Below are 57671 nucleotides of genomic sequence, written 5' to 3'. Positions count from 1 at the left end.
TTCGATAAAGCCGCGAGACGCGGCGAGTCGACCTTGATCGGGCTGGCGCGGACAGGCCCGCAGCCGGATCAGGTCACGACGGGCACGAACGAAATCCGCACCCGTGCCATCCACGCTGCGAGGTCGCGGCCACCGAAACAATCAGACGCGCTGCGTTCGGCGACGAGAGAAAGATGGCGTCCATCACAATTTCAATGTTTCGTACGGCGGGAAAATTGCCAACGCAAAACTGCTGTTTCACCCCACCCCACGCGATCGATCCAAGTGGAATCAAAGCGCGCATACGTAAAAACAACCGAATTTCCAGCAATATCTTTCACACATAACCATCTTGAACCGCACGCAATAAACAGCCGGCATCGCAGCCGCCACAGCAAATAAATGCCAATACCTGGTTGCTGTTACCCGCAGCGACCCGAATAGCCTCGGCGCCGGGCTTGATCATGGACGGCACAAAAAAAGCCCCGGCTCGCGCCGGGGCTGTATTGCGAACTTGCAGATGCGGGCGCGGCACCAGGGCCGCGCGTCGCGATCAGAAAGTGATGCTCCAGGTGTCGATGCGGCCGATGTCCTGCGCGGCGCGATCGGCGGCGCGCAGCTTCCAGGTGCCGTTGAGCGCTTCGCTCGACAAGTTCAGGGTGAAGGTGCCGCTGACGTTGTCGGTGGCGGCGCCGGTGCGGTTGTGGATGTTGTAGACCGAACCATCCGGCGCGATCAGATCAACGATCAGGTCGCCCTTGTACGGATGGATGATGTTGACCGTCACCGAGGCGTTGCTCGGCGCATTGCCGGTGCGGCCCGACACCGCGATGCTGCTCGACACGCCGGTCGCGTTGTTGTCCGGGATGTTGACGTCGGTGCCGTTGCTGTAGGTCTGGGTGCCGGTCGGCGGGGTGGTGCCGTTGACCGCATCGAGCGCCGCCTTGGCGTTGATGATGCCGGCGCCGCAACCGCCCGAGCAGGCGCCCGGCAAGGCGCGCGCGGTGTTCTTGAGCAGGGTTTCGATTTCGGCCGGAGTCTTCGGCGTGGTCGCCTTCGACTGCAGCAACGCGACCACGCCGGCGACGTGCGGCGAGGCCATCGAGGTGCCGCTCATGTACACGTACTGCTCGCTGCCCTGGGTGGTGGTGCCGCTGTTGTGGGTCGAGGCGATCTGGTCGCCTGGCGCGGACACGTCGATGCCGGTGCCGTAATTCGAATAGCTGGCCTTGGCGCCGGTCGAGGTGGTCGCGGCGACCGCGATGACGTTGGCGCAGTTGGCCGGGGTCGAGGTCGACACGTTCGCGCTTTCGTTGCCGGCCGCCACCACCACGGTGGTGCCGCGGCCGACCGCGCCGTTGATCGCGGTCTGGTAGCTGCTCGGGCAGGCGCCGCCGCCGCCGAGGCTCATGTTGATCACTTCGGCCGGATTGGCGTTGGCCGGGATGCCCGACACGGTGCCGCCGGAGGCCCACACGATCGCGTCGGAGATGTCGGAGTCGTAACCGCCGCAGCGGCCGAGCACGCGCACCGGCACGACCTTGGCGTTGAACGCGGTGCCGGCGACGCCCTTGGCGTTGTTGGTCACCGCCGCGATGGTGCCGGCGACGTGGGTGCCGTGCCAGCTCGAATCGCCGGCGGGCGCATCGTAACCGGGCGAATCGCATTCGGTGGCGTTGTTCCAGTCGCCTTCGTCGTTCGGATTGGAATCGCGGCCGTCGCCGTCGCGCGAGACGAAGGTGTCGGAGATGAAGTCGTAACCGGGCAGGATGTTGGCGTTGAGATCGCTGTGCGGGGTGATGCCGGTGTCGAGCACCGCGACCACCGAGCCGGTGCCGGTCGCGACGTCCCAGGCCTGGTCGGCGCGGATGCCGCCGTTGGCGCCGTTGAAGCCGTACTGCACGCCGTAGTGGGTGTCGTTCGGGGTCAGCTTGCGCTGGCGCAGCACGTCGACTTCGACGTATTCCACGTTCGGGTCGGCGGCGATCTGGCGCATCAGCGACTCGGCCTGGCTGCGGTCGAGCGCGCGATCGCTGCGCACGACGTCGGCGCCGATCGCGGTGCGGCGCAGATGGCTCAGACCGAACGCGGCCGCGCCGCGGCTCTTGCCGGCGGTGCTGCTGGCGGCGGCGTTGAGCGCTTTCTGCACGTTCGCCGCGCTGCCGCGCTCGACGCTGTTGTTGTTGTACTTGACGATGAAGCGGTCGAATTTCTGCGCGGTCTGCAGACCGCTGAGGTTGATGCGTTCGGCGGCGAACGCGCTGCCGGCGGTGCTGGCCAATACCAGAGCCGTGGCAACGGCCAGAGCGTGCGTGCGATGAGTACGGACGGACATCGTGTGAAACCCCCGAGAAAGCCGCGAGCGCGGCAGAGTGGTCCGGTGCGACGACGGCAACGACGGGAAGCCGCGTCGACCGGACGGTTTACGGACGCATATCCGGCTTGCGACCGGCCTGCGTCCTTCGATTCACGCTAACGAGTGCGCGAACTCGGGGACAAGGGTTTTGCGGGGCTTTTTTACGTCTTAATGGTGAAACAAATCACGCATTGATTACGTGGTTGTGTGCCGAGCGTCACAACGCAGAAGCGCAAAAACACCCTGCCCAGAGGTTGTGCGCCGTGTGTCGGGTGGCTTGGGTGAAGTGGCGCGCTAAGTGTTTGTGACTGAGGTCGTCGGGGCTTTGGACCGGCGTCTGGATGGAGCCGTGGGTCACCGCTTTCGTGGGGACGAGGACTGCGAAGTCNCGAAGTATTCCCCCTTTGAAAAAGGGGGGGCTAGGGGGGATTTGCTTTTACCCGCAAGGCGCCACGTTCTCCACGAAGCAAGGGCCTGCAAATACTTCAGGCGCACACCTGGATGAAGCCCTGGATCCCCGCCTTCGCGGGGATGACGGGCAAAGGCGGGGTGTACTCAAAAACGTTCGCTGGCAGCCGGTCGCGGCAACGGCGCTGCGATGCGATGCGATGCGGCGATGCGCTAATGCAATCGTAGTAGCCGCGGGTGCTTGTGGAGTCGGCAGAGCCGCAAGTCGCTGGAGCCCGCGTTCGCGTGAGTGACGATTACGAAGTCCGAAGTATTCCCCCTTTGAAAAAANGGGGGGCTAGGGGGGATTTGCTTTTACCCGCAAGGCGCCGCGTTCTCCACGAAGCAAGGGCCTGTGCAAAGACTTCAGGCGCAGGCCTGGATGAAGCCCTGGATCCCCGCCTTCGCGGGGATGACGGCAAAGGCAAAGAAGATTCACGCAAGAACGAAGTGTGCAGGCGGCAGGTCGCGGTGACGACGCGACAATGCAACGGTGCAACGGTGCAACGATGCGGCGATGCGCTGAATGCGATCGTGGAAGTCGCGGGTGCTTGTGGCATCGGCGGAGCGGCAAGTCGCTGGATCCCCGCGTTCGCGGGGATGACGATTACAAACATTCGCTGCGTACGGCGGGTTCCTTCGGGATGACGATTACAAGCCTTATTGGCCGCGCTCAGCCGTCCTGCTTAGCCGTCCTGCTCAGCCGTCCTGTTCAACTGTCCTGTTCAACTGTCCTGCTCAACCGCCCTGTTCGCGTCGCGCGATCGCCTCGATATCGGCCGGTTCCAGAATCGCCTTGTCCGCGCCGGTGCGCGTAACGCCGAGCATCGCCAGGCCGATGGTGCGGGTGCTCGCCACCTGCCTGGGCAGCAACGCGCGGGCCAGGTGCCAGACCGGTTTGGTCCAGCGGTACAGGGCGCGCAAGCGCGCGTCCTTCGGCGCAATGCCGTTGAGCGGAACGATCGCGCCGGGCCGGAACAGGTAGGTCGCCTTGAAACCCAATCGCTGCAATTCGTTTTCGGTGCGGCCCTTGACCCGCGCCCACATCACCCTGCCCTGCTCGCTGCTGTCGGTGCCGGTCCCGGTGACGTAGGTGAACACCATCGCCGGGTTCAAGCGCGCCAGGGTGCGCGCGGCGGCCAGCGTGTAGTCGTGGGTGATGCGGGTGTAATCGGCCTCGTTCATGCCCAGCGAGCTCACGCCCATGCAGAAGAAGCAGGCATCGAAGCCGCGCAACTGGTCTTCGATCGCGCTGAAGTCGAGGAAGTCGGCATGCACCACCTCGCGCAGTTTCGCCTCGCCGCCGCCGGTCGCGCCGCGGCCGACGGTCTGCACCAGTTCGACATCCGCGGCGAGCAGGCATTCGCGCAACACGCCCTGCCCGACCATGCCGGTCGCGCCGAAGATCAGGACTTTCATGCGGTTCGCTCCGATGGGGGCCGCGCGGTACCGCGCGCGGGTGCGGCGGTGTCGATCAGGGTTCGGGGCCAGCTTACTCCGGTCAGCTGCGCCGATACGTCCCACAGCCGCGCGGCGATGGCTTCGTCCTTGGCGTGCGCGCCGATCGCCGCGTCGGTGACCGGGCCGCGCAGTTCGAAGCGATCGCGCGGGCCGTAATAACCCGCCGCTCGCGCCTGTGTCGCGGCGGCGGCATACAACGTCGGCATCGCGCCGTCGGCCGCCGATTGGCTCGCCCACGGCTGCAACCAGCGCGTGCCCAGTCGCGTCAGCCACGCATCGGTGCCGGGGCCGTTGGCGATCAGATCGGTGCGCGCATAGCCCGGGTGCGCGCCGTTGCTGATCAGGCCCCAGTCGCCGGCGTTGCTGCGTCGCTGCAGTTCGAACGCGAAACTCAGCGATGCGAGCTTCGACTGCGCGTACGCACGCCACGGTTGGTAGCGACGCTGCCATTGCAGATCGTCGAAGTGGATATCGGCGAGCAACTTGTGCGCACCGCTGCTGACGTTGACCACGCGCGGCGCGTCGCCCTTGCGCAGCAGCGGCAGCAGACGCGCGGTCAAGGCGTAGTGGCCGAGATAATTGGTGCCGAACTGCAGTTCGAAACCATCGGCGGTGGTCTGGCGCCGCGGCGGCATCATTACGCCGGCGTTGTTGACCAGCACGTCGAGCGCCTCGTGCTGCGCGGCGAAGCGCTCGGCGAAACGCGCGACCGAGTCCAGGCTGGCCAGGTCCAGGTCTTCGTAACGCACTGTCGCCTGCGGATGCGCGTCGCGAATCTTACGCAGCGCGGCCGCGCCCTTGTCGGCATTGCGGCCGGTGAGGATCACGTCGAAACGCGCGCCGGCCAGTCCCAGCGCGGTCTCCAGGCCGATGCCTCCGGTCGCGCCGGTGATGACCACGCGGCGGCCGGGTTGCGCTTCGATATCGCTCAGAGTGAAGGTTTTCATGAGTCGTGGGCCTTTCGCATCACAAGGCGGGAAACGCGGGGATCGGACCGCTCGCGGCGGCGTCGGTGGATTGGCTGACCGCGCGCCAGCGTTCGCCGGCTTCGGCGCGCGCGGTCTCCACGTTCGATGCGTATTGCAGCGCGTCGCTGCCGAGCAGCAGATGCAGCGGCGGCTGCGGATGGTCGGCGATGCCGAGCACGACCTGCGCCACGCGCGCCGGATCGCCGGACGCGCCCGCGCTGATGCCCGGGTTGGCCTCGTCGCCTTTCAACAGGCCGCGGAACAACTCGACCATCGGGCCGAACGCTTGTTCGTACTCGGGCAGCATCTGCGGCAGATCGGCCATCGCCTCCACGCCCCAGCCGGTGCGCATGCCGCCGGGTTCGAGCGTGCAGACCTTGACCCCGAAGCTCGCGGTTTCGGCCGCGAGCACTTCGCTGAAACCGCCGACCGCCCACTTCGCCGCCTGATACGCCGACAGCCCCGGCGTGCCGATGCGGCCGCCGACCGAGGAGATCTGGATGATGTGGCCGCCGCGCTGCGCGCGCATGATCGGCAACACCGCGCGCGACAGATTCACCACGCCGAACAGATTGGTTTCGATCTGATCGCGGAATTCGTCTTCACCGGTCTGTTCGAACGGCGCCATGCGGCCGTAACCGGCGTTGTTGACCAGCACGTCGATGCGGCCGAATGCATCCACCGCTTCGCGCGCGGCGCGATGCGCGGCGTGGGCGTCGACGACATCGAGCGCGAACGCGCGGACGCGGTCGCCGTAACGTTCGACCAGATCGGCGAGCTGCGCCGGATCGCGCGCGGTGGCGAACAGACGATCGCCGCGTGCGAGCACGGCGTCGGCGATATCGCGGCCCAGGCCGCGATTGCTGCCAGTGACCAACCAGACTTTCGACATGACATGACTCCTTGAGGATTGCATTGAGAGGAAGACGTAAAAAAATGACTGATTACGCACTCATTAAATGATCAGAAAAACACCGCCTTCGGCGCCGCGTTTGAAGCACGGACGGTTTCAGGCGGAGATCGCTTTCCAGAACGCTTCGAACCCGGCTTCGCGATAGCGCTCGGCCTGGCCGGGTTCGCGCGCGACGAAATCCATGGTGACCTCCCCGATCGCGCCGAGCAGCGCGCCGACGAAACTCGGCGACGGCCCGCACAGCAGGCCCTGCTCGACGCTGTGGTTCATGCGCGCGTTGAACACGGCGAACGCGCTCGCGCCGGCGGCGCGGCTGGCCTCGCTGACCCGGTCCGACAGCATCAGCGTGGTCATGACCTTGCGCTTGTGCGGATGCGCCACGCCCCAGTCGATGTAGGCGATCCAGAACCGATGGGTGAGTTCGCGCAGGTCGGCTTCGTCGACCCGGCTCAGGCCGGCGCTCATGACGTCGCGCATCTCGTACTTGAGCTCGAGATACAGCTGGTTGAGCAGTTCGTCCTTGTTGGCGAAATAGGTGAACAAGGTGCCTTCGGCGACCCCGGCCTCGCGCGCGATCTTCGCCGTCGGCGCGGCCAGGCCCTGCTCGGCGAACACGCGGGTCGCGGCGGTCAGGATAGCGTTGCGCTTGTCTTCGCTGCGGGGACGGGCCATGGGACTGGGGTGGAATCAATTAATGAGTGATTGCTCAATCATAATGACGAACAAGGGGATTGCAAGCGGTCGAGGCGAGCGACGCTTGCAGCGCCGCGCACACCGAAGTCATGGCCAATCCGATATGTCATTGATTATAAAAAGATAAACAGCCAACCCGCAGAGCCGCTAGCGGACGACTTGCCGACCAACGGTCGCTGGCTATCGTCCAGCATCGTGGGTCCTCGGCCCTGCCAGCGAGTATCACCCCTTCTTCGATGCGATCGTCCGCGAGCCCGGAACGCGTCCCGGCCGTCGCCGTCGTCTGATCCGCCAACATCACCCCGCCCCATCGACGCAAACAAAAAACCCCGGCCGAAGCCGGGGTTTCCTGCGCGACACCTGGCGCTTCAATCACAAGCGTGGTGCGCGATCAGAACGTGATGCTCCAGCTGTCGATCCGGCCGGTGTCCTGCGCGTCGCGATCGGCGGCGCGCAGCTGCCAGGTGCCGTTGAGCGCTTCGCTGGACAGGTTGACCGTGTAGGTCTGGTTGATGTTGTCGGCGCCGGCGCCGGTGCGGCTGTGCAGGTTGTAGACCGTACCGTCCGGCGCGATCAGGTCGACGATCAGATCGCCCTGATAGGTGTGGACGATGCTGACCGAGACCTGCGCATTGCTGGGCGCGTTGCCGGTGCGACCCGACACGGCGATGCTGGTCGACACGCCGGTGGCGTTGTTGTCGGGAATGTTCGCGTCGGTGCCGTTGCTGTAGGTCTGCGCGCCCGGGTTCGAACCGCCCTGCACCGCCGCGACCGCGGCGGCGGCGTTGACGATGCCCGCGCCGATCGGCTTGGTGCCCGGCGATACCGGGAACGCGCGCGCGGTGTTCTTGAGCAGGGTGCGCATCTGTTCCTGGGTCAACGGCGTCGGCGCCACCGACTGCACCAGCGCGGCGACGCCGGCGACGTGCGGCGCGGCCATCGAGGTGCCGTCGTAGGACAGGTAGGTTTCCGTCGTCGGTCCGCGGGTGCCGTTGTTGGTGGTCGAAAGAATGCCGGACCCCGGCGCGGCGATATCGACCCCCGCGCCGTAGTTGGAGAAAGACGAGCGAGCGCCGCTCGAAGTGACCGAGCCAACCGAGATCACTGTTCCGCAATTGGTCAGGGTATAACCGACCGGCTGCCCCGTGCCATCGACCGCGGTCAAGGCGTTGGCGTTCGAATTGCCCGCCGCGACGACGACGATCGTGCCGCGCGCGGCCGCGTCGACCAATGCGTCCTTGTAGATCTGCGGGCAAGCGCTCGGCGCGCCGCCGCCCAGGCTCATGTTGATCACGTCGGCCGGATTGGGATTGGCCGGAGCGCCCGGCACCGAACCGCCCGAGGCCCAGATGATGGCGTCGGAAATATCCGAGCCGTAACCGCCGCAGCGGCCCAACACGCGCACCGGCACGAGCTTCGCGGCGTGCGCCGTGCCGGCCACGCCCTTGGCGTTGTTGGTGACCGCGGCCACGGTGCCGGCCACATGGGTGCCATGCCAGTTGGAGTTCCTGGCCTGCCCGTTCGCGCCGCACTGGCCGGCATCGACACCGTTGCCTGGATCGGCCGGGTTGGCGTCGCGGCCGTCGCCATCGTTGGCGACGAAGAAGCCGCCCGCCGGCAAGCCCTCACCCGCCGGATCGCCGCTGATGAAGTCGTAGCCGGCGATGACATTGCCGTTGAGATCGCTGTGACTGACCACGCCGGTGTCGATCACCGCCACAACCGTGCCCTCGCCCTTGGTCACGTCCCACGCGGTGGTGGCGCGAATACCGCCGTTGCCGGTGCCGAAACCGAACTGCTGGCTGAAATTGGTGTCGTTCGGGGTGAAGTACGGAACCATGCGGATATCGTTGGACACCGACTCCACCGCCGGATCGGCGGCGAGCTGGCGCATCAGCGCGGCGGCTTCGTCGCGGCTGAGCGCGCGGCTGGTGAGCACCACGTCGGCGCCGCTGGCGGTGCGGCGCAGACGCTTGAGCTGCACCGCGCGCTTGCCGCCGCCGAGGCGGCTGCTGGTCGCGCTGGCGGCGCTGCCGATGGCCTTGTTGAAGCTGGCGACATCGCCGCGCGGCGCGCTGCCGCTGCGGTACTTGACCAGGAAACGGCCGAAGCGGTCGCCGCTGTCGGCATTGAGGCTGCTCAGATCGACGCGATCGGCGGCGAACGCGGAACCCGATACGCCGGCGAGCGCCAGGGCGGTGGCGGCGGCGAGACTATTGAATGAGTTGAAACGTGCGGACATCGGTTGAAACCCCCTGTCAGAACATTGGTGTCAGAACACTGGGCCGCATGCGCGGCAATGAACCGGTCGCGATCGCGCGGGAACCGTCTGCGCGTCGCGGGTCGGATACGGCGAGTCCGCGCCGGCGGCGCGGACCCTGGACCTCACGCTAGAACCTCCACGGCCCGCGCGGCACGGTTTAGACGTGCGAGCCATCACGATTTTTTGAGACGCACATCACCGATGCCCGCGAATAGGACGAGTCCTAATCGCAACTAAGGGTTGCGCCGCCATTGGCGCCGACGGCACCGCGTGGCCCCGCGGCCGGCCGCGCTCCATCGGTCTTGGCCGCGCACAAAAAAACCCCGGCCGAAGCCGGGGTTCGCGAATCAACCGCAAGGGCGCGGCCGCATCGCCGCGGCCGCGCCCGTGATGGCGGATCAGAACTTGATGCTCCAGGTATCGATGCGGCCGATATCGCTCGCCGCGCGATCGGAGGCGCGCAGCTTCCAGGTACCGTTCAAGGCTTCGCTCGACAGATTGAAGGTGAACGTGCCGCTGACGTTGTCGGTGCTGGTACCGGTGCGGTTGTGGATGTTGTAGACCGAGCCGTCCGGCGCGACCAGATCGACGACCAGGTCGCCCTTGTACGGATGGATGATGTTGACGGTCACTTCCGCGTTGCTCGGCGCATTGCCGGTGCGGCCCGAGACCACGATGCTGCTGCTCACGCCGGTGGCGTTGTTGTCGGGAATGTTGACGTCGGTGCCGTTGGTGTAGGTCTGCACGCCGCTGGCATTGACCGTGACCGAGGCGGTCTTGGTGTGGGTGGCGCCGCCGTTGTCGGTGACGGTCAGGGTGACGGTGTAGGTGCCGGCCGCGGCGTAGGTCTTGCTCGGGCTGGTCGCGGTCGAGGTGGTGCCGTCGCCGAAGTTCCAGCTGCGCGAGGCGATGGTGCCGTCGCTGTCGGTCGAGCTGTCGGTGAAGGTCGCGGTCAGTCCGCTGACGCTGGAGCTGAAGTTCGCGACCGGCGCCTGGTTGCCCGGGGCGGTGCCGACCAAGGCTTCGACCGCATTGAACGCGCGCACCAGACCGAAGCCGTACTCGTTGTCGCGACCGGCGGTGCCCAGGTCGAGCGCGGTGGAGGTGATCGCGTTACGCACTTCGGTCGTGGTCGCTGACGGTTTAGCGCTGTACAGCAACGCCGCCACGCCGGCGATGTGCGGGCTCGCCATCGAGGTGCCGCTGAGCAGGCTGTAGGCATTGACGTTGTAGATGACCACGCCGCTGACCGTGGCGGTCTGGCCGACCAGGCCGCGCAAGGTCACGCCGTCGGCCTGACTGACGCTGACCGCGGGAATGGTCGAGGTGACGCCGTCGCCGAGGGTGCCGGCGAACGCGCCCGGCACGTTGTTGTAGATCACCACGCCCAGCGCGCCGCCGTTCTTCGCATTGGCGACCTTGTCGCCGAACGAGATGTCGCCGCGTTCGCACAGCACGACCTTGCCGCTCCAGCTGCCGGCCGCGGCGCAGCGCGCGCCGTCGACGATCGGCGCGCTGGCCGAAATCGCCGCCGCGCCGGTGAGCCCGGTCGCCTCGTAGCTGGCGCCGTTGACCGACACCGGCGTGCCCTTCTTCGGATAGGTGCTCAGCACGTCCACGCCCGGCGCGGCGATATCGACCGCGTCGTTGTATTGCGAGCTCGCCGCCTTGACGTTGTTGACGTCGACCGAGGCCACCGAGATCACGTTGGTGTAGGACGCCGGATAGCTCTTGCTGGTATTGCCGTCGTTGCCGGCCGCGGCCACCGACAGCACGCCCTGGTTGTAGAGGTTGGTGAAGGCGGTGTTCTCGCTGGTGCTCGACAGGCCGCCGCCCAGGCTCATGTTGATGACCTTGGCGCCGGCCTGCGCGCAGCGGTTGGCCGCGTCGACCAGAGTCGAGCTGTAGCTGAAGCCGCAGGTCGGGCCGTCGAAGTACTTGATGATGTGCAGCGACACCTTGCCGGGGCTGACACCGACCACGCCGGTGCCGTTGCCGCCGACCGCGGCGATGGTGCCGGCGACGTGGGTGCCGTGACCACAGGTGTCGGTGTTCCACGACTGGCCGCTGGGCGCGTAACCGGTGATCGTGATGCCGGCGAAATCCTCGTGATCGGCCTTGATGCCCGAATCGATCACGCACACCTTGACCCCGGTGCCGTCGGCGCCGGTGGCGACCACGTCGGGCGCCTGCACCTTGGTGATGCCGTACGGCAGCGACTCGGCCATCGGATAACGCGGGACGTCCTGCTCGATGATCAGATTCTTGTCGGCGCGCAGCTTGCGCAGCACTTCGGCCGGCAAGGTCATTACCACCGCGTTGATGTTGTCGAACTCGTAATGGGTCTTGCCGTCGCCGATGCTCGGCGCGACCACGCCGGCGGCTTTCGCGCTGCTGGCGCTCAGCGCCCGCACCGTGCTGACAGTCTGCTGGATCTTCGCCTTGACCTGGGCCTTCTGGCCGGGCTGGAAGCGGATCCACACGCGATTCGGATCGCCCGGCGACTGCTGCTCGGGCGGCGCGCCGTGGGCGACGCCTGCCATGCACAGCGCCAAGGCTGCGGTAAGCGCGCGCACGCGCGGGTGACGGTTGGACACGTTGTGCATTTGATTCCCCGATTAAGTGGTTTGCTGTGTTCGAAGGCGCCGATGCCGGCAAGCGGCATGGCCCTGGGCGCGGATCCGTTGCCCCCGATCCGAAATCCATACTTCGCGAGGGGGTGGGCGAATGGAAGGCGGAGACATCGATGTCGCTAGGACGGAATCGTCTGAGCCGTCACATTTTCAGCAGGCAAATTTTTCCGCTGCTGAAATCTTGTGCATTGAAGCCACATCTCGCATTGGCGTGGTCTTGTCGTTTGGCACCTGCAAACGCATCGACGAATACCGAATGCATCTGCGTACGCGCTGGACAGATACACGTCGGCGCGACCGCGTCGGCCATCCGCGCCGCGCGGCAAGCATCCGAATAAAAAAACCCGGCCGAAGCCGGGCTCGTAAGCATGCCGACGCGGCCGCATCGCGGCGGCCGCGTCGCACTGTCGATCAGAACTTGATGCTCCAGCTGTCGATCTTGCCGACGTCCTGCGCGGCGCGATCGGCGGCGCGCAGCTTCCAGGTGCCGTTAAGCGCTTCGCTCGACAGATTCACCGTGTAGGTCTTGACGATGTTGTCGGTGCTCTGGCCGGTGCGGCTGTGCAGGTTGTAGACCGAACCGTCCGGCGCGATCAGGTCGACGATCAGATCGCCCTGATAGGTGTGGACGATGTTGACCGACACTTCCGCATTGCTCGGCGCGTTGCCGCTGCGGCCCGAGACCACGATGCTGCTGCTCACGCCGGTGGCGTTGTTGTCCGGAATATTCGCGTCGGTGGTGTTGCTGTAGGTCTGCACGCCGCCGCTGCCGCCGCTCACCGTGACCGTCGAGGTCTTGCTGTGGGTCGCGCCGCCGTTGTCGGTCACCGTCAGCGTCACCGTGTAAGTCCCTGCCGCGCTGTAGGTCTTGCTCGGATTGGTCGCGGTCGAGGTGGTGCCGTCGCCGAAGCTCCAGCTGCGCGAGGCGACGCTGCCGTCGCTGTCGCTCGAGCTGTCGGTGAAGCTCACGCTCAAGCCGTTGACCGCCGAGCTGAAGTTCGCCACCGGCGTCTGGTTGCCCGGCGTGCCGCCGGCCGCGGCGGCGACCGCGGCGGCCGCGTCGATGATGCCCGCGCCGCAACCGCCGGAGCACTTGTTGGCCGCAATCGGCCGCGCCGTGCTTTCCAGGATCTGCTCGATCTGCGCCGCGGTCTTCGTCGGCGACACCGACAGGATCAAAGCCGCCACGCCGGCCGCATGCGGCGCGGCCATCGAGGTGCCCGACATCCCACCGTAGCCATTGCCCGACAGCGTGGAGATCACATCGGTGGCGCCGCCGAACAGCGAACCGTTGCCGCCCGGCGCGGTGATGTCGATGGTCGCGCCCCAGGTGGAGTACGAGGAGCGCGAACCGGTCGTGGAACTGGCCGCCACCGAGATCACGTTGTTGCAGCCGGCCGGGGTGGTGCCTGCGACGTCGTTGTTGCTGTTGCCGGCGGCGGCGATCACGGTCGAACCGTTGGCCGCGGCGAGGTTGACCGCGGCCTGCCATGCCGGCATCTGGCTGCACGGCACGTTGCCGCCCAGCGACAGGTTGATGATTTCGGCCGGATTGGGGTTGGCCGGCACGCCGGAAATACTGCCGCCCGATGCCCAGACCACGGCATCGGCGATATCCGAATCGCTGCCGAAGCCCTGATTGCCCAACGCGCGGATCGGCAGGACCTTGGCGCCGAAAGCGACGCCGGCCACGCCGACACCGTTGTTGGTCACCGCGCCGATGGTGCCGGCCACATGAGTACCGTGCACGATATTCGATGAGTCCAGCGGATTGGCGTCGCGCCCATCGCCGTCGTCCGACTTGCCGCATCCGGGTTGGCCGCCGGCTTCGCGACATTCGGCCTCGGGAAGACCGGTGGTCGTGCTGACGAAGTCGTAGCCCGGGAGAATGTTGGCGTTGAGATCGGTATGCGACAGGATGCCGCTGTCGATCACCGCCACCACCACGCCGCTGCCGTTGCTGGTGTTCCAGGCGACCGGCGCGCGGATGCCGAACGCGGTATCGGCATAGTGCCATTGCTGGCCGAAGCTGGGGTCGTTCGGGGTCATCAGCGCCTTACTGATGCCGTCGAGCTGGACGAATTCGACATTCGGATCGGCGGCGATCTGGCGCATCAGCGCGATCGCTTCGGCGCGATCGAGCGCGCGGTCGGACGCGACGACGCGGCCGCCGGGCATGATCATCTGACGCAACGCACGCAGCGTCGGACGCTTGCTCGCGGCGGGCATGGCGGCGACCGAAGTGGCCTGGCGCAGCGAAGCGGACATCGATGCGGGGCTGGCCGCCGGCGCGCTGCCGCTCTTGTACTTGACGATGAACTGCTGGTTGCCCTCGTTTTTGAGGTTGCCCAGATACACCTGGCCGGCGAACGCGGGCGCGGCCAGGCCGGTCAGCGCCACCGCGGTGGCCGCGGCGAGCAGGTGCAGGCGATTGATGCGATTCGAACGAGACGTCATGACGTGATGATCCCAAGTGAGCGCCGCGATGCGGCGAGATGGAACGCTCTGGCGGACGGGGCGGTGGCGGACGCTTGCCTGCGGAACGTTGCGATGGATGCGGGTGGGGCCGCGATCCGGGAGCCAACGCTAGCGGCGCGGAAACATTTTCACCAAGCGTTTGCGGATGATTCGATCGACCGCGAAGTGATGCGCGTCGCAATGTGCGAAACGGTTATTTCGAATCGGTGCGGAACGAAAAACGGCGCGATCACCCTACTCCGCATTTGATGTTCTCTTTCGATGTAGCGCTTAAAACAGCTTAAAAACACAATTAATGTGAGTCATCGACACCATCGAAGTGCTTTCGAAGCTTCGGCTGCCTGAAGTCATGCATCGAATGCACCGGGATCGAATGATCTTGTCGTTGATGCGCATCCGGCCTCACGAGCCGCGCGAGCGAATTCGTTGATAGCTCGCAAGACTCGAACCGCCCGAACGCGAACTGCGCATTCGGCAATCAAAGCGCGGCAGGCTGCGATCGATCCGAAACGATTGCGAGCATGCAATGCCCTCGACTCACGCAGACGACGCATTCGTTGCTCACGACACGCGCCGCCGAACGCGGTCCCGGGCCGCGATGACTATCGAAGCCCGGGGCCGCTTGCCGCACTTCATGCCGGCCCGATCGCACCGGCATAGTCGACTGCTATACGCCGGCGCCAGAAGTTCGACGCCAAAGCAGCCGGCAACTCCCACTTCTTGTTGCTATCGCTGTTTCTTTTGCTTGTTGCTGTTTCTTTTGCTTGTTGCTGTTTCTTTTGCTTATTGCTTATTGCTTATTGCTTGTTGCTTGTTGCTTATTGCTTACTGCTTGTTGCTTGTTGCTTGTTGCTCTTGCTTGGCGCTGTTACTTGTTCCTATTTCCTGTTTCCCGTTTCCACCTCGCGCACCTCCAATGGCTGACCGCCGTCATCGATTCGCTCATCGCTGCTTTCCACCCACGGATACCGGCGCATCGACTCACTGCGCCCACATCCGCTTGCCGCTCCACCACCGGCCATGCCGCGCCGGCCCTCACTTGCCCCTGTGCACCTTCTTTTCGCTTCCATCGCGGCTGGCGCAATGCGCGATCGCTCAAGGCGATAGCCGCATCGCCAACGGATTCCCGGACTCCGGCCGCGACCGGAGTCCGGGAGCCGCTCTCCAACACCACGCAGGAAACGGTTCTAACGTCATTCGATGACTCGTCGCATGCGGCGACGGGTTCCCCGGACTTCCGCCCCCACGGAAGTCCGGGCCCGCCCCCTGTCGTGCTCGCCGCGATGGATGCGGCGACGGATCAGAACTCGATGCTCCAGCTGTCGATCCAGCCGGTGTCGTTGCTGTAGTTGTCGTTGACCCGCAGCCGCCATGCGCCGTTGAGCGGCTTGCCCCACAGGTTCACGGTGACGGTCTTGACGATGTCGTCGGCATTGCCGCCGCTTCGGTTGTGCAGGTTGTAGACGCTGCCGTCGGGCGCGATCAGGTCGACCTTCAGATCGCCGATGTAGCTGTGGCGGATGGTCAGGCTGACCGGCGTGCCGGTCAGCGGCGCCGCGTCGCTGCGACCTGATACGAAGATCGCGCTTTCGACGGTGGCGTGGTCGTGGATGATCACGTCGGCGTCGTTGAGATAACGCCGCTTGCCGCTCGCGGGCGCCGGATTGGCCGCGCGCACCGCTTCCATCGCGGCCTTGGCGTCGAGGATGCCGGCGCCGATCGGCCGGTCGGTCGCGAGCGGGAAACGCCGCGCGGTCTGCTTGAGCAAGGCTTCGATCTGCGCCGGTGTTTTCGGCGTGACCGCCAGCGATTGCATCATCGCGATCAGCCCCGACACCTGCGGCGTCGCCATCGAGGTGCCGCTGTAATAGGCGTAGCCCTCGCCGGCGACTTTGGTGGCACCCACGCCGACCGTGGACAGGATAGTGCTGCCGGGCGCGGCCAGGTCGACCGCGTTGCCGTAATTGGACGCGTAGCCGCCGCTCCAGATCGAACGCCGGCCGTCGGCGTCGCTGGCGCCGACGGTGATCGCGCCGTTGCAGTTGCCGGGGCGGTAACCGCCGGCATCGGCATTGCCGTTGCCGGCCGCGACCACCACCGCGACACCGCGCGCGATCGCGCCGTTGATCGCGTCCTGAGTCGCCGCATCGCAGACGCCGGCGCCGAGCAGGCTCAGGTTGATCGCCTCGGCCGGATTCGGATTGGCCGGCACGCCGGGCACGTAGCCGCCCGAAGCCCAGGTGATGGCATCGATGATGTCGGAGAAATCGCCGCCGCAGCGGCCGAGCACGCGCACCGGCACGATCCGCGCGCCGTAGGCGGCCCCGATCACGCCGTTGCGGTTGTTGCCGACCGCCGCGACCGTGCCGGCGACATGGGTGCCATGCCAGCCCGACGCGCCCGCGCCGTGGCCGGCATAGCACTCGTTGGCCGCGACCCAATCGCCTTCGTCGAGCGGATTGGCGTCGCGCGCATCGTTGTCGCGCGAGCGCCAGGTGCTGGCGATGAAATCGTAGCCCGGCAATACGTTGGCATTGAGATCGCTGTGCGCGACGATGCCGGTGTCGATCACCGCGACCACCGCGCCGCTGCCATTGCCCAGGTTCCAGGCCTCGCCGGTGTTGCTGCCGGCGTCGTAGTCGTGGAACGCCCACAGTTCGGAGTAGCGGCTATCGTTGGGCGACAATGCCGCCTGCGCCTTGCCGTTGGGCACGACGTACTCGACTTGCGGATCGCTGGCGATGCGCCGCATCAGCGCGAGCGCTTCGGCCCGGTCGAGCGTGCGATCGGCGCGGATCACATCGGCGCCGGTGGACACGCGGCGCACGCGACGCAGGCCGGCGGCCTGGGCGAAGCCGGCTTCGGCCTCGCGCAACGCCCGATGCAGACTGTCGGCATCCCGGCGCGCGCGGCTGCCGCTGCGGTATTTGACGATGAACTCTTGCATGGTCGCACCCGGCGGCTCATGGCCCGCCACCCGTGCCGTGGCCGCGTGGGCGGCCCGCGCGCCGGCCAGCGACGGCGTGGTCGCAATCGCGATCGTCGCCGCGGACACGGCGGCGACCAGCGAAACGATGCGCGAAACAGACGAGGCGCGGAGCGGCATGACGGACATCCCGATGACGGCCGCGAGCGGCGGCGTTGGCGGCGAAACGCTCCAGGTTCGATGCGGAGCGTGCTGCGGATGGACGTTCGTACGGCCACCCTCGGGATTGAAATTACTCAGCGTGTGCGCACGCAACCATCAGACACGTCTGAAACAGCACACTTAACGCACTTCAAATGCACCTGTCCGGATTGGATTCGCTGTTGCGATATGCGCTTATCCGACGCGGACGGAGGTCGCCGGACAGGTGATTTCGGGTATGCGCAAAACGGCTTCGGCGATACCGCTCGCCCTTCGATCCAGCGGTTTCGAAGCAATCGCTCGACGCTGATCGAACCACAAAAAAAACGAACCCCGGCCGAAGCCGGGGTTCGCTCATGACGCCAGGGCGCTCGCATCGCGAAGTGCCCATCGTGCAAGGATCAGAACGTGATGCTCCAGGTGTCGATGCGGCCCAGGTCGGCCGGGCCGGAGTCGACCGCGCGCAACTTCCACGCGCCGTTGAGGGTTTCGCTCGACAGATTCAGCGTGTAGGTGCCGGCGACGTTGTCGGCGCTGCCGCCGCTGTTGTTGTGCAGGTTGTAGACGGAGCCGTCCGGCGCGATCAGGTCGACCTTCAGGTCGCCCTTGTACGGATGGATGATGTTGATCGACACCGAGGCGTTGCTCGGCGCGTTGCCGGTGCGGCCCGACACGGTGATGGTGCTCGACACGCCGGTCGTGTTGTTGTCCGGAATGTTGTAGTCGGTGCCGTTGCTGTAGGTCTGGGTGCCCGGGTTCGGGTTGCCGCCGCCGAGCGAATCCAGCGCCGCCTTGGCGTTGACGATGCCCACGCCGATCGGCTGGTCCGGCGTGCTCGGGAACGCGCGCGCGGTGTTCTTGAGGATGGTCTCGATCTCGGCCGGGGTCTTCGGCGTGGTGACCTTGGCCTGGATCAACGCGACCACGCCGGCGACGTGCGGAGTCGCCATCGAGGTGCCGCCGTAGGACGCGTAGCTCTCGGCGCCCGGCGTGGTGGTGCCCGAGTTCAGCGTCGACAGGATGTTCGAACCCGGCGCGGCCACGTCGACCACGGTGCCGTAGTTCGACTTCTGGGTGCTGCTCCACACCGAACGCGCACCATTGCTGTCGACAGCGCCGACCGTGATCACGCCGGTGCAGTTGGCCGGACGCGCGTTGGAGGCGTTGCCGTTGTTGTTGCCGGCGGCGACCACCACGGTCACGCCGCGCGAGACCGCGCCGTTGATCGCGGTCTGGTAGGTGGAACCGCAGGTGCCGCTGCCGCCCAGGCTCATGTTGATGACTTCGGCCGGGTTCGGATTGGCCGGCACGCCGGACACGGTGCCGCCCGAGGCCCAGGTGATCGCGTCGGCGATGTCGGCCAGGGTGCCGCCGCAACGGCCGAGCACGCGCACCGGCACGACCTTGGCGTTGTACGCGGTGCCCGAAACGCCCTTGGCGTTGTTGGTGACCGCGGCGATGGTGCCGGCGACGTGGGTGCCGTGCCAGCTGGAATTGCTCGCGTAACCCAGGCCGCAATCGGCGGCGGCGAACCAGTCGCCCTGATCGGCCGGGTTGGAATCGCGGCCGTTGCTGTCGCGCGCGGCGGTGGCGTCGCTGATGAAATCGTAGCCGCCGATGATGTTGGCGTTGAGATCGGTGTGGCTGACGATGCCGGTATCGATGACCGCGACCACCACGCCGGTGCCGGTGCTCACGTCCCAGGCCTGGGTCGCGTTGATGCCCGAGGCGGTGTAGCCCCATTGCTCGCCGAAGCGGGTGTCGTTGGGGGTGAAGAACGCTGTCATGCGCGCGTTGGGCTCGACGAACTCGACGCTCGGATCGGCGGCGATCTGGCGCATCAGCGATTCGGCTTCGGCGCGATCGAGCTTGCGTCCGGCGCGCACGACGTCGGCGCCGATCGAGGTGCGGCGCACGTGCTTGAGGCCCAGCGCGTTGCTCTTGCCGGAGAACCCGGTCGAGGCGGCGCCGAGGGATTTGAGCAGGGTGGCTTCGTTGCTGCGCGCGGCGCTGCCGTCGCGGTACTTGACGATGAATTCGTCCTGCTGGCCGGCATTGGCCAGCGCGGTGAGGTTGATGCGGTCGGCGGCATAGGCGGATACCGCGACGCAGGACAGAGCGGTCACGGTGGCGGCGGCAAGCGCGTGCTTGCGCAGGACGCGCATGGTGCGGTCGGACATGGATGAAACCCCCAAAAACGAAGTGCCGTCTTGCGGCGTTCAACGCGTGGTGGCGGGTGTGGCCACATCCATGTCTGCACACGACAGCGACCACGCTGTTTGTGTACGGACTCGTGACTGCCTGGTCCGCGCTAACACGCTACGGCTGCACTAACAGTGCCAACAAGCGGTTTACCGTGTGGTTGCAGGGGGCGTTGTGTGAGCGACGTTGCACATTTGGGTTTTTTCGATGCAACGGATACTCACCGCATACACATAAGTGGTGGTGTTGCGGCGCAGCACGCGCGCCACGAATCGGAGAGCGGATCCCGCGTTCGGCGATTTCCTAGTTATTCCGTATGAAATTCATGATCGTCGCGTGTCGGTATCGCTTAATCCCCTCTCCCGCGCTGCGGGAGAGGGGACAAGCGCATGCGCCTTCGGTAACGCGCGCATGCCTGCGATCGATCGGTGCCTGTCGATCAGTGCCGTTCGGATCGCGACGCTTCGAATCGCGTCGTTTCAAAACCGCACTGCTTCGAACCGCACCGGTTTGAACCACACCGCTTCGAATCTTGCCGATCGAATCGATAGGGCTTGATCGCCGTGACGCGGATCAGAACGTGATGCTCCAGGTATCGATGCGGCCGGTGTCGATCGAGGCGCGGTCGGCGGCGCGCAGCTTCCAGGTGCCGTTGAGCGCTTCGCTCGACAGGTTGCGGGTGAAGGTGCCGGTGACATTGTCGGCGCTGCCGCCGGTGCGGTTGTGCAGGTTGTAGACCGTGCCGTCCGGCGCGATCAGATCGACGATCAGATCGCCCTTGTACGAGTGCAGGATGTTGACCGAGATCTGCGCGTTGCTCGGCGCGTTGCCGGTGCGGCCCGATACCGCGATGCTGCTGGTCACGCCGGTGGCGTTGTTGTCGGGAATGTTGACGTCGGTGCCGTTGGTGTAGGTCTGCGCGCCGCTGCTGCCGACGGTGACGGTGCCGGTCTTGGTGTTGGTCGCGCCGTCGTCGTCGGTCACCGTCAGGGTGACGGTGTAGGTGCCGGCGGCGCTGTAGGTCTTGCTCGGATTGGCCGCGGTCGAGGTGGTGCCGTCGCCGAAGTTCCAGCTGCGCGAGGCGATGCTGCCGTCGCTGTCGGTCGAGCTGTCGGTGAAGCTGACGGTCAGGCCGCTGACGCTGGAGCTGAAGTTCGCCACCGGCGGGTTGTTGCCCGGGCCGGGGCCGCCAGCGAACAGCGAGTACAGCAGACGGTTCGGCGAGCCGCGCAGATCGGTGATCTTGCCCGGGGTGGCGTTGTTGACGATGGCCGCGTGCACTTGGTCGGGCGTCGCGGTCGGATTGACCGCCAGGTACAGCGCCGCGACGCCGGCCACGTGCGGCGAGGCCATCGAGGTGCCGCTGTTGGAGACCGACGCGGTCGCGCTGCTGATGCCGGCGGAAACGATCGAGGTGCCCGGCGCGAACAAGTCCAGACAGGTGCCCCAGCTGGAGGCCTGGCCGCTGGTCCAGATCGAACGCGCATCGTTGCGGTCGCTGGCGCCGACGGTGATCGCGCGCGGAACCCGCGACGGCGACTCGGTGCAAGCGTCGATGTTGCCGTTGCCCGCCGCGACCACCGCGACGACGCCGGCGTTGATCAGCGCGTTGACCGCGGTATCGGTCGCGGTCGAGGCCGGACCGCCCAGGCTCATGTTCGCCACCGCGGGCTTGACGTGATTGGCGGTGACCCAGTCGATGCCGGCGATGATCTGCGAATTCGGCGCGCTGGAGCCGCAACCGAACACGCGTACCGGATGGACCGTCGCCTTCTTGGCCACGCCCCAGGTGGTGCCGGCGACGGTGCCGGCGACATGGCTGCCGTGACCGTGGCAGTCGGTGGTGCTGGGATCGCCGGACACCGAAGAGAAGCCGTTGCCGATGCGGCCGGTGAATTCGGTGTGGTCGGCGCGCAGGCCGGTGTCGACGATGTAGGCGTGCACGCCAGTGGCGTCGGTGTCGTAGGTGTAACTGGTGCTCAGCGGCAGATCGCGCTGATCGATGCGGTCGATGCCCCAGGTCGCGTTGTTCTGGGTAGCCTCGACCGACATGTAGCCGTCTTCTTCGACGAAGGCCACGCGCGGATCCTTGAGCAGTTGCGCCAGCGACGCATCGTCGGCGTCGATCACGAAGCCGCGCAGCGCGTGCTGATAGCTGCGCTGCAGCTTGGCGCGGTATTGATTGGCGATGCCTTGCGCGACCGAAGGCACGTTGGCCACGCCGTTGCGGCTGTCGGCCGACAAGGTGGCGGCCTGTTCCTTCAGCACGACGATGTAACGGCCTTCGATCGGCCTGGCGACGGTCAGCAGTTCCGCGGCCAGTCCCGGCAGCGCGACGGCGATCAGCGAAGCACCGATGGCCAGCGACAAAATACGACGATTCATGCACGTCTCTCCGTGTGGATGGGATCCGGCCCTCGCGGCGGACTGCGGTCGGGCGCGTCCACGGCGAGCGGCGTCCCGCTGCACGCAGTCCGGTGCGCCGTATCGTCGCGGCCACCGGCGTCGCACCCGACAAAAGTAGCGCGCAGCGGCTGCGCCGCCAGCGCGTTCCACGGCACTGACCGTACTGTGCGATCCCGAATTGGACCCGAGTGGTGCCGCGGTGCGCGGCGGATAACCGACCTGGCTTGCGCGATGCGCAACGTCGAAGGTGCGAAAGCCCGGCGGCCTGTACGGCCCATGCGTCTGCGTGGCCGTGGACAACAACCTAGGCACACGCGCAACCCGCGTCTACGCACTGAAAACGGTTCACGCGGGCACAAACCGTGAACACGATTTGCAGTTCTTACAATCGGATGCGCATGCCGTGTGCCCCACGGCGCGCCATACGTAAGCGTCCGGCGCCATCGCGCCGGCGACGATCAGAGCATTCCGGTTTCCAGGCGCGCGGCCTCGGACATCATGTGCCGGCCCCACGGTGGATCGAACACCAGCTCGACGTCGGCCTCGGCCACGGTCGGAATCATTTCGAGCTTGCTGCGCACGTCGTCGACCAGGATGTCGCCCATGCCGCAGGCCGGCGCGGTCAGGGTCATGCGCACTTCGACCACGCGCTGGCCGTCGTCGCGCGGCTTGACCGTGGCCTCGTAGACCAGGCCCAGCTCGACCACGTTGATCGGAATTTCCGGATCGAAGCAGGTGCGCAGTTGCTTCCACACCAATTGCTCGACCGCTTCGTCGTCGGCGCCGGCGGCCAGCTCCAGCGGCTCGGGCGGCTCCTTGCCGATCGCATCGGCATCGCGGCCGGCGATGCGGAACAGGTTGCCTTCGACGAACACGGTGTAGCTGCCGCCGAGCGCCTGGGTGATGTAACCCACGCTGCCGGCAGGCAGATTGACCTCTTCGCCTTGCGGCACGAGGACGGCGGCGCAATCGCGCTCGAAACGGACGGGTTCGCTGCTGCGGGAATACATGGCGGAAAGATGGGGATGCCGTGCCGCAGCACAAGTCGCGCCATTCTACCGGTCGCGGCCGGCTATGCTGTAGGGCTTGCCCCATCCACAGTGTTCCGCCCATGACCGTCGCCGTCCCGCCCGATCACCACGCGACCGCCCCGCGCGGCCAAGCTCCGCAAGGCGAGGCTTCGCAAGGCCAGACTCCGCAAGGCGCGGAGCCGCGGGCCGGCGGCGAGCGCCGGATGACCCCGCTGTCGTGGCTGCTGCTGGTCCTGGGCATTTTCGGCTTCGCCGCGTTCTGGGTCCTGCTGAGCCTGGCCTGGGACCGCCAATGCAGCTGGATGGCGGTGCTGGGCGCGCTCGACATCGCCTGGATGATGCGCCTGGGCGGCTGGCGCCCGGGTCCGCGCCGGCTCGCGTTCGGGGTGCTGGCGACCGTGGCGATCGTGCTGTTCGCCAACTGGGGCATCGCCGCGGGCCAGTACGGCGCGGTGATGGGCCTGGATCCGCTGGACTCGGCCTCCAAGCTGGGGCCGAACTTCTTCCTGATCCTGTTCCAGCTGGCCAATACCGGCATGGACCTGATCTGGCTGGGGCTGGCGTTGATCGTCGCGGCGGTGGCGTCGCGCTGAGGGATCGAGGCGAAGCGAGGCTTGCGCCGGTGTTGGTGATTCGCGGTCGCGGCTTGCGCCGCTCCTGCAGGGGTTTCGGGACGGCCCGATGCAAATCCGATTGCGCGATTCCTTCACCGAGCCCCTGTAGGAGCGACGCGAGTCGCGACCGCGACAACCGGGCGGCGGCGTAACCGTCGGCAATCGAAGCAGCGCCCACCTGCCGCCGAAAACCGCCGACTGCATGACGAATCGAACCGAGGCCTGCGCGGCAGTTGCGGTTCGCGGTCGCGGCTTACGCCGCTCCTGCAGAGGCTTCGGGCTGCTTTCGCCGCCAATCGTGCCTCAGTCTCCGAACGCCATCGCCTCCAGGCAATGCGCGAACATCCGCGCCGCCTCCTCGATCTCGACCACCGACAGCGCGCCGTAGCCGAACAGCAGCCCGGCGCGATCGGGCGGTTCGAAGTAGTACGGCGCGATCGAATACAAGCCCAATCCGCGGGTCTGGGCGAAGGCGATGAACGCCGCGCCCTGGGCCGCGTCGCGACCGCGCAGCCACACCACCAAATGCATGCCGGCATGCGAGTCGTCGATCTGCACCGCATCGCCGGTCAGCCGCCGCAACGCCTCCAGCAGCACGTCGCGCCGCTGTTTCAAGGTCTTGGCGGTGCGGCGCAGGTGGCGCTCGAAGCCGCCGTCGGCGAGGAAATGCGCCAGCGCGGCCTGTTCGATCCCGGGCGAACCGAAGTCGTCGCACCATTTGGCGCTGATGAAATCGTCGCGCAAACCCGGCGGGGCCACGATGTAACCCAGCCGCAGCGACGGAAACAGCACTTTCGAGAACGTGCCGGTGTAGATCACCCGGCGGCCGTCGTCGAGCCCGGCCAGGGCCGCGTGCGGCTGCGCGTCGTAGCGGAATTCGCCGTCGTAGTCGTCTTCGAAGATCCAGCACTCGTGCCGGTTGGCGTAGTCCAGCAGCGCGCGCCGGCGCGGCAGCGACATCAACGCGCCGGTCGGGAACTGGTGCGACGGGGTCACGCAGATCAATCGCGGCGGACGCTCGGGCAGCAGGTCGGTGCGCAGGCCTTCGCCGTCGACCGGCACCGGCAGCAGCCGCGCGCCGTGGATCTGCAGCGCTTCGCGCACGGCGAAGTACTGCGGCTCCTCGATCGCCACCTCGTCGCCTTCGTCGAGCAACACCCGCGCGGTCAGGCTGATCGCCTGCTGGGTGCCGGTGCAGATCACCACGTCCTCGGGCGCGGCCTGCACGCCGCGGCGCAGCGACAGGTATTCGCACACCGCCGCGCGCAGTGCCGGCAGGCCCTGCGCGGGCGGGTAATTCGGCGGTTGGTACGCGGCCGCGTGCGACAGCGCGCGCGCCCACGCCGAGGTCAGCAGCGGATTGGTGAACGGCACCCCGTACTGGAAGCTGTGCAGGGTGCCCGGCGCGCGCCGGCCGGGGATGTTGGCGTGATCGTGATAGCGGCGCAGACGCCGCGCGTAGGCGCTTTGCGCGGCGATCCGCGTCGGCGGCTCGCTGCGCGGCTGCACCGGCGCGCCGGGCAGGGCCACGTAGCTGCCGGAGCCGACCCGGGCCTGCATGAAGCCTTCCGCGCGCAGTTGTTCGTACGCCGCCAGCACCGTGTTGCGCGACACGCCGAGCTGCTGGGACAGCAGCCGGGTCGGCGGAAAGCGCATCCCGGCCGGCAGCCGGCCGGCCAGCACGGCCTCTTTCAACGACCGGACCAATTGGCCGTGCAAAGGCCCCCGGCCGTCCAGCGGCAGATACATGGCGTGGCTCCGGATTGGCCCCTGCGGGCCGGGTTTGCGGCCGATAGTGCCAAGCCAATCGGCGACTTGCGAGGCGTGGGGCGCGAGTCGGTCGTTCCCGGCACATCGACGGCGCGCCCCCGGCGCAATGCCGACCGCCGCGGGTGAACCGGGCCGGCACCGATTGGCTCCTTCGAGGCCAGGGTAATTGGCCCTCCAGATGACAGCCTCAGGTGGCTAGCTTAGGGGCCAACCGCTGTGGCTTCCCCCACTGCCGCACACCCCACGAGGCGCGCATGAGCCTGCATCACCACCGCATCCACTTCGCCGAACACCTCGACCTGTCGGCGTCCCGCCCGACCCTGCACCTGGTCCGCGCCTCCGGTCGCGCGGTCCAGCTGGACCTGCCGAGCGGCTGGCTGTCGCTGTGGCTGCCGCTGCGCGGACCACTGCGGCTGGAGTCGGCCGACAGCACCTGGGAGCTCGCGCCCGGGCACCTGCAGATCTGGCGCGACGGCCGCCTGCGCAGCAGCGCGCGGGTGCCGTGCTGGTGGCTGTGCCTGTGCGGTCCGGAAGCCGCGTGGCGCCCGCACCTGTTGACCGGCCCGGACGAAGGCGCCGAGGACCTGTTCCCCTGGGAAGGCCTGGCTCCGCGCGACGCGCAGCGACTGCTGGTGCGGCTGGCGCGGCTGGCCGCGCACCCCGACGAGTTGGCCGCCAACAGCGAAGCTCTGGTCCGCACCCTGTGCTCCCTGCTGCTGGAACAACAACGCGATCTGCAGGCGCGCCTGCCGCGTTGCAGCGGCCGCACCCAGCGCCGGCGCCAGCAGACCCTGCTGCGGCTGCTGCGCGTGCAGCACCTGATCCGCCGGCATCCGGAGATACGCCTCGACCTCAACCGTCTGGCCCGCAGCGCCAACTATTCGCCCTGTCACTTGATCCGCATCTACCGCGACGTGTTTGACGAAACCCCGACCGAGTACGCCGCGCGCCTGCGCTCGGACCGCGCCTGGCGCATGGTCCGCGACACTCGCATGCCGGTGTGCGAGATCACCGAGGCGCTGGGTTTCGAAAGCCAGAGTGCGTTCTGCCGCGCGTTCAAGAATTCGTTCGGGGTGACGGCGACGCAGGCGCGGCGGTTGGAGCGGGCGGTGGTGCGGGCGGCTTGATTGGGTGGGGATTCGGGATTCGGGATTCGGGATTCGGGATTCGGGATTCGGATTTTTAAAGGCGCGCATCGGTCATGCAATCGCTCATGAGTCATGACGCCAAAGTCGCTGGATTCCCGCGTTCGCGGGAATGACGAGCAAAAGCAAAAGCGCGCGAAACACTTCCAATCCGTCATTCCCGCGAACGCGGGAATCCAGCGACTTTTCCACAAGATCACTAGGCCACTCGATCTCGCGGCGTATGACACGCCAACCGCATACCACTGCATCTGCAACATCTCACAACTACCACGCGACACATCGACTCAGTCAACAGCCGCCATATCCCCTAGCCCGAGCCCACCATGCCCGCCACCGCCCGCTCCCTGCCCCTGTGGACCGCCATCGGCGGACTCATCGCCGGCACCCTCGACATCGTCTACGCGATCACCTACTGGGGTCTCACCAAGCACGTTCCCGCGCAACGCATCCTGCACAGCGTCGCGTCCGGCCTGATCGGACGCGAGGCGGCGTTCGCCGGCGGCGCGGCGACCGCATCGCTCGGGCTGTTCCTGCATTACTTCATCGCCCTGGTCATGGCCGCGGTCTACGCCGCCGCCGCGCGCAAACTCGACTGGATACGCCGCCATCCGTGGCTGGCCTCGACCGTGTACGGCCTGTGGCTGTTCGTGGCGATGAACTTCATCGTCGTGCCCCTCTCGCGCGCCGGCGCCAAGGGCTTGCCGCCGGACATGCTGTGGATCGTGCTGAGCGTGGCGGTGCATATCGCGTTCGTGGCCTGGCCGATCGCCTGGGCGGTGAATCGCGTGCTGTCGGATCGGGGCTCGCGTCATGGGCGTTGACCGCGATCGCGGCATCGCCGTTGCGCCCGCGGATGACTCACGACCCAAGCAATCGCGGCCGATGCCGACCATGCTCGGCGCGGTCGCCTTCGCCTTCGCCCTCGCCATCAGCTGTTGGGCCAACGCTGCCACGCCGCCGGCCGTGGCCGTAGCCGCAACCGCTACCGCTACCGCTACCGTAACCGCCACGCGCGACGAAGACCGCATCGCCTACCCGAGCGGCTACACCCGCTGGACCCACATCCGCAGCGGCCTGATTACCGCCAAGCACCCCGCGTTCCCGCGCTTCGGCGGCCTGCACCACATCTACGCCAACCCGGGCTCGCTGGAGGGCTACCGCAGCGGCCGCTACGCCGACGGCTCGGTGCTGGTCTACGACCTGTTCGAAACCCGCGACCACGGCGACGGCATCGTCGACCAGGGCCCGCGCCGGCAGATCGACGTAATGGTCAAGGACAGCAAGCGCTTCGCCGCGACCGGCGGCTGGGGCTACGCCGAATTCGCCGTCGGCACGACCACCGACCGCCTGAGCAACGCCGATCGCGACGGCTGCGCGGCCTGTCATGCCAGCCGCAAGCAGCACGGCCATGTGTTCAGCGAATGGCCCAATCGGGCCGAGCCGCGAGCGGGCGAGTCGTAATCACGGCCGCCGTCGATGCCGGCACCCGGCGTCGGCTACGGCGCCGGTCGATCCGTCATTGAGCCGTGCCACTCGGCCCGCCTCCGTTTCGCGCCTCGTTTTCGCGCGCGACCGATGCATTAAATCGTCCACCGCCTCCGGACGGCCCCTGACGCGGGCCGCCCTGCCGCTGCGTGCGAATCCAGGCAAAACCCGGCGCGTTTACGTCCCGTCCGTCCCCAGCCCCGCCCGAAATGCGAGAATCCGCCCTCGCACACCTTCTCGACGACCGCCAGGCGTTCTCGCCGGGCGCCGCATCGACGACGGCACTCCATCGGACGGCGGCGCCCCGCGCGCCGGCCGACAGCTTCACCCACCGGGCCCGGCGGCCCGGCCCGGCAGGACAGACCATGATCACCAACGACGTATTGCGCAGCATCCGCTACATGCTCGACCTGAGCGACCTCAAGGTGGTCGAGATCGTCAAGCTCGCCGATCCCGACTTCGCCCTGGAAAAGGCCGACGTGCAGGCCTTCCTCAAGAAGGACGAAGACGAGGGCTACGCCGAATGCACCGACGCGGTGCTCGCGCGCTTCCTCGACGGGTTGGTGTTCCATTACCGCGGCCGCGACGAAAACGCGCCGCCGCGGCCGATGGAGAAGCGGGTCAGCAACAACCTGGTGCTCAAGAAGCTGCGCGTCGCCTTCGAACTCAAGGACGTCGACATGCACCAGGTGTTCGAACAGGCCGGTTTTCCGGTATCGAAACCCGAGCTGAGCGCGCTGTTCCGCCAGAGCGATCACAAGAACTTCCGCGCCTGCGGCGATCAGATGCTGCGCAATTTCCTCAAGGGCCTGACCTTGCGCGTGCGCGGCGGCTGATCGATCGATCCGGGCGCGCGGCCGCGACTCAACGTCCGGCCACCCCGATCCCCACCGGCGCGCCGTTCGCGAACACGATCGGCGCGCCCGCGCGCTGCAAGCGATCGCCTTCGATCCGGAACGTGTACATCGCGCGCTCGACGATGCTCTGCGCGAACAGCGTGCGCGAATCGTCGGCGAAACCGATGCCCTCGGCCCAGCCGCCGAACGGCGCCTGATCCAGCCATTTCAGGCGCCGGCCTTCGATCTTCAACAGCACCACCAGGCTGTCGGGCGAATAGAAGGGGTGATCCTTCGGCCGATTGCTCATGTTCTGCACCGCCGCGACCGCGTAACGGCCATCGGGCGAACAGGCGACATCCTCGGGCGCGGAACCGACGCTTACAGTGTCGACGATGCGCGGTTTGGCGCCGGACAGATCGATCAGGCTGACCGTGTCGACATCGCCGTTGCCGCTGTCGGGAACGCCGAAATTGGCGACCACGGCCAGGCCGCTGTCGCCGCAATACGACGGCGTGAACGGGGTGATGCCCGCGCCCATCTCGCGGATCGCCGGCAATCGCAGGCGATCGTTTTCGACCGCGTACATGGCCACGCGCTGACCGTCGGCCTGGGTCACCAGCACGTGCTTGCCGTCGGGCGAGAAGCCGGCCGCGAGCGCGCCCATGTTCGCGGCCATCTTCAGCGTATCCACCACCGCGATCCGGCCCTCGCGCACCGACACCACGGTGACGCTGTTGCCCGGACTCGACGGCACCAGCGCCATCGTGCCGGCCGGGTTCAACTTGATCGAGGACGGCGATACGCCCAGCGCGAGCGTTTGCGTCAGCTTCGGCGTCTTGCCGCTCAGATCGATCACCGACACGCGATCGTCGTCGGCGTACTTGCCCGGATCGTTCGCGTCCAACCGCGTCGATGCGCTGACCAATGCGAGCTTGCCGTCGCCAGACACCGCCACCGACGACGGCGCGCCGAGGTAACTGGTCGGCACGTCGACTTCGCCGAACCTGCGCAGCGCGCCATCGGCGAAGCGGAAGAACACCGCCGAATCGCGATGCGGCCCGGGCCCGATCGCGCTGGCGCCGTCCTTCAGGATCACCTTCGAATCCACGGCGACGCCGATCACCTGGCTCGTGGCGGCGAACGGCGACATGGCAGCGGCAATGGCGAGCGATACGGCGCGTAGCTTCATGACGACGAATCCTGCGGGGCTTAGCCGTCGATCATCGGCAAGCCGATGCGGATTCCCTAATCCCAAACGTCACCCATTTGCCCTGCGCCGGTTCCGCGCGGGATCGGCTCAAGACTTGGATGCCCATTCGCTCAATCCCACCAGTTGAACAAAGCGTCGCCGAGCCTTTGCGGTCGCCAGTAGCCCAAGTCGCCCGGCACGCGTGCAGGAAAATCCTCGGGCACCGGCCTGGTCAGATCGTGCGAAGACCACAGCTTGATGCCATGGAAATCCGTCATCGCCGTGGTGAGCCCCTCGTGATCGAGGAATTCCGGTTCGTACAGATGAGTCCAGCCCAGCGGCGGCGCTCCGTGCGCGCGCTCCTGCGCACTTCCGAGTCTGCTCGGCGTCGCGACGGCCCAGGCGTCATGGTCGAACGAATACAACAGATAGATTCGCCGAGAAGTTCCCCAGGACTGCGGTTCTTCCAGCATCACCGCGACAAAACTCCGCGCAGTGTCGGGTTCGTCGACCGTCAGTATCCGCACGCCGATACGCTGCGCGACCGAATGAACGATGCCGCGAATCTGGGCCAGCGACAGATGCTGGCCGAGCGGGCTGAGCCGTATCTCGCGCACGTTCCCTGCGCTCCTGTCAGCGATCCGTTCGCAGCGATCAATGCCCGCCGTCGAGCCCCTTCAATTCCGACACCAAGGCACTGGCCATTTCCGCGCCGTCGCCGTACAGCATGCGGGTGTTGTCGGCATAGAACAGCGCATTCTCGATGCCGGCGAAACCGGTGCCCTTGCCGCGCTTGATCACGATCGTGTTCTTGGAATTGATCACGTCGAGGATCGGCATGCCGTAGATCGGCGAGGCCGGATCGGTCTTGGCGACCGGATTGACCACGTCGTTGGCGCCGATCACCAGCGAGACGTCGGTGTTGGCGAACTCGGGGTTGATGTCGTCCATGTCGACGATCAGGTCGTAGGGCACGCCAGCCTCGGCCAGCAGCACGTTCATGTGCCCGGGCATGCGGCCTGCGACCGGATGGATCGCGAATTTCACCTTGACCCCGCGTTCCATCAGCTTCTGGGTGAGTTCCCAGATCTTGTGCTGCGCCTGCGCGACCGCCAAGCCGTAGCCGGGCACGATCACCACGCGTTCGGCGAAGGCCATCATCGCGGCGACGTCGCCGGCTTCGATCGGCTTCTGGGTGCCGCTGATTTCCTGGGCTTCACCGCCGCCGCCGAAATTCGAGAACAGCACGCCGCTGATCGGCCGGTTCATCGCCTTGGCCATCAACCGCGTCAGCAGCATGCCGGCCGCGCCGACCATGGTGCCGGCGATGATCAACGCCTCGTTGCCGAGCACATAGCCTTCGAACGCCACCGCCAAGCCAGTGAACGCGTTGTACAGCGAAATCACCACCGGCATGTCGGCGCCGCCGATCGGCAGGGTCATCAGCACGCCCAGGGCGAGCGCGACCACGAAGAAGGCGATGATGATCGGCACGTTGAGGGTCATGAACGCGGCGATGCCCAGCGCGACCATCGCCAGCGCGACGATCGCGTTGAATGCCTGCTGGCCCGGGAACACCACGCGCCGGTCGAGGCGACCGTCGAGCTTGGCCCAGGCGATCACCGAACCCGACAGCGAGATCGCGCCGATCGCCGCGCCGATCACCGCCAGCACCAGCGACACGCTCGGGGTCTGCATCGCGATCACGCCGCGCTCGATCTGCGCCTGCAGCGGATCGGCCGGCATCCGCGCCGACAGCCGCAGCAGTTCGACCGCGCCGATCGCCGCCGCCGAGCCGCCGCCCATGCCGTTGTACAGCGCGACCATCTGCGGCATGTCGGTGATCGCGACCTTCTTGCCCGACACCCACGCCAAGCCCGTGCCGATCACCAACGCCAGCAGGATCAGCCCGAAGTTTTCGATACCCGGCAACGCGAACGTCGCCACCGTGGCGATGACCATGCCCGCGCCGGCCCAGCGGATGCCGCTGCGCGCGGTCACCGGCGAGGCCATGCGCTGCAGGCCCAGCAGGAACAAGGTGGCGGCGACGAGATAACTGCTCTTGACCAAGATCGGCAACAGATCCATCAGGACGCGCGCTCCATAGAAAGACAGCTGCCCGGACGGCAGGACGTAACCGAGGAAAGACAGGCCGGCGACCAGCGCCAGGCCGATGACGGCGGCCGCGGCGAGCGCGGCGAAGGCACGAAAGCGCTCATTCAACCGCCCGCCTTGCCGGCCGGCTTCTTGCTGGACTTGAACATCTCCAGCATGCGTTCGGTCACCACGTAGCCGCCGGCGGCGTTGCCCGCGCCGAGCAGCACCGCGACGAAACCGATGGCTTTCTCCAAGGTGGTGTCGGCGTGGCCGAGCACGATGATCGCGCCGATCAGCACGATCCCGTGGATGAAGTTGGAACCCGACATCAGCGGGGTGTGCAGGATCACCGGCACCCGCGAAATGATGACGTGGCCGGCGATACCCGCCAGCATGAAGATATACAGCGCCACGAACCCGTCGCTCATCCGTTCTGTCCCCATGCGATGTCAGCCGCATCATAACCGTCCGTGAATGCAGCGCCAGCGCTGTCAACCGATCCGGGGCGGGGACGTTTGCGGATTGTGTAAGCGCCGCACATTCCGGTGCCTGGATTTGCCCATGCCGACCACCACCCGCCGTCACACTCGCCCGCCCGGCCCGGTCGGCCGCCGTTGAGGAGGTCCAGGTGCTGCTACCGCCAAGCGCCCGTATGCTGGAGGCCGTGAGCGTCGACAACGACCCGCCGAGCGATCCGCTGGAACACCGCTACGACCACCGGCGGGCGGCCGGCGCACGCCCGGAGTCGGCCGTGCCGGGCACGCCACGAACGGCGCCAGGCTTGGCCTCGGACCCGGCTGCGTCCACGAGCAGGCTGCGCGAGAGCGCGCCGCCGGACACCGCCTCGATCGAACAGGTCCAGCAGGAACACGCCCGGCTCGAGCAGGCCCGGCACGAGCAGGCCCGACACGAGCAGGCGCAGCAAGAACCGCCCGCGCGTCTGCCGGCGACGATCGAGGAGTTCCTGGCCGGGCTGGGCACGCGCGCGTTCCGTTTCGCCGAACTCGGCCTGCGCCATCGCGAGGATGCGCTGGACGCGGTGCAGGACGCGATGATGAAGATGCTCGGTTACCGCGAGCGTCCGCCGCAGGAATGGACGCCGCTGTTCTGGAGCATCCTGCGCAGCCGGATCGTCGACATCCAGCGCCGCCGCACCTTCCGCCTGCGCTGGCTGATGCCGGCCGCGCGCGACGACGACGATGCGCCGATGGACTGGGCCGACGACGGCCCCGACCCCTCGCGCACCCACGACGGCCGCGAGGCCTACGGCAAACTCGCCGACGCGCTGGCCAAGCTGCCGCGCCGGCAACGCGAGGCGTTTTCCTTGCGCATATTGGAAGAACTCGACGTCGCCACGACCGCGCGGGCGATGGGTTGCAGCGAAGGCGCGGTGAAAACCCATCTGTCGCGAGCACGCGAAGCCCTGCAGCGGCAATTGGAGGAATGGCGATGAACACTCACAACCCACCCGGCGGCGACCCGTCGCGGTCCCAGCGGCACGACGACCCGGAGCAGCGCTTCGACGCGGCGATGCGCGCGATGTACGCGCAGGCGGTCGAACAGGTCAGCCCGGACACCCGCATGCGCCTGCGCGCAATCCGCAACGACTCCACCGCGCGCGCCCAGCGCCGCGGCGGCGTGTTCGGCTGGGCCCTGGCCAGCGGCGGCGTGGCCGCGTTCGCGCTGGCGCTGGGCCTGCAATTCGTCGGCAATCCGGGGAGCTCGGGCAGCGCGCCCGGCGTCACCGCGGTGCCCGCGCTCGCCGGCACCGCCGAGGTCGCCCACCCGGTCGTCGACGTCAGCTACGACCCCGACACCGCGGTCGCCGCGCTCGACGAAAGTCCCGATCTTTACCTGTGGCTGGCGTCCAACACCGACGCCCTGCCGACTCACACGGAGTAACCCGCCATGCGTCGCCTCGCTACGCTCCGCTTCGCCGGCCTGGCCCTGGCCGTCGGCGTCCTGTTCGCCGCGCCGGCCTTCGCCGCGCCGCCGCCCCCGCCTTCGGGCGCGTCCGCGGCCAACCTGCCGAAGTGGGAGCAGCTCAGCCCGGCGCAGCGCGAGCAGTTGATCGCGCCGATGCGCGACCGCTGGAACAACTCGCCGGATGAACGCGAGCGCATGTTCGAACACGCCCGTCGCTGGCAGCAGATGAGCCCCGACGAACGCCAGGACGCACGCCGCGGCATGAAGCGCTGGGAGCATCTGAACCCGGAAGAGCGCGGCCAGATGCGCGCCCTGTTCGGCAAGATGCACGGCCTGGACGACAATGCGCGTCGCGCGCTGATGGAGAAGTGGCGCACCATGACTCCGGAGCAGCGCCGCGCCTGGGTGCAGGCCAATCCCGCGCCGCCGAAGCCCGAGGGTGGGCGGCGGCCGCGGGATTGAGTTTCGGGTTTCGGGTTTCGGGTTTCGGGTTTCGGGTTTCGGGAATCGGGAATCGGGAATCGGGAATCGATTTGACCCGGCGCTGGCCGAAGCCACAAGCGCGCACCGCCTATTTAATCCGGGCGACCTGATGACGTCGCCATCGAACCTTGCGTGTCGCGGCTTGCGCCGCTCCTACAGGGCCTGATCGCGGCTACGACGGCCCCCTGCAGGAGCGGCGCAAGCCGCGACCGCGCCACCGCATCCACGGCGCCACCGCATTTCATCTGGCCACCACCACAGCGTGATCGCCTCAAACACGCGATCCCCTTAGGAGGGGGCGCCGCAACGCCAGGCGCCGCCGCGACGCAACCCGCGGAAACTCGATAAATCGGCCGCAATAGCGCCTGCCCGCGCGCCTTAGCGCAACACCCCACCCGCATCCGCCGCCACAACCCCATCCAGCCGCACCGCCAACCAGGCGATCGCGTCATGCAAGGCTTCGAACCTGATTTCCTCGCCGCGATGCGGCTCGCGATAGCCCAGCACGCGCCAATCCCCGAGTCGCGGATCGAAACTCAGGCTGAAAACGGCGCGGCTGCGCTTGATCTCATCGGTATCCGACGTGTCGCCCTGCGCTACGTCGAACAGCAAGATGCGCGATGACGACCAATGCCGGTCGCTGCGCACCGCGAAGCCACGCATGCGCAACTGCGACAGCGCATCGGCGAGCGCGTCATGGCCGCGGCCGCGTTCGTTGCGAAGCGCGTTGATACGGCGGCCGACTTCGACCGCGGCCTCATGCAAGGAATCGAAACTTGTGTCGTCGCTCTGCGCCGCGCTGGCCACGACCTGCCAGCGCGCGCCGTTCTGAGCGATCAGAAAGGTGTCGTGATGCAGATCGAGCACCGTGCCTGGATCCCCGGGCCCGCCGGCACCCAGCACCACGCGTTCGGCTTCGCCGGCGACACCGATATGGCCCGGACGCTCGGCGCCCGGCCAATGCAGGAAACCCTGGTCCTTGAACCAGGCGATCGCATCCTCGCGGGTGACGATCCGCTTCACCGATCAGGCGGGCGCCGCGCGCTCCGGCCACACCGTCTTGGTCAGCAATTCGTCGTTCCAGTCGAAATTCACCGCGCCATCGTTGACGAACAGGCTGACGAAATTGAACACGTTGCGCGCATACATCTCGCTGGCATGCACCGCGCCGCTGCTGGCCAGATTCAACGGCCCGGCGACGGTCACGCCGTTGACGTCGATGGTTTCGCCGGGCCGGGTGAGTTCGCAATTGCCGCCGGTTTCGGCGGCCAGATCGACCAGCACGCTGCCGGGCTTCATTCCGCCGATCATCGCCGCGGTCACGATCTTCGGCGCCGGGCGCCCCGGCACCGCGGCGGTGCAGACGATCACGTCGATGTTCTTGAGATGTTCGCCGAGCCGGCGCTGCTGCTCGGCGCGTTCTTCCTCGGTGAGCTGGCGCGCGTAACCGCCCTCGCCCGCGGCGCTGACGCCCAGGTCGAGGAACTTGCCGCCGAGCGATTCGATCTGTTCGCGCGTTTCCGGGCGCACGTCGAAGCCCTCGACCTGCGCGCCCAGGCGCTTGGCGGTCGCGATCGCCTGCAGGCCGGCGACGCCGGCACCGACGATCAGCACCTTGGATGGACGGATCGTGCCGGCCGCGGTGGTCAGCATCGGGAAGAAGCGCGGCGCCAGTTGGGCCGCGATCAGCACCGCCTTGTAGCCAGCCATGCCGGCCTGCGAGCTGAGTACGTCCATGGCCTGCGCGCGGGTGGTGCGCGGCAGACGTTCGAGCGGGAAGGCATTGAGTTTGCGCGCGACGATCGCCTCGCCGCGCGCGGCATCGGCCTGCGGCTGCAGCAGGCCGACCAGCGCCGCGCCTTCGCGCAGGGTCGCCAGCCGCGTCGGATCGGGCGCCTGCACGCACAGCACCACTTCGGCGTCGGCCACGGCCGCGGCCGCGTCGTCGGCGAGTTCGGCGCCGGCCTGGACATAGGCATCGTCGGTGAAGCTCGCCGCGCGGCCGGCGCCGCGCTGCACGCGCACCCGCGCGCCGCGGGCGACCAGTTTCTTGCAGGTTTCCGGCGTGAGCGCGACGCGCTTCTCGCCTGATGCGGTTTCGCTCGCAACGCCAATCGTAATGCCCGACATGCTCCGCTCCGTACCCCGTTCACCGCATCGTAGCGGAATGCCCGGCGGCCGTGCGATCTCGGATCGATGACGGCGACGGCGGCAGCGCGCGGAAACGGATTGGGGTCACATCGTGGGGCCAAGCTGGGTGCCTGTCTGAGCCGTTCGGTCGCCGCGACCCCGCGAGGTTTCGCGGAACGGGCGTCAGCCCCGACGCCTTCCGGTCAAGTCGCCGCATCGGAGCCGAAAGCGTCGGGCCTGAAGGCCTTCCCACAAAAAACTTCGGGGCTTTCGCCCCGTCGTGGTAGTGCTTCTCGAGATAAGGACATCGCTACGGCCAAGCAAGCATCGACAGCGAACGCAGCTTCCTAATGCCCGCCCGCTCGCGGTAACTCAGATCACCCGATCCAGATGCCGCCGCACCTGCCGCATCGCTTCATCGAACGCGGTGCGTTCGGCGCCGACCAACAACCGTCCGGACGCCGCCAATACCGCCAATTCCTCCGCCGACGCCACCAGCGCGCGTACGCCGCGCCGGTTGACCAGCAGGAAACGCGAGGTCAGCGGACTGACCCAGGCGACCTTCACCGCGACGGTCTCGCCCTGGGTGTTGGTCAGGCGCAGCCAATCGCCCGGCTCAAGCTGGCGCATGCGTTCGGCCAGCAAGGGATCGTGCGCGCCGGAACCGTCGCCGCCGCCGGCCATGTACAGGCGGCGCTCCTCGGCGATGTCTTCCTCGACCTCCGACGCGCTCGGCGGCGCATGTTCGTCGCGCTCGCTGTCCGGGGTCGCCAGCGCCCGCACCAGGCCGGCCATGCCGTGCTGGGCCGCGCTGTCGTCCAGGCCCGAACTGGCCAGGCACTGGACGATAATCGGCTGCAGCGCCAACAACTGATCGGCCAGTTCGCGGCCGCGGTTCTCGGCGGCGAGCTTGTCGGCCATCACCAGCGCGTCGCCCAGTGCCAGCGCCTGGGCGCGGCGCTTGGGATCTTCGTTTTCGCGCAGCAGCACCTGGACCATGTGGTGACGCCACGGCGTGGCCAGGAAATCGGCCACCGCCTGGGTCAGCCGGCCTTCGCCGATGCGTTCGCGCACCGCCGCGTCGGCCTGGCTGCGCGCCGCGCCGAGGCGCTCGCGTCCGTAGGTCGCCTTGGCCGCGCGCTGTTCCTGCAGTTCGATCCGGCGCCGATGCTGCGACAACAACGCGTCGAGTTCGGCGTGAGCCAGCTCGAACACCGCCAGGTCTTCGTTGTAATCGGAGACGATGCGCTGCGAAATATCAGAAGCGCGCTCGAGCAGATCGCGGTCCTGCGGGGTTTCGCCGTCGTTGCCTTCGCAGGCTTCGGTGATCGCATCGAGCAGGCGCCGCGCCGGGTGTTCGCGTTTGACGAACACCTCGTTGTCGGTCAGCGCGACCTTGACGTAGGGCATCACCAGCCGCGCATACACGCGCCGCGCGCGGTCCTGCAAGGCGTGATTGCGGAACAGCGAATCGAACAGCAACGCGACCAGATCGATCGCATCGTCCTCTTCGGCGCTGAAGCAGGTCTGGTCGGGATTAAAGCCGAGCCGGCGCGCGCCGTCGAACAATTGGTCGCGGATGGTTTCGCCCAGGCGTCCGGACACCGCCAACGCGCGCGCGTACGCGTCCGGCGGTTCGGGCTGCAACAGCGAGGCCATGCCGACCACTTCGTCGATGCGCAGCTCGCGCCGCGGCGCCATCGAACGCTGCGGCGCCTGCCCCGGCGGCGGACCGCCGGCCTTGACCATGCCCTCGCGCCAGGCGTGCAGTTGCGAACGCAATTCGGCCAGTTCGCTGGCCATCGCCGCCACATCGGCCTGCGAAATCGTCTGATTATTGGGCTGGCTGTCGTGACCGCCGGCATGCGCGGCCTGGCCGCCGCCGTAACCGCCGCTCGCGGCGGAATGAGCGTTGTAGTCGTGGGGCACGGACGCGGCAGCCTCGCGATGCGGGACGGTGTCGAACACGCTGTCGAGCGTGTTGCGGTCGCGGCGCTCTTCGGCCGCGCGAGCCGGTGCCGCGGGCGCGCCTGCGCCGCCCATGCTGACACCGTAACCGGCCGTCGCCATCAGATTGTTGACGCGGCCGTACAAGTCGCCGAGCAGCCGCGCGAGTTCGTATTCGTACTGGCGGAACAGGCGCAGGCGCAGGCTCTCGTTGACCTGCGCTTCGCTGTAGATGGCGGTGAAGGCCTTGACCAGCCGGTACGGGCCTAGCGGGTTGTCGCCTTCGGGCGCGCCCATTGCCTGCGACATCATCTGCAGACGGCTGCGGATCATTTCCAGCGGGCGCTGATAGCGCACTTCCAGCGCCTCGGTCAGGCGCTCGCCGTCCAGGTCGAACGCCAGTTGCTGCTCGCCGACCAGTTGCAGCGGCGAACCGCCGAGCCCGCCGACCACGCTGCCGGGCTGGCGGAACGCGTCGAAGCCGTGACCGACCTGCTGGCGAAACGCCATCACATGGCTGGCCTGTTGCTGACGCAGGATCCACAATGCGGCCTGGTCTTCGTAATGATGATTGCGACCGTCGCCCTTGAGCGAGTCGGCCTTCAGCGCTTCCTCGATCGGTCCATACAAGGTGCCCGGCAGCCCCCCGAGTTGCTCGAGCGTCTGTCGTTTGATTTCTTCGAGCACGCGCGACGGATCGCTGCGCGTGGTCTGAACGACGCCGTGCAAATGACCGGACACGTACGGAGTTCCCCCTGATGGATGCGGTCGCGTCTGTTTGCGACTGCCACGGTCAGGATAGTGCCTAGATGCGTCCATTTATGTGTCGCCATTCATTTTTGTGACCGAGGTTCAACTTACTTCCATGCCCACCGCCTCCCCCGACTTGCTCATCGCCCTCGACAGCCGTCGATCCGTGCCCGCCAAGCAGCTCACCGCGCCCGGACCGGACGAATCCACCCTTAAACGTATGTTGACCTCGGCCGTGCGCGTGCCCGATCACGGCAAGCGCGTGCCGTTCCGCTTCCTCACCATTGAAGGTGACGCGCGCCACGCCCTCGGCGAACGCGTCGCCGCACGCGGCATCGAGGTGTTTCCCAACGCCGGCGAGGCCGCTATCGAAAAGGACCGCGGCCGGTATTCCTCCGCGCCGCTGATCGTCACCGTGATCGCCAAGCTCGGCCCCGACGAAAAAATCCCCGAGTTCGAACGCGTGCTCACCGTCGGCAGCGTGTGCTTCGCGTTGTTGCAGGCGGCGCAGGCCTTCGGCTTCGGCGCGGTCTGGCTGACCGGCTGGCCGGCCTACGATCAACAGGTCGCGAACTGGCTGGGCCTGCAGGCCGACGAACGCATCGCCGGCTTCATCCATATCGGCACGCCGAAGCTCGATGCGCCCGAACGCGAGCGCCCCGATCCGGCCGAATTGACGCAAGCCTGGTCGCCGACCTGAGCGCCGCGTGTTTGAATGAGCCCATGAACAACGCCGCACCCACACCGGCCGCGCCTACCGCGGTCTACCTGGTCGACGCCAGCCTGTACGTGTTCCGCGCCTGGCACTCGATCCCCGACGAGTTCCAGGACGCCGAAGGCTGGCCGACCAACGCCGTCCACGGCTTCGCCCGCTTCCTGCTCGAACTGATCGAACGCGAACGCCCGCGCCATATCGCGGTCGCCTTCGACGAAGCGCTGGACTCTTGCTTCCGCAACGCGATCTATCCGGCCTACAAGGCCAATCGCGATCCCGCGCCGGACGCGCTCAAGCGCCAGTTCGGCCACTGCCAGGCGCTGTGCCGCGCGCTCGGCCTGGCAGTGCTGTCGGATTCGCAGTACGAAGCCGACGACCTGATCGGCAGCGCGATCGTGGCCATGCGCGGTCACGGCTACCGCGGGGTGATCGTGTCGGCCGACAAGGACCTGTCGCAGTTGCTCGATACCCACGACGAACAATGGGACTTCGCCCGCGGCCAACGCTGGGGCGCCGACGGCGTGCACGCGCGCCAGGGCGTGCATGCGCGCCAGGTCGCCGATTACCTCGCTCTTACCGGCGACGCGGTCGACAACATTCCCGGCGTGCCCGGGATCGGCGCCAAGACCGCGGCCGCCCTGCTCGCCCACTTCGATACCCTCGATGCCTTGCTGGCGCGGGTCGAGGAAGTCCCGTTCCTGCGCCTGCGCGGCGCCGCCAGCGCCGCGGCGCGGCTGCGCGAACACCGCGCGCAGGCCTTGCTGTGCAGGCAACTCACCACGATCGCGCTGGACGCGCCGCTGGGCGACAGCAGCGGGCATTTTGTGCGCGGTCCCGCCAATGCGGCCGGCCTGCTGGAACTGTGCGACCGTCTGCGCTTCGGACCGATGACCCGGCGCCGGCTGCACGAAGCGGTCGGCCTGGACTTCGCCGCGTCACAGGTTCCGTCGTAGCATCACCCGCCCGCGGCGCGGCACCGACCGACCCCGCCCCGCTGCGGTACGCTGAGAACATGAACGCGTCGCCGCACGGCCGCGGCCGGTCCCGGCCGGCTCCGTCGCGACGCGCCCCCTTCCAGCCACGCCCAAGCGCCTCGCTCACGCGAGACGACCCTGCGAGGAACGCAATGACCTCAGCCGATCACACCGCGCACGACCAACCGATCGAAACCATCTACACCGGCCAGTGGCTGCGCATGATGCGCCGCGGCCATTGGGAATACGCCGAACGCACCCACGGCAAGGGCATGGCGGTGATCATCGTCGCCGTCACCCCCGACGACAACATCCTGTTCGTCGAGCAGTACCGCGTGCCGCTGGGCGCGCGCACCATCGAAATGCCGGCCGGCCTGGTCGGCGACGACCACGACCACGACACCCTCGAATCGGCAGCGCAACGCGAACTGATCGAAGAAACCGGCTGGGACCCCGCGCGCGTGGAGGTCCTGCTGACCGGCCCGACCTCCGCCGGCATGAGCAGCGAACGCATCGCCTTCGTCCGCGCGACCCAGCTGAGCAAGGTCGGCGACGGCGGCGGCGTGGCCGGCGAAGACATCATCGTCCACGAAGTCCCGCGCGCCACCGCGCCGATGTGGCTGATGCAGAAACAGGCGGAAGGCTACGAACTCGACCTCAAGCTGTGGGCGGGGCTTTGGATGATTGAGCGCAATCCGGATGGGTCGGCGGTGGGTTGAACGACCCCAAGCGCTTCAAATTCCACGGCAAAACGATCACACGCTGTCGCAGCGCGCCCGTTCAATTGCGACCGGGCTTGCATCCGAACAAGGCATGGGCCGAGGCCAATTCGGTACAAGCCCCAGCGCTCAATCCCAAGTTGATCCCGTCGAGCTCCAATGTCTCCGGAGAGGTCATCAGCTCGGCGACGGTCATCATCGCGAAGCGTTCGCGAGACTCGGGCGGCAGTCCGGCGTGGTAACGAGTGAGAAACCAATTCAAGGCCCATATCGGTTTCATGGCGCCGTAGACTTCTATGCGCCGCTCCAACAATCCGGAAAATAAATTGTCTATGCCTTGCCGGGTCATATTGTAGTAGTGATGGGGATAGCCATGCAGCGGCTGCAGAAAAGGGGCCACGCACATCAACTGACCTCCCGGCTTGAGCACGCGCATCAATTCGCGCGCCGCCTGAAACGGGTCCTTGACGTGTTCGAGTACATTCAAGCTCAGCACCGCATCGAAGCTTTCGTCGGTGAACGGTAGACGCTCGGCGACCGCCAGCACGTCGGTGGTGTCGTAAGCCACGACCTCGCAATTCACGACGTTTCGGTAATAGATGTCGCGCAGTCCCGCACCACAATCCAGCACGAGTCCGTCGCGATGGCGCTCGACCAAACCTAGCGCCTCGTGGTCGTATCCGTGGGAGCTGACGTTTTCGGTAGCGACGATGCCGAACTCTTCGGCAAGTTCCGCGCTCAGAAAATTCAGGCAATCCATCGACTCCACGCATTCCATCTCCGCGCTCAGCAGCGGGCGCACCTTCGCCAGCTTTTCCTGCTTCCAGGACGCCGGGATCGTCAGACGCAGACCGCGCCGCTCGAACCGACCAAACGCATCGAAATGCGCCCGGCCGCTCGCACAACGGCCCGCCGCCACCTCTCGCGCTACATCCGCGTTCCCGCGCAGATAAGCAGCTTCATCGTAGTTGCTTTCGTCAGCGACGACCTGAAGTGGAAGTGCGTTCACGAATATTCATCCCCGCGCCCGATGCAGCCGTCTTGGACACGAATCGTCGACAATAACAACGCGGACGCACCACGCCGGCACGCAACTGCCTTCAGCCGCACAAGTGGGTCGTTCAAGCGACGGCCCGACCCAGCACGCACACCGACTGTCCCAACGTCCCCATGTCGCGGACCTCCCGTCCGTCGGCCCAGCGCAAGGTCCGGTCAATCGGAATATGCGGAAGATGGCCATCGTGGATCTGAACAATTTCCAAGTCGAGATGACGGGCGAAGGCGCCGATCATGTCGCGGTCGATGAATTGATTAAGCACCTTCTCAGGCCGTTCGTCGCGCACCGAATTTTCGAAAATGAACCAATGCGAGGCGATACGAAATTCCAGGAACGAAAATACGATTCGTCCATCCGGCTTGAGAACGCGCCGGGCCTCACGTAAATAGCGATAGGTTTCCTCATGCAACAGGTGAGTGAATACGGAAAAGAACACGACGAAATCGGCCGACTCATCCGGCTCGGGAATCGTGACGCCGGGCGCCGTGTAGAAACGCCAGTCATTTCGTCCGCACAGCGTCCGCGCGTACTGATGCAACTCCGGCACGACATCGATTCCAACGAAGCTTCCGACCAGATAATCCTTGAGTTGGACCGCGAGCCGACCGCTGCCACAACCGACATCGATGATAGATTGCTCCGGTCGCAACCCCAGATGCTTGAGCAAACAGAACTCCAAGACACCAACCGTCTCGAAGTCCCCACCCACCGCCAGCTCCATCGCCCTGGCCATATCGTGCGATCCGATCAGGCTGCGACTTTGATTGAGATAACTGCTGATGAAATGCGGAAGCTTCATGCCGCGCCAACCTGCTTGTCATGGATATGAAAAGACGCCATCGAGCTAACGCCTGTAACGTCGATTTTCCACCGCTCCGTATTTTGTCCAGTGCGCCTTTGCGCTGTGCTCCCCACTGATGCCCGCGTCCCTCAGTCCAGGGTTCAGGTCCAGATACGCGCCATGCATAAAATCCGCGGGTGCCGAGTAGCGGGTGGCCCTACCCTCGTTGGCGCCATAGGTGAGATAGTGCAACGTCGCACCGACAGGATTGGCCAACCCGGCCCTGGCCACGTCGGGATGCAGGAAAAGATATGTCGGCCAATGAAAATTCTGCGGCTTATCGGAGAAATCGTAAGCGGCCGAGTAGCCGTGCGCGAACAGGCCAAAATTCTGGTTGAGAATACGACCATACTCCTTCGGCGGCGCCCCATGCACGTACACACGCTTCCAGGTCGCATATAGGCCGAGCGTGCGCGGATCGTCCAGACAGGAAAGGACCATCGACGGGTTCTTGTACGGAACATCTATACCGACCACGCAACGCGAATTGATCATGAGGCACGCGTCAATGAAGTCGAAGGCCTCCGATCCGAGCGGATCGTTCGCGTGACGTTTCTCAACGGACAAAATGATTCTTGAAAAACCCGACCTGAGCGCGGCATCGAAATGCTCCACGCTGTAGCATTTCATTACCACCTGATTGATCAAGCCAGCCGAGCGCGATGTGTTCGCCAGATGCGAGATGGTGAATTCGTAGTCCCGGTCACTTGAAATACCGCAGACCAAGGCCCGCCCCTTTCGCGCGCAAAGCCCGATCGCATCCTCGACGGCGATCGGCGTCAACCCGCCCTCGAACCGACTCAGCAGGAACTGCTCTGTCGATGTCGATATGAATTCTTGTTTGAGTCCGTATTTTTCCTCGGTTCCTTGCCGCGCGACGACGACGCCATCAGCGCAGCGGGAGAATTCCAACTCCACCCAATCCACCGCGACCAAAGCGCACTCGATCGCCTCGCGGGAACTTGACTCATTCACTCCCTTGAACCTGCCGCCTTTTTGAGCAATCAAGCGGTTTCGTGAGAAGAACAAGTTCTGGTGCGCGGCCGAATAAGAGGACTCCGTCTTTCGTCGCTCGCGCAGCTCGACCAGGGACCGCCCTTGCTCCATGTCACACGCACGAGCGATCTCCGTCGCCACTGCCTTCACGCTCCCTGCCTCGATCCTCGTACCATGCAGGATTCTGTTACGCATGCGTTGCAAGGCCACGGACACATGCTCGTCCGCTGCCAGGATCCTGTCGACGGCGCGCATCACTCCATCCGGACGTGTCGGCAACCCGCCACAAAACAGCTCGGCCGTGCCCGCTGCATAGGGGAAGTCATAAACGACGGCATTGTTGTCGGAATACTCCCTGAGCAACAGCTGCACGACCGGCCGCCCCAACGCCGCGGCCTCGTAGATCGTCGAGGAGAGATCGGAAACCACACAGTCGGCATGCTTGAGCAGCTCACTGACCACTCCGCTTTCGTTCAGCGCGACATTCAGCCTTGAAACATCCAGATGCGCGGTTTCTGGATGCAGCAACGCGACATGGTTATCGATCTTGGCTATCTCCAAAATCGCGGCTGCCATGTCCGGATTATTGGAAATGTGCCAGGTCGGCGCGAACAGAATGATGGGCCGCGCGGGGTTCAGCGCATACTTGAGCGCGATCTGCTCCCTGCTTAACAAGGGCGGCTGCAGCAGTTGCCCGGACTTGATGAATCCGGCCGACCTGACCTTGCCGTAGCTGCCGCCGATGTCGGAAAAGAACGTCAGCAGGGCATTGGTGTGATCCGGTCCTGCGGTGACGATCACGTCGAAGAAGTCGAAACGCGCGGGGTTCGACAAGAACCACTTCAAGTGACTGGCGCCATGATCGACCAATACCCTGGGCTTGCTAGCGTACTCGCTCGCCGGTGCGCTCATCGGAAGATTGAAATACACCAGACAATCGCAATCCACTCCGCTGGGCAGAGTCTGGCCTGCCGAGAATATCGGCGCGATATTGGCGGCAGTGAGTTCGTTGACCAGACTCAAGGCGCAGTCGTAATGTTTGCGGATGTAGGTATCGCCGAATAGAACCCGCTTGCATTTGAAGCGATCCCCAAGCTCGAGCTTCACCTCGGTGGATGAAATTCCCGGCGTCCTGGTGAGATACACTACCTCGCAACTGACCCAGTCGAACTTTCCGCGCCAATCGTCACCCATGACGAGCAAATCGGCGCCATGCTCGCGAATGTATTCATCCTTTCGCTCCAGCGAGTCTTCGAAGAACACCTCATCTACGACCTTCAGAGCCGCGACGCATTCCATACGATGCTTCTGGTCGAAGAAGGAACGCTTGCCCTTCTGCGCATTCAAGTGATCCGTGGACACGCCCACGACCAGGTAGTCGCCCAGCGATTTCGCCCGCTCCAGAATCCTCAAATGTCCGTCGTGCAACAGGTCAAAGGTTCCAAACGTTATGACTTTTTTCATTGGCCGGACGATCTTTTTACGTTGTCTGGGCGATCGAGCGAGCGACGCATCTCAGTTCCAGAACCGTGACGGGGCGAATCTAGGCAGGGAAAAATCCGCGACCTTTCGCGCGATCTTGCGATCCATCTCGAACACCGGCTCTTCGAGAAGATGCAGATTGTCGCGGCCGACCAGTCGACCGAACTCCTCGCGTAACCGCTGTGCTTGCTCGTCCCCACCCCATTTTCGAGCCAGGTAGTATCCACCGGCCAACATCGATTGCTGGCGGCTGCGCTCGGTCGTCGATGCCTTGTCGCCGATGAACCTCGGCGTGACGTCATGCACGAATCGGGCGGCCGGACACACCTTGAGGTAGCCACCGATCAGCCTGACACGCCACGACAGATCGACATCCTCGCAGTACATATGAATCTTTTCGTCGAACCCGCCGACCTGCGTCCAAAGCTTGTAGGGCAGCGCGAAGCAAGCACCGGAAACCCAAGCGGTATCCAGAGTCACCGGATCGTGCCATTTCGGATGATCGATAGGCGCCGCACTTCCCTCGATCAAGGCCTGATCGCCATAGAAGTCGGAAAAATCAAGCAAGGCCTTTATGCAACCCGGAGTGAAGTACCCATCCGGGTTGGCCCCGATGTACAACCGATCCGTATCGAAGCAGCGCCTCATCAATTCGTTGTGCGCTCGACCAAAGCCGATGTTTGCGCAGTTCTCGTCGAAAATGATCCTGTCGCCCAGAACCTTTCGATATCGCGGAAGGTTTTCGGGATCGTTCACGTAGTACATCCAATCGATACGATAGCCGTCGCTGATGCGCACTTCATTTCGCAGCGACGCATCCAGACGCCTGAGCTCTTCCTCGCTATTGTCGTAAAGCACTATCCCAATGAACGCATCGCGTCGACGCTCGTGGGCTCGATGACGCAGCGATGGCAGCGAATCGCGGGCATAGGGTGTCGGCCACGCAGGCCCGGCGATGCGTCCGGTTCCCCTGGTATGCGCGAGGAATCCCTTGACGCTGCGAAACGCATCGTTTCCGGACAGATGTGCGGAGTTCCTCAGGAACTGGGCACTAACCCGCTCGTCGGGCGCGAATCGTCGCCCTTCGGCGAGTCCGTACTGGATCAGATGCAGTAATGGGACGACGTTGGCCTGCTCCAAGTCAAGATTGTCCGACATGTAGTACGCCATGGATGCCAGCGAGCTGCATTCCAGGTATCCGGCATCGCAGCGCCCTCGGACGTTGAGATAGCGCTCCAATGGAATGTCCTCGGAGTTCATGGCCGGTCGCCCCTCGGATTTGCGGTACACCGCGTTCTCGAAGAACGGGCCTGGATCGACGTCGGTGCATTGCAACATATGGCGTAGTCCGCGAAACCGACGGAACTGCTCGCGCTTTCGCTCCAGATCCCATCCGCTTGAACCTGGTTGAATCTGTTCGAGAATGTAGTCCATGTCGAACAGAACACAGGGCGCACGCCCCTCGAAGAATCCATGCGTAACGTAGTGCAACAGCGGATTGACGTCGCTTGCGACCAGATCCGGATTGCTATCCAGATAGTAGCGCCCGTTAAACAGCGCGGAGGTGGAGGCGCCCCAGTAGTCTCGGCTCTCGAGATACATGAATTCGACCGGGACACTCGCCGCTTTGCTCAGGTCCACGCCTATGGCCCGCGCCAGATATTCTGGATCGAACAAGCCCGACTCACGCAACAATGCCATTTCGGCTAATTTTTCGTTCAACATTGATCAAAAATCCGAGGCGAACAGTTTCACTTGGTAGGTACTGCGCAAGGCGTCAAGGCGATCGCGATTGCGCTTCCATACCTCCTGTTTCTCGCGATCCTCTTCGCTTCCGTTGTTGCTCGGGGTGCTGTTACTGTGATCGCTACGGATGATGTAAATGCCTATCCGACAACCGAGCGCGGAGAAATCGCAAGGGTTGGGCCCGGCGACGCGCAGCAGGAAGTCGTAGTCCTCGACCCGGCTCAGCTCGCTCCTGAAATACAGCTCACATGGATCAATTTTCGAACAATCGATTAGATACGAATGCAAAGGACAAAAATTATCCTTGACCAAATCCATCTTATTCTTGCCAACGAACGGATAGCTCATGTCGTATATGAAGTCGTAATCGCGCATACCGACCGCATGCGCCATCTCGATGCCGGCGAATGAAACCGCCACCTGGGTTTCCAGCAGCGGTCGCTTCAGGATTTTGTAGGCATGCGTGTAGAGAATGTCGTCGTAATCCAGGAACGCCAGGAAGCGATTACCGAGCTTCAGATGTCTTTGAATCCCCAGATTCATCAGATCCGAACGCGCATCGCCTATCCCTTCGTCCGAATAGTTGACCACCGAGGCGGCGGGTAGCCAATCGAAGAACCACTGCCTGGCTACCGCGCGCGAAGTGGCCTCGACATCCGATGGACTGAACCGCTGCGTCACCACGATTGGTTGAATCTCCGCATCTGTCTGCGCATGCAAGCTCTGGATTGCCCGCTCCAGTTTTGGCAGCTCGCGTATGTCGTGGAAACGTACAATCACGCTGACGACATCGTTCAGCGCGGACGCATTTTCCGCTTTTTCAACCGCTTTTACCGCCGCCTTCTTGAACATGATTATTTCGCCACTTGTCTCAATTCATTTCGATTAGCGCGGCGTTCGCCAACGGCAACGGCGCACCGGCCTTCCCCGCCAATCGACCGGCGCTGACCCTCAAGGTGCTGATGAATCCGTCGGGGTCGAAGCGCGCCGGCCGTAGCATCGTCACCCGGAATCCATAGCGGCCCGACTTCTTCGCCAGATGCAGGCGCACGTCCAGGCGATCCACTCGCTCGGGCTCCAGCATTTCGCGAACGCCGTTTGCTTCGACCAGGACCATGCCGACCTCGCCGCCCCGGTCGTCGGTCGCCCAACCTTCCAGCTCGATGCCGCCTTCCACGATGCGTACCCGTTCAACCACGCCCGTGGCGTGTCCGAACAACAAGGGATCGGATGCACGGGCCTGCGTCTGCAACTGCGCGCCGACCCTGGAAACGATGTCCTGATAGGCCTCTATGCCTTCTTCTATATCGCCGAAATAGCGCATCTTTCCGTTGTCCATCACCAGCGCCTTGTTGCACACACGCCTGTGCAGCTCTATTCCGTGGCTTGCCATCACCACGATCCTGCTGTGATTGAATCGGTCCTCCATGCGACTTCGCGCACGCTCCATGAACGCAGCGTCGCCGGTGGCGATCCACTCATCCATCAGCAAAATGTCGGGCTGAACACAGGTGGATATCGCGAACCCCAAGCGCATTCGCTGTCCGGACGACAGGGCGTGCAATCGGTAATTCGCGCGATCGCGCAGGCCGGAGAAGTCCAGGATGTCGCCCAGTGCGTGCAGCAGCTGTCGGCGCCGTAGACCCATCGCAGTGCCGCGGAGGATGATGTTTTCGGTGACCGACGCATATTCCGAAAATCCAATTGTCGCGTTGAGCAGAGATTGCATGGTGCCGCGACGCTCGACCGAGCCACGGGTGGGAGCCAACGCGCCGTTGAGCACCCGCAGCAGCGTGCTCTTTCCCGCACCATTCAATCCGATCAACGCAATTCTGTCGCCCTCGCGAGCAGCAAATTCGATTCGCGACAATACGGTGGCATAGCGACGCACACTGCCGGATAGCGCGGCCTTGAAACCCATGGCGCCCGCGGTCGAGCCACGCTGCAGATCCAAAGGCAATTCTAGGGATACGTCATGGACGTTCAGGCATACAGTCATGGTTTCAACCTCAAAGCCAAACGGGCACGCGACGTGCCTTCGCGCCGTAGACAACGGACGCAAGCAATACGCCCACCAGCGTGAGCCCGCCCAGATAGGCATAGGTCGTCGGCTCGACAGCTTCCTGGAGCAACGGACCACGCACCACCGCCAGCAAGTGATACAGCGGATTCAATCGCATCAACTGGCCATGCAATGTCTCCGCAGAGGCCGCACTCGAGTACCAGACAATCGGCGTGATCAAGAACAACGCCATGATCGCGCTGCCCATCAGTTCGTGCAGATCCGGGAAGCGAGCCCCCGCGATCGAAAACAGTACGCCGTAGAGAAACAGGTTCAGCACAACCACCGCCATGCCCGCGATCGATGGCGCTAGTCCGGCCGGGTCGAATTGCGGCGAAGCCAGTACGGCAATCGCAACCACGGGCAGGGAAAGCAGGAAGTAATAGAACGACCGCGCCACGGATCGCAGAACGAAATCGGTCAGGCGCACATGACCGTCATAGATGTAGGACTGGCTGTTGGCGAAGACCGATGTAGCGTCGATCAGCACAGTCGAAAAAAATCTAAACACTAGGAAGCCCATGCCGACGTGCGCCAGAAAATTCGGCCCGCTGACGCCTGGCTGCAACGCGGCCAGGAAACCGCCGATGCCCCAGATGTATACGACCGTGGGAATCAACAGCCAGACAATGCCCAAGCGAGTCTTTCGGTATTTGACTACGGTATCCAGCCAGCTTCCATAGACCCAATGGTCCGGTCGCCTCAAGCTGTGCAGAAGATGCGTGAACAATAGGCTCATGGGCTCACCAGTACGCAATGGGAAGGCCGAACGGCGCCCGAGACGCGGCTGGCCATGGAACGCGGCGGAAACGCCAGCTCGAAATGCAGACTGTTCAACGACAGGTTCGGGTTATAGGCGGGATCGTTGAGCAACAGGTCGCCCCAGCGCTGGCGCATGATGTCGGTCTCGGTGCGGAAGCGCGCGCGTTTTTCCGGCGTGTTTTCGTGTCCGCGGCTCGCCGATTCGTGATGGTAAAGTTCGGCGAACGGCGTCCACACGTTGCGATAGCCGCGTTCGTGGATACGCAGGCACAGGTCGATGTCGTTGAACGCGATGGCCAGGCCCTCGTCCATGCCGCCGACCTCGTCGAACACCTCGCGCCGTATCGCGAGGCAGGCGCCGGTGACGGCGCTCATGTTCTGCACGACACCCGCGCGCCCGAGGTAACCGTTGCTGCCGCGACGCAGGTGGACGTGGGCATGGCCGGCAATGCCGCCGACGCCGAGGATCACCCCCGCGTGCTGGATGGTGTCTCCGGGGTAGTACAGCATGCCGCCTACGGCGCCGACTTCGGTGCGCGTAGCATGCGACACCAATTCGTCCAGCCATTGGGCGGCGATTATTTCGGTGTCGTTATTGAGCAGGCACAGCACGCTGCCCGCTGCATGATGCGCGCCATGATTGATGATCGCGGAAAAATTGAAAGTGCCCGGATACTCGATAACGCGGACACGCTCGCGCGTTCGAAGCTGGTTGAGGTAGGCCAGCGCGGACGGCTCGGTCGAGCCGTTGTCGATCACCAGTATTTCGTACGAACGATAGGAGGTCCGCTCGAGCAAGCTGGCGATGCACTTCTTCAACAGGTCGGCGCGATCCCGGGTCGGCACCAATACGGATACCTGGGGCGGTTCCGCGCCGAGCTTGCGCACCGTGCGGTAATAGCCATGCTGCGTCACCTCAACGCTCGCGTCCACGCCGGTGCGGCCCAGGTGATCCTCGATCGCGCGCCTGCCCGCATCCAGCGCGTAGGGCTTGCTGCCGCCGCTTTGCGCCGTGGATTCACCGCTTGAGCGCCAGTGATACAGCACCTTGGGTACATGCACGATTTGATCGGGTTGGATGCGTTCGGCGCAACGCAGGATCAGATCGTGGTCCTGCGCGCCTTCGTAGCCGGGACGCAATCCACCCAGCTCGCGCACCAGTTCGGCCTGGATCACGGTGAAGTGACAGACATAGTTCTGCCCGCACAGCAGGTCCGGATTCCAGGCCGGTTTGAAATGCGGCTCGTAGCGATCGCCCGATTCGTCGATCTTGTCCTCGTCGGAGTACAGCAAGCGCACATCGGGATGCTCGCCGATCGCCCGCGCCATTTCGCCCAGCGCATCGACATGCAGTTCGTCGTCGTGATCGAGGAAGCCGATAAACTCGCCGCGCGCCAGATCGATCGCGTTGTTGCTCGCCTCGCAGATATGCCCGTGGTTCTCGCGGAAATGCACGGCGATGCGCGGGTCGCGACTGGCGTAGCCGCGCAACAGACGCTTGACCGCGCCCGAGGAGGAGGCGTCGTCGGCGATGCACAGTTGCCAGTTCGGATAGGTCTGGGCGAGCACGCTGTCGATGCAGCGGCGCAGCCAAGGCAGCGGCGTGTCGCGCACCGGCAGCACGATCGAGATCAGCGGGCCGTCGCCGGCCGGGTCGATCGATGCGGCGCCGGCACGCTCGGACAGATGACCGCCGAACCGCGCCAGCCACTGTTGATACGAATGCGCGCGCTGACGCAGGGTGCGGCGGTAGCGTTGCGCGAGCAGTTCGCCGCCGGCGCCGACCCTGCCGCGCAAGGCCCGGCTGAGAAACAACGCGAACGCGGTCAACGCGTCTTCCCACAGCAATCGCCGGGTGATGCGCTGGATGCCGCGCAGCATTTCGAACACCGCGCGCACGCGCGAAATCGGCTGGAAATCGAAACGGCGCAGGCCGAAGCACGCGCCGCATTCGGTCGGATCGAAACGCAACGCCAGCAGCGACGGGCCGATCACGATCACCGTCCGCGAGCGTCCGTTCGCGCTCGGATCGGCCAGGTCGATGCGGATGGATTCGTTGAGGCCGCTGCCATAATCGGGGTACAGGCACGGCGCGACGATCGCGCCGTCGTCGACAGCGAAATCCACCGTCAACAGGTACCAGCCGGTCGCCGGCAACGCGCCCCCGTGAGCCGCGCGCACCTCGAATTGAGGATCGTCACCCTCGGCGATGTAGCGAGACCGCGCGTCGGACGGGTCGGGCTGTTCCAGCAATTGCTGCAACGGCACCAGCGCCCACGGCTGACCCAGCCGATGTAGTGAACTGTTCTTCGACATCCCCTGCCCCGCACCCTCGTGACCCGGACGCACCGCGCCCGCCCCCACTCAAATCACCACCGGCGAAATCCCCGCATCGCCGCGGCGTTAAACAACTCGTGAAATATTTATTCTGATTAGAGAATCACACTCTGATCAGAGAAATGTCAAGCAAACGGCGGGGTGCCGTGCGCGCTGTACGGGCGGGGTAATTTCGGCTGAAAAGCAGCGGCGCGAAGGGCGCGCGGCGGGGCTTTATGAGTTTGCTGTGCCGCGATTTGCGCGAAATTCAACAACGGCCTGTATTAAACAAGCTATGCGCACGCACATTAATTACGCCGCATCCGAAGCGAACGGATCGAAACGCGACGGCGCGTGCCGACAATCGGCGGCGAAGTCGGGAGCGACGACTCCGGCATGGCACGAAGCGCTGCGATGGCGCGGCCGCTATCGCAGCGGTTAAGCGGTTTTTCCAGCGGCATCGGGCCGAAGCCCGACGCCGCGGTCAAGTCGGCAGGCGATCAGGCGAAACGATCGGTCGCCTGCACCAGCGCGTCGATGTTTTCGATTTCGAACGCCGAATGGCCCGAGGCCGGGGTGATGCTCAGCTCCGCCTTCGGCCACACCTGCTTGAGGTCCCACGCGTTCTGCAGCGGGCAGACCACGTCGTAGCGACCGTGCACGATCACCCCGGGGATGTCGGCGATCTTGTGCGCGTCGCGCAGCAACTGGTCTTCGACTTCGAAGAAGCCGCCGTTGACGAAATAGTGGTTCTCGATGCGGGCGAACGCCAGCGCGAACTTGGCGTCTTCGTGGCCGCTGACGAAGTCCTGGTCGACATGCAGGAAACTGGTCGCGCCTTCCCACACGCTCCAGGCGCGCGCGGCGTCGAGCCGGGTCTGTTCGTCCTCGCTGGTCAGGCGGCGATGGAACGCGCTGATCAGATCGTGGCGCTCGACCAGTGGAATCGCCTGGAGATAGTGCTGCCACGCATCCGGGAACAGACGCGAGGCGCCTTCCTGGTAGAACCATTCCAGCTCCCAGCGCCGCAACATGAAGATGCCGCGCAGGACCAGTTCGGTGACGCGTTGCGGATGGGTCTGCGCGTATGCCAGCGACAGCGTCGCGCCCCACGAACCGCCGAACACCTGCCAGCGCTCGATGCCGAGCTGCACGCGCAGTTTTTCGATATCCGCGACCAGATCCCAGGTGGTGTTGCCGACCAGATCCGCATGCGGGGTGGAGCGACCGGCGCCGCGCTGATCGAACAGCACGATGCGGTACTTGGCCGGGTCGTGAAAGCGCCGCATCTTCGGGCTGCAACCCGCGCCGGGACCGCCGTGCAGCAGCACCACCGGTTTGCCGTTCGGGTTGCCGCACTGTTCGTAATACAGGCTGTGACGATCGTCGACCTGGATCGTGCCGGTGTCGAAGGGTTCGATCTCGGGATAGAGCGTGCGCATCGCAGGTCTCGCAGTCGGGGATGCGCCAGTTTACCGGGACCGGCCGGCCGATCGCGCGCGCATGCGGCGGTCTGTGCGCGGATACTCGCATCGATCGGCCCGCCTGGATGCGGGCGACGCTTCAGTCCGGCGCGCGGCGCGCCAGGCTGACCCGGTCGCGGCCTTCCCAATCCTGTTCGGTCGCGACCTCGATCAGCCCCACCGACTGCAATAACGCGCGCACCGCCTCGCCCTGCGTCCATCCGTGTTCGATCAACAACCAACCACCCGGACGCAGATGCGAAGGCGCTTCGCGGGCGATGACGCGGATCGCATCCAGGCCGTCTTCGCCCGAGGCCAGCGCGTTGGCCGGCTCATAACGCAGATCGCCCTGGCGCAGATGCGGATCGTCGGATTCGATATACGGAGGATTGCTGGCGATCAGGTCGAAACGCTCGCCGGCCAGCGGCGCGAACCAATCGCCCTGACGGAATTCCACGCGCTCCAGCCCCAACGCCGCGGCGTTGCCGCGCGCGACCTCCAGCGCCTGCGCGCTGACATCGACCGCGATCACCCGCGCCGACGGCCGCTCCATCGCCATCGCCAGCGCGATCGCGCCGCTGCCGGTGCCCAGGTCGGCGAGCGTGAACGCGCCGGATTCGGGCAGACGCTGCAAGGCCAGTTCGACCAGCCGCTCGGTTTCCGGACGCGGGATCAAGGTCGCCGGAGTGACCCGCAGATCGAAGCGCCAGACCCCGCGCGAGCCGGTCAGGTAGGCCACCGGCTCGCCATCGGCGCGGCGGGCGATCAGTTCGCGCACCGCTTGCGCCTTCGTCTCGTCCAACATTTCGTCGGCATGCGCGAACAACCAACTGCGCGACTTGCCGAGGGCGTGGCAGACCAGCAATTCGGCATCGGCCGCGTCCATCCGTTGGCGCGCCTCGCGCAGCAGGGCATCGATGCGGGTCATGGGCGGCGCGGACGGGATCGGCGGAAAGGGGCGCCATCGTAACGCGATCGGTCGCTGGTCCGGATTGCGCCGGTTGCCGCGAATCGGAGTGCAAGGCGTCGACTCGCGATCCGTGACGCGCGAACCGCACGCGTACGCCGCGCGAATCCGGCGGCCGCGCGAAACCGTGCTGCGACGCAACGCACCGCGTTGGCGATCTGTGCGCCGCGTCGAATCCGCGCGTCCGCACGCGAACCGGTACAGCACCTTGATTGCTCAGGAAAAACTTCGCGACCGCGCCGGGTTTAAACGAATTTACCTGTTTTAAATCGATCCAAATATTGACACGCCGAAATCCGCGCTCGCACTGTCGCCCCGTCGCCGCACGGCGACAAGGACTGCGTTCCCGCGCCGCGCCCGCCATCGCGACGCGGGAACGCGCATTGCCGCCAATGCGTCGCCGCCGACGCTCATCGCAGGGGACCGCTCCATGTCGAAGTCGCACCAGAAACCGTCCGCCACCCGCCGCCGGCTCGCGCCCGCATTCGCCGCGTTGACCCTCGCCCTGGCCGCGCCGGCCGCGATCGGCGCCGAATCGGCGATCTTCGGCGGCGGCCCGTTCTATTCCGGCGGCCAGACCGTGATCAACGATCTGCGCAACTCCGGGTTCACCACGGTGTTCCTGTGGAGCATCCACATCGAGGACAACGGCGACCTGGTCTACAACGACATCCCGATCGTCAAGAACGGCGCCTACGTCGGTGCCGACGCCGATTGGCCGGCGCGACTGGCGACGCTGAAAACCGCGCCGACCTCGGTCAAGCGCGTGGAGGTCTCGATCGGTGCCTGGGGCGTGCCCGACTTCGAGCGCATGTCCAAGCTGGCCAACGGCACCGCCGCCGGCTGCGGCACCACCCTGGTCTGCGGCACCGGCAGCGGCAGCATCCTGTACCGCAATTTCCAGGCGCTGAAGACCGCCACCGGCGCCGATGCGGTCAACTTCGACGACGAGAGCCACTACAACGTCGCCGACACCACCACCTTCGGCCAGATGCTGGTCGGGCTGGGCTACAAGATCACCTTCGCGCCCTACACCAACCAAAGCTTCTGGAAGGGCGTGAAAGACAACCTGGGCGCCTCGGTCGACCGCATCTACCTGCAGGTTTACGACGGCGGCGCCGGCAACAACCCGGCCACCTGGAACACGGCGATGGGCATGACCGTCATGCCCGGCCTGTGGACCAAGCACGGCAGCGGCTGCAGCGCCGGCGACAGTCCGGCGCAGGTCAACACGCGCATGGCCGGCTGGAAGACCAGCGCCGGCATCAGCGGCGGCTTCCTGTGGCTGTACGACGACATCCAGGCCTGCTGGGCGCAAGGCACCAGCGCGCAATACGCGGCGGCGATCAACAACGCCCTCAGCGGCAACACCGCGCCGGTGGCGAACTTCGGGGTCAGCATCAGCGGGCTTACCGCGAATTTCAGCGACTCCTCCAGCGACGCCGACGGCAGCATCGCCTCGCGCAGCTGGAACTTCGGCGACGGCGGCACGTCCACCGCGACCAATCCTTCGCGCACCTACGCGAGCGCCGGCAACTACACCGTCAGCCTGACCGTCACCGACAACGGCGGCGCGAGCCACACCAAGACCCAGACGGTGTCGGTGGGCGCGGGCAACGTCAACCTGGCGCTCAACAAACCGGTCACCAGTTCGGCCGCGTGCAACAGCAACGAATCGGCGGCGAAGGCGGTCAACGGCAGCACCTCCGGCGGCACTACCGACAAGTTCTGTTCGCTCGCCTCGCCAGCATGGCTGCAGGTCGACCTGGGTTCGGCGCAGACGGTCAGCGGTTTCACCGTCAAGCATGCCGGCGCGGGCGGCGAATCGGCCAGTTGGAACAGCAAGGCGTTCACCATTCAGACCTCGAGCAACGGCAGCACCTGGAGCACGCCGGTGAGCTCGAGCGCGAACACCGCCAGCACTTCGACCCATGCGATCACTGCTACGTCGGCGCGTTACATCAAGCTCAACGTGACCACGCCGACGCAGAACGGCGATCCGGCTACGCGGATTTATGAGTTCGAGGTGCGGTGAGGTTTGGTAATGGGGCCGGTTCGTGATGCGATCGCGGGCCGGCTTCATTGGGGGATTCGATCCGATCGGTGGGCACCGGGCCGGATCGAAAGCGGCGTCGTGGTTGTGTTTTCGCGGTCGCGGCTTGCGCCGCTCCTACAGGTAGACCATGTCGCTCGCGCTTGAAGCCTGGCAGTTCATCCAGCGCTGCGAAGCTTGTAA

The 57671-nt window shown here is 65.7% G+C and carries 43 protein-coding genes; 13 read left to right on the top strand and 30 right to left on the bottom strand.

Features of this window, described 5'->3' with window-relative positions; all coding sequences use genetic code 11:
- Positions 1 to 532 precede the first annotated feature (532 nt).
- The 12 genes from ASD86_RS16935 to sufT all read right to left on the bottom strand — a co-directional run bounded on the left by ASD86_RS16935 (position 533) and on the right by sufT (position 22936).
- The gene (locus tag ASD86_RS16935; protein WP_056113154.1) at positions 533 to 2314 is read right to left on the bottom strand and encodes a S8 family serine peptidase; all 1782 of its coding nucleotides are present in this window, start codon (positions 2312 to 2314) and stop codon (positions 533 to 535) included.
- Between the two features lie 1206 nt (positions 2315 to 3520).
- Positions 3521 to 4201, bottom strand: coding sequence for an NAD-dependent epimerase/dehydratase family protein (locus tag ASD86_RS16930; protein WP_056113152.1), 681 nt, complete (start codon positions 4199 to 4201; stop codon positions 3521 to 3523).
- Complete coding sequence (locus ASD86_RS16925; protein ID WP_056113148.1) at positions 4198 to 5190, bottom strand: oxidoreductase; 993 nt, start codon at positions 5188 to 5190, stop codon at positions 4198 to 4200. Before ASD86_RS16925 ends, ASD86_RS16930 begins: the two co-directional genes overlap by 4 nt.
- 19 nt (positions 5191 to 5209) lie before the next feature.
- Positions 5210 to 6103 carry an SDR family NAD(P)-dependent oxidoreductase gene (locus ASD86_RS16920; RefSeq protein WP_056113145.1) on the bottom strand — a complete coding sequence of 298 codons (894 nt, stop codon included), beginning with the start codon at positions 6101 to 6103 and terminating at the stop codon, positions 5210 to 5212.
- A 117-nt stretch (positions 6104 to 6220) separates the two neighbouring features.
- Positions 6221 to 6796 carry a TetR/AcrR family transcriptional regulator gene (locus ASD86_RS16915; RefSeq protein WP_056113141.1) on the bottom strand — a complete coding sequence of 192 codons (576 nt, stop codon included), beginning with the start codon at positions 6794 to 6796 and terminating at the stop codon, positions 6221 to 6223.
- A gap of 412 nt (positions 6797 to 7208) precedes the next feature.
- Positions 7209 to 9059 (bottom strand): S8 family serine peptidase, encoded by a 1851-nt coding sequence (locus ASD86_RS16910; RefSeq protein WP_056113137.1) that lies wholly within the window; start codon positions 9057 to 9059, stop codon positions 7209 to 7211.
- 419 nt (positions 9060 to 9478) lie between these two features.
- Entirely contained in the window at positions 9479 to 11623 is a 2145-nt protein-coding gene (locus tag ASD86_RS16905) for a S8 family serine peptidase (RefSeq protein WP_162253686.1), read from the bottom strand.
- 501 nt (positions 11624 to 12124) lie between these two features.
- On the bottom strand, positions 12125 to 14170 hold the full coding sequence (locus ASD86_RS16900; RefSeq protein ID WP_056113131.1) for a S8 family serine peptidase: 2046 nt from the start codon (positions 14168 to 14170) through the stop codon (positions 12125 to 12127).
- Between the two features lie 1321 nt (positions 14171 to 15491).
- A complete protein-coding gene (locus ASD86_RS16890; RefSeq protein ID WP_157476771.1) occupies positions 15492 to 17297 on the bottom strand; it encodes a S8 family serine peptidase in 1806 nt (601 codons plus the stop codon).
- Positions 17298 to 17719: 422 nt separating this feature from the next.
- On the bottom strand, positions 17720 to 19498 hold the full coding sequence (locus tag ASD86_RS16885) for a S8 family serine peptidase (RefSeq protein ID WP_082578438.1): 1779 nt from the start codon (positions 19496 to 19498) through the stop codon (positions 17720 to 17722).
- A 595-nt stretch (positions 19499 to 20093) separates the two neighbouring features.
- Positions 20094 to 21905: a S8 family serine peptidase gene (locus tag ASD86_RS28280; RefSeq protein ID WP_056113125.1), complete on the bottom strand. Its 1812-nt coding sequence runs from the start codon at positions 21903 to 21905 to the stop codon at positions 20094 to 20096.
- 479 nt (positions 21906 to 22384) lie between these two features.
- Positions 22385 to 22936 carry a putative Fe-S cluster assembly protein SufT gene (sufT, locus tag ASD86_RS16875; protein WP_056113122.1) on the bottom strand — a complete coding sequence of 184 codons (552 nt, stop codon included), beginning with the start codon at positions 22934 to 22936 and terminating at the stop codon, positions 22385 to 22387.
- A 101-nt stretch (positions 22937 to 23037) separates the two neighbouring features.
- On the opposite strand from sufT, the gene ASD86_RS16870 reads away from it, so the two are divergent.
- Positions 23038 to 23550 carry a hypothetical protein gene (locus ASD86_RS16870; protein WP_056113119.1) on the top strand — a complete coding sequence of 171 codons (513 nt, stop codon included), beginning with the start codon at positions 23038 to 23040 and terminating at the stop codon, positions 23548 to 23550.
- A gap of 324 nt (positions 23551 to 23874) precedes the next feature.
- Here ASD86_RS16870 and ASD86_RS16865 read toward each other — a convergent pair whose 3' ends face one another.
- Complete coding sequence (locus tag ASD86_RS16865; protein ID WP_056113115.1) at positions 23875 to 25320, bottom strand: PLP-dependent aminotransferase family protein; 1446 nt, start codon at positions 25318 to 25320, stop codon at positions 23875 to 23877.
- Between the two features lie 275 nt (positions 25321 to 25595).
- On the opposite strand from ASD86_RS16865, the gene ASD86_RS16860 reads away from it, so the two are divergent.
- From ASD86_RS16860 to ASD86_RS16845, 4 genes are all read left to right on the top strand, one after another.
- On the top strand, positions 25596 to 26468 hold the full coding sequence (locus ASD86_RS16860; RefSeq protein WP_056113112.1) for an AraC family transcriptional regulator: 873 nt from the start codon (positions 25596 to 25598) through the stop codon (positions 26466 to 26468).
- Between the two features lie 344 nt (positions 26469 to 26812).
- Positions 26813 to 27310, top strand: a complete 498-nt coding sequence (locus tag ASD86_RS16855) for a hypothetical protein (protein ID WP_056113108.1) — start codon at positions 26813 to 26815, stop codon at positions 27308 to 27310.
- Between the two features lie 61 nt (positions 27311 to 27371).
- On the top strand, positions 27372 to 27950 hold the full coding sequence (locus tag ASD86_RS16850; RefSeq protein WP_162253685.1) for a cytochrome P460 family protein: 579 nt from the start codon (positions 27372 to 27374) through the stop codon (positions 27948 to 27950).
- A gap of 389 nt (positions 27951 to 28339) precedes the next feature.
- A complete protein-coding gene (locus ASD86_RS16845; protein WP_056113102.1) occupies positions 28340 to 28810 on the top strand; it encodes a DUF1456 family protein in 471 nt (156 codons plus the stop codon).
- A 28-nt stretch (positions 28811 to 28838) separates the two neighbouring features.
- On the opposite strand, the gene ASD86_RS16840 is transcribed toward ASD86_RS16845, so the two are convergent.
- From ASD86_RS16840 to ASD86_RS16825, 4 genes are all read right to left on the bottom strand, one after another.
- Positions 28839 to 30002, bottom strand: a complete 1164-nt coding sequence (locus ASD86_RS16840; protein ID WP_056113098.1) for a hypothetical protein — start codon at positions 30000 to 30002, stop codon at positions 28839 to 28841.
- 131 nt (positions 30003 to 30133) lie between these two features.
- Entirely contained in the window at positions 30134 to 30619 is a 486-nt protein-coding gene (locus ASD86_RS16835; RefSeq protein WP_056113096.1) for a hypothetical protein, read from the bottom strand.
- Between the two features lie 37 nt (positions 30620 to 30656).
- The gene (locus ASD86_RS16830) at positions 30657 to 32090 is read right to left on the bottom strand and encodes an NAD(P)(+) transhydrogenase (Re/Si-specific) subunit beta (protein WP_056113268.1); all 1434 of its coding nucleotides are present in this window, start codon (positions 32088 to 32090) and stop codon (positions 30657 to 30659) included.
- 131 nt (positions 32091 to 32221) lie between these two features.
- Positions 32222 to 32527: an NAD(P) transhydrogenase subunit alpha gene (locus tag ASD86_RS16825; RefSeq protein WP_056113093.1), complete on the bottom strand. Its 306-nt coding sequence runs from the start codon at positions 32525 to 32527 to the stop codon at positions 32222 to 32224.
- 512 nt (positions 32528 to 33039) lie between these two features.
- Between ASD86_RS16825 and ASD86_RS27920 the strand changes: the two genes are divergently transcribed.
- Genes ASD86_RS27920 through ASD86_RS16810 form a run of 3 tightly spaced genes read left to right on the top strand, consistent with a single transcriptional unit; the run spans position 33040 to position 34487 of the window.
- Positions 33040 to 33552: an RNA polymerase sigma factor gene (locus tag ASD86_RS27920; RefSeq protein ID WP_036114424.1), complete on the top strand. Its 513-nt coding sequence runs from the start codon at positions 33040 to 33042 to the stop codon at positions 33550 to 33552.
- Positions 33549 to 34001 (top strand): hypothetical protein, encoded by a 453-nt coding sequence (locus ASD86_RS16815; protein WP_157476769.1) that lies wholly within the window; start codon positions 33549 to 33551, stop codon positions 33999 to 34001. The genes ASD86_RS27920 and ASD86_RS16815 overlap by 4 nt, the downstream gene beginning before the upstream one ends.
- A gap of 6 nt (positions 34002 to 34007) precedes the next feature.
- Positions 34008 to 34487, top strand: coding sequence for a DUF3106 domain-containing protein (locus tag ASD86_RS16810; RefSeq protein ID WP_056113088.1), 480 nt, complete (start codon positions 34008 to 34010; stop codon positions 34485 to 34487).
- Positions 34488 to 34886: 399 nt separating this feature from the next.
- Here ASD86_RS16810 and ASD86_RS16805 read toward each other — a convergent pair whose 3' ends face one another.
- The 3 genes from ASD86_RS16805 to ASD86_RS16795 all read right to left on the bottom strand — a co-directional run bounded on the left by ASD86_RS16805 (position 34887) and on the right by ASD86_RS16795 (position 39326).
- Positions 34887 to 35531 (bottom strand): hypothetical protein, encoded by a 645-nt coding sequence (locus ASD86_RS16805; protein ID WP_056113083.1) that lies wholly within the window; start codon positions 35529 to 35531, stop codon positions 34887 to 34889.
- Between the two features lie 3 nt (positions 35532 to 35534).
- Positions 35535 to 36638 carry an NAD(P) transhydrogenase subunit alpha gene (locus ASD86_RS16800; protein WP_056113079.1) on the bottom strand — a complete coding sequence of 368 codons (1104 nt, stop codon included), beginning with the start codon at positions 36636 to 36638 and terminating at the stop codon, positions 35535 to 35537.
- 372 nt (positions 36639 to 37010) lie between these two features.
- Positions 37011 to 39326: a DUF1631 family protein gene (locus ASD86_RS16795; protein WP_162253684.1), complete on the bottom strand. Its 2316-nt coding sequence runs from the start codon at positions 39324 to 39326 to the stop codon at positions 37011 to 37013.
- Between the two features lie 124 nt (positions 39327 to 39450).
- Between ASD86_RS16795 and ASD86_RS16790 the strand changes: the two genes are divergently transcribed.
- From ASD86_RS16790 to ASD86_RS16780, 3 genes are all read left to right on the top strand, one after another.
- On the top strand, positions 39451 to 40035 hold the full coding sequence (locus ASD86_RS16790; protein WP_056113074.1) for a nitroreductase: 585 nt from the start codon (positions 39451 to 39453) through the stop codon (positions 40033 to 40035).
- Between the two features lie 23 nt (positions 40036 to 40058).
- Positions 40059 to 41003, top strand: coding sequence for a 5'-3' exonuclease H3TH domain-containing protein (locus ASD86_RS16785; RefSeq protein ID WP_056113071.1), 945 nt, complete (start codon positions 40059 to 40061; stop codon positions 41001 to 41003).
- Positions 41004 to 41176: 173 nt separating this feature from the next.
- Positions 41177 to 41743, top strand: a complete 567-nt coding sequence (locus ASD86_RS16780) for an NUDIX hydrolase (RefSeq protein WP_056113067.1) — start codon at positions 41177 to 41179, stop codon at positions 41741 to 41743.
- A 61-nt stretch (positions 41744 to 41804) separates the two neighbouring features.
- Here the strand turns inward: ASD86_RS16780 and ASD86_RS16775 are convergent, their stop codons facing one another.
- From ASD86_RS16775 to prmC, 10 genes are all read right to left on the bottom strand, one after another.
- Positions 41805 to 42752, bottom strand: coding sequence for a class I SAM-dependent methyltransferase (locus tag ASD86_RS16775; RefSeq protein WP_157476767.1), 948 nt, complete (start codon positions 42750 to 42752; stop codon positions 41805 to 41807).
- 112 nt (positions 42753 to 42864) lie between these two features.
- The gene (locus ASD86_RS16770; RefSeq protein ID WP_056113061.1) at positions 42865 to 43599 is read right to left on the bottom strand and encodes a class I SAM-dependent methyltransferase; all 735 of its coding nucleotides are present in this window, start codon (positions 43597 to 43599) and stop codon (positions 42865 to 42867) included.
- A 45-nt stretch (positions 43600 to 43644) separates the two neighbouring features.
- Positions 43645 to 46101: an adenylyltransferase/cytidyltransferase family protein gene (locus ASD86_RS26055; RefSeq protein ID WP_082578435.1), complete on the bottom strand. Its 2457-nt coding sequence runs from the start codon at positions 46099 to 46101 to the stop codon at positions 43645 to 43647.
- A gap of 51 nt (positions 46102 to 46152) precedes the next feature.
- A complete protein-coding gene (locus ASD86_RS16760; RefSeq protein WP_056113058.1) occupies positions 46153 to 47844 on the bottom strand; it encodes a hypothetical protein in 1692 nt (563 codons plus the stop codon).
- Positions 47845 to 47847: 3 nt separating this feature from the next.
- Positions 47848 to 48717, bottom strand: a complete 870-nt coding sequence (locus ASD86_RS16755) for a glycosyltransferase family A protein (RefSeq protein ID WP_056113055.1) — start codon at positions 48715 to 48717, stop codon at positions 47848 to 47850.
- Between the two features lie 19 nt (positions 48718 to 48736).
- Positions 48737 to 49864: an ATP-binding cassette domain-containing protein gene (locus tag ASD86_RS16750; RefSeq protein WP_162253683.1), complete on the bottom strand. Its 1128-nt coding sequence runs from the start codon at positions 49862 to 49864 to the stop codon at positions 48737 to 48739.
- 10 nt (positions 49865 to 49874) lie between these two features.
- The gene (locus ASD86_RS16745) at positions 49875 to 50666 is read right to left on the bottom strand and encodes a hypothetical protein (protein ID WP_056113050.1); all 792 of its coding nucleotides are present in this window, start codon (positions 50664 to 50666) and stop codon (positions 49875 to 49877) included.
- The gene (locus tag ASD86_RS16740) at positions 50663 to 53005 is read right to left on the bottom strand and encodes a glycosyltransferase family 2 protein (protein ID WP_082578433.1); all 2343 of its coding nucleotides are present in this window, start codon (positions 53003 to 53005) and stop codon (positions 50663 to 50665) included. The genes ASD86_RS16745 and ASD86_RS16740 overlap by 4 nt, the downstream gene beginning before the upstream one ends.
- A 500-nt stretch (positions 53006 to 53505) precedes the next feature.
- The gene (gene pip / locus ASD86_RS16735) at positions 53506 to 54447 is read right to left on the bottom strand and encodes a prolyl aminopeptidase (protein WP_056113045.1); all 942 of its coding nucleotides are present in this window, start codon (positions 54445 to 54447) and stop codon (positions 53506 to 53508) included.
- Positions 54448 to 54568: 121 nt separating this feature from the next.
- Positions 54569 to 55396 (bottom strand): peptide chain release factor N(5)-glutamine methyltransferase, encoded by an 828-nt coding sequence (gene prmC / locus ASD86_RS16730; RefSeq protein ID WP_056113042.1) that lies wholly within the window; start codon positions 55394 to 55396, stop codon positions 54569 to 54571.
- Here prmC and ASD86_RS16725 point away from each other — a divergent pair.
- Complete coding sequence (locus tag ASD86_RS16725) at positions 55395 to 55703, top strand: hypothetical protein (protein ID WP_056113039.1); 309 nt, start codon at positions 55395 to 55397, stop codon at positions 55701 to 55703. The genes prmC and ASD86_RS16725 overlap by 2 nt on opposite strands.
- 162 nt (positions 55704 to 55865) lie before the next feature.
- On the top strand, positions 55866 to 57470 hold the full coding sequence (locus ASD86_RS16720; protein ID WP_082578432.1) for a PKD domain-containing protein: 1605 nt from the start codon (positions 55866 to 55868) through the stop codon (positions 57468 to 57470).
- The last annotated feature ends 201 nt before the right edge of the window (positions 57471 to 57671 follow it).

The organism is Lysobacter sp. Root690, assembly GCF_001427785.1.
GTDB lineage: Bacteria > Pseudomonadota > Gammaproteobacteria > Xanthomonadales > Xanthomonadaceae > Lysobacter.
This window is presented reverse-complemented; position numbering and strand designations above follow the sequence as displayed.

Coding starts and splice junctions, on each gene's coding strand:
- ASD86_RS16935 (WP_056113154.1), bottom strand. CDS start 2,314: ATGTCCGTCCGTACTCATCGCACGCACGCTCTGGCCGTTGCCACGGCT.
- ASD86_RS16930 (WP_056113152.1), bottom strand. CDS start 4,201: ATGAAAGTCCTGATCTTCGGCGCGACCGGCATGGTCGGGCAGGGCGTG.
- ASD86_RS16925 (WP_056113148.1), bottom strand. CDS start 5,190: ATGAAAACCTTCACTCTGAGCGATATCGAAGCGCAACCCGGCCGCCGC.
- ASD86_RS16920 (WP_056113145.1), bottom strand. CDS start 6,103: ATGTCGAAAGTCTGGTTGGTCACTGGCAGCAATCGCGGCCTGGGCCGC.
- ASD86_RS16915 (WP_056113141.1), bottom strand. CDS start 6,796: ATGGCCCGTCCCCGCAGCGAAGACAAGCGCAACGCTATCCTGACCGCC.
- ASD86_RS16910 (WP_056113137.1), bottom strand. CDS start 9,059: ATGTCCGCACGTTTCAACTCATTCAATAGTCTCGCCGCCGCCACCGCC.
- ASD86_RS16905 (WP_162253686.1), bottom strand. CDS start 11,623: ATGGCAGGCGTCGCCCACGGCGCGCCGCCCGAGCAGCAGTCGCCGGGC.
- ASD86_RS16900 (WP_056113131.1), bottom strand. CDS start 14,170: ATGACGTCTCGTTCGAATCGCATCAATCGCCTGCACCTGCTCGCCGCG.
- ASD86_RS16890 (WP_157476771.1), bottom strand. CDS start 17,297: ATGCCGCTCCGCGCCTCGTCTGTTTCGCGCATCGTTTCGCTGGTCGCC.
- ASD86_RS16885 (WP_082578438.1), bottom strand. CDS start 19,498: ATGTCCGACCGCACCATGCGCGTCCTGCGCAAGCACGCGCTTGCCGCC.
- ASD86_RS28280 (WP_056113125.1), bottom strand. CDS start 21,905: ATGAATCGTCGTATTTTGTCGCTGGCCATCGGTGCTTCGCTGATCGCC.
- sufT (WP_056113122.1), bottom strand. CDS start 22,936: ATGTATTCCCGCAGCAGCGAACCCGTCCGTTTCGAGCGCGATTGCGCC.
- ASD86_RS16870 (WP_056113119.1), top strand. CDS start 23,038: ATGACCGTCGCCGTCCCGCCCGATCACCACGCGACCGCCCCGCGCGGC.
- ASD86_RS16865 (WP_056113115.1), bottom strand. CDS start 25,320: ATGTATCTGCCGCTGGACGGCCGGGGGCCTTTGCACGGCCAATTGGTC.
- ASD86_RS16860 (WP_056113112.1), top strand. CDS start 25,596: ATGAGCCTGCATCACCACCGCATCCACTTCGCCGAACACCTCGACCTG.
- ASD86_RS16855 (WP_056113108.1), top strand. CDS start 26,813: ATGCCCGCCACCGCCCGCTCCCTGCCCCTGTGGACCGCCATCGGCGGA.
- ASD86_RS16850 (WP_162253685.1), top strand. CDS start 27,372: ATGCCGACCATGCTCGGCGCGGTCGCCTTCGCCTTCGCCCTCGCCATC.
- ASD86_RS16845 (WP_056113102.1), top strand. CDS start 28,340: ATGATCACCAACGACGTATTGCGCAGCATCCGCTACATGCTCGACCTG.
- ASD86_RS16840 (WP_056113098.1), bottom strand. CDS start 30,002: ATGAAGCTACGCGCCGTATCGCTCGCCATTGCCGCTGCCATGTCGCCG.
- ASD86_RS16830 (WP_056113268.1), bottom strand. CDS start 32,090: ATGGATCTGTTGCCGATCTTGGTCAAGAGCAGTTATCTCGTCGCCGCC.
- ASD86_RS16825 (WP_056113093.1), bottom strand. CDS start 32,527: ATGAGCGACGGGTTCGTGGCGCTGTATATCTTCATGCTGGCGGGTATC.
- ASD86_RS16815 (WP_157476769.1), top strand. CDS start 33,549: ATGAACACTCACAACCCACCCGGCGGCGACCCGTCGCGGTCCCAGCGG.
- ASD86_RS16810 (WP_056113088.1), top strand. CDS start 34,008: ATGCGTCGCCTCGCTACGCTCCGCTTCGCCGGCCTGGCCCTGGCCGTC.
- ASD86_RS16800 (WP_056113079.1), bottom strand. CDS start 36,638: ATGTCGGGCATTACGATTGGCGTTGCGAGCGAAACCGCATCAGGCGAG.
- ASD86_RS16790 (WP_056113074.1), top strand. CDS start 39,451: ATGCCCACCGCCTCCCCCGACTTGCTCATCGCCCTCGACAGCCGTCGA.
- ASD86_RS16785 (WP_056113071.1), top strand. CDS start 40,059: ATGAACAACGCCGCACCCACACCGGCCGCGCCTACCGCGGTCTACCTG.
- ASD86_RS16780 (WP_056113067.1), top strand. CDS start 41,177: ATGACCTCAGCCGATCACACCGCGCACGACCAACCGATCGAAACCATC.
- ASD86_RS16770 (WP_056113061.1), bottom strand. CDS start 43,599: ATGAAGCTTCCGCATTTCATCAGCAGTTATCTCAATCAAAGTCGCAGC.
- ASD86_RS26055 (WP_082578435.1), bottom strand. CDS start 46,101: ATGAAAAAAGTCATAACGTTTGGAACCTTTGACCTGTTGCACGACGGA.
- ASD86_RS16760 (WP_056113058.1), bottom strand. CDS start 47,844: ATGTTGAACGAAAAATTAGCCGAAATGGCATTGTTGCGTGAGTCGGGC.
- ASD86_RS16755 (WP_056113055.1), bottom strand. CDS start 48,717: ATGTTCAAGAAGGCGGCGGTAAAAGCGGTTGAAAAAGCGGAAAATGCG.
- ASD86_RS16750 (WP_162253683.1), bottom strand. CDS start 49,864: ATGACTGTATGCCTGAACGTCCATGACGTATCCCTAGAATTGCCTTTG.
- ASD86_RS16745 (WP_056113050.1), bottom strand. CDS start 50,666: ATGAGCCTATTGTTCACGCATCTTCTGCACAGCTTGAGGCGACCGGAC.
- ASD86_RS16740 (WP_082578433.1), bottom strand. CDS start 53,005: ATGTCGAAGAACAGTTCACTACATCGGCTGGGTCAGCCGTGGGCGCTG.
- pip (WP_056113045.1), bottom strand. CDS start 54,447: ATGCGCACGCTCTATCCCGAGATCGAACCCTTCGACACCGGCACGATC.
- ASD86_RS16725 (WP_056113039.1), top strand. CDS start 55,395: ATGGGCGGCGCGGACGGGATCGGCGGAAAGGGGCGCCATCGTAACGCG.
- prmC (WP_056113042.1), bottom strand. CDS start 55,396: ATGACCCGCATCGATGCCCTGCTGCGCGAGGCGCGCCAACGGATGGAC.
- ASD86_RS16720 (WP_082578432.1), top strand. CDS start 55,866: ATGTCGAAGTCGCACCAGAAACCGTCCGCCACCCGCCGCCGGCTCGCG.